Origin of the sequence: Streptomyces zingiberis (genome assembly GCF_012034935.1) — a bacterium.
Classification (GTDB): Bacteria; Actinomycetota; Actinomycetes; order Streptomycetales; family Streptomycetaceae; genus Streptomyces; species Streptomyces zingiberis.
The window spans coordinates 229204-286874 of record NZ_JAATEN010000003.1 but is presented as its reverse complement, the minus strand read 5'-3'; the positions used below and the strand labels follow the sequence as shown (position 1 = coordinate 286874).

At 75.1% G+C, this 57671-nt stretch carries 37 protein-coding genes and 3 pseudogenes (2 of these 40 only partly in view); 24 read left to right on the top strand and 16 right to left on the bottom strand.

Translation table 11 applies throughout. From position 1 onward, the window contains the following. Positions 1 to 1017 carry the 3' portion of a chaperonin GroEL gene (groL, locus tag HCK00_RS05415; protein WP_168100578.1) on the top strand. The gene continues 606 nt to the left of window position 1, outside the view, so the window shows 1017 of its 1623 coding nt (coding positions 607–1623); the start codon falls outside the window, past its left edge; the stop codon is at positions 1015 to 1017. 430 nt (positions 1018 to 1447) lie between these two features. Here the strand turns inward: groL and murQ are convergent, their stop codons facing one another. Together murQ and HCK00_RS05405 are read right to left on the bottom strand one after the other, a co-directional pair. After that, a complete protein-coding gene (murQ, locus tag HCK00_RS05410; RefSeq protein ID WP_168100716.1) occupies positions 1448 to 2341 on the bottom strand; it encodes an N-acetylmuramic acid 6-phosphate etherase in 894 nt (297 codons plus the stop codon). A gap of 430 nt (positions 2342 to 2771) precedes the next feature. Then, positions 2772 to 3677, bottom strand: coding sequence for a MurR/RpiR family transcriptional regulator (locus HCK00_RS05405; RefSeq protein ID WP_168100577.1), 906 nt, complete (start codon positions 3675 to 3677; stop codon positions 2772 to 2774). 1194 nt (positions 3678 to 4871) lie between these two features. Between HCK00_RS05405 and HCK00_RS05400 the strand changes: the two genes are divergently transcribed. The 7 genes from HCK00_RS05400 to HCK00_RS05370 all read left to right on the top strand — a co-directional run bounded on the left by HCK00_RS05400 (position 4872) and on the right by HCK00_RS05370 (position 15854). After that, entirely contained in the window at positions 4872 to 7328 is a 2457-nt protein-coding gene (locus tag HCK00_RS05400; RefSeq protein ID WP_168100576.1) for a LamG-like jellyroll fold domain-containing protein, read from the top strand. A 126-nt stretch (positions 7329 to 7454) separates the two neighbouring features. Then, positions 7455 to 9584, top strand: a complete 2130-nt coding sequence (locus tag HCK00_RS05395) for a glycerophosphodiester phosphodiesterase family protein (protein WP_168100575.1) — start codon at positions 7455 to 7457, stop codon at positions 9582 to 9584. 66 nt (positions 9585 to 9650) lie between these two features. Then, complete coding sequence (locus HCK00_RS05390; protein ID WP_240965271.1) at positions 9651 to 13283, top strand: ALF repeat-containing protein; 3633 nt, start codon at positions 9651 to 9653, stop codon at positions 13281 to 13283. Positions 13284 to 13388: 105 nt separating this feature from the next. After that, positions 13389 to 13691 carry a barstar family protein gene (locus HCK00_RS05385; RefSeq protein ID WP_168100574.1) on the top strand — a complete coding sequence of 101 codons (303 nt, stop codon included), beginning with the start codon at positions 13389 to 13391 and terminating at the stop codon, positions 13689 to 13691. A gap of 314 nt (positions 13692 to 14005) precedes the next feature. Continuing rightward, on the top strand, positions 14006 to 14758 hold the full coding sequence (locus HCK00_RS05380; protein ID WP_168100715.1) for a barstar family protein: 753 nt from the start codon (positions 14006 to 14008) through the stop codon (positions 14756 to 14758). A 171-nt stretch (positions 14759 to 14929) separates the two neighbouring features. Then, positions 14930 to 15301 carry a DUF8819 family protein gene (locus HCK00_RS05375; RefSeq protein WP_168100573.1) on the top strand — a complete coding sequence of 124 codons (372 nt, stop codon included), beginning with the start codon at positions 14930 to 14932 and terminating at the stop codon, positions 15299 to 15301. Positions 15302 to 15578: 277 nt separating this feature from the next. Continuing rightward, a complete protein-coding gene (locus HCK00_RS05370; protein WP_168100572.1) occupies positions 15579 to 15854 on the top strand; it encodes a DUF4031 domain-containing protein in 276 nt (91 codons plus the stop codon). A 290-nt stretch (positions 15855 to 16144) separates the two neighbouring features. On the opposite strand, the gene HCK00_RS05365 is transcribed toward HCK00_RS05370, so the two are convergent. After that, on the bottom strand, positions 16145 to 17392 hold the full coding sequence (locus tag HCK00_RS05365) for a Cmx/CmrA family chloramphenicol efflux MFS transporter (protein WP_168100571.1): 1248 nt from the start codon (positions 17390 to 17392) through the stop codon (positions 16145 to 16147). 174 nt (positions 17393 to 17566) lie between these two features. Between HCK00_RS05365 and HCK00_RS05360 the strand changes: the two genes are divergently transcribed. After that, the gene (locus HCK00_RS05360) at positions 17567 to 18034 is read left to right on the top strand and encodes an SRPBCC family protein (protein ID WP_168100570.1); all 468 of its coding nucleotides are present in this window, start codon (positions 17567 to 17569) and stop codon (positions 18032 to 18034) included. 200 nt (positions 18035 to 18234) lie between these two features. On the opposite strand, the gene HCK00_RS05355 is transcribed toward HCK00_RS05360, so the two are convergent. Both HCK00_RS05355 and HCK00_RS05350 read right to left on the bottom strand, forming a co-directional pair. Further along, the gene (locus HCK00_RS05355; RefSeq protein WP_168100569.1) at positions 18235 to 18867 is read right to left on the bottom strand and encodes an HD domain-containing protein; all 633 of its coding nucleotides are present in this window, start codon (positions 18865 to 18867) and stop codon (positions 18235 to 18237) included. A gap of 164 nt (positions 18868 to 19031) precedes the next feature. Further along, a complete protein-coding gene (locus tag HCK00_RS05350; RefSeq protein ID WP_168100568.1) occupies positions 19032 to 21425 on the bottom strand; it encodes a HelD family protein in 2394 nt (797 codons plus the stop codon). Positions 21426 to 21804: 379 nt separating this feature from the next. Between HCK00_RS05350 and HCK00_RS05345 the strand changes: the two genes are divergently transcribed. From HCK00_RS05345 to HCK00_RS28650, 3 genes and pseudogenes are all read left to right on the top strand, one after another. Beyond that, positions 21805 to 22170, top strand: coding sequence for a hypothetical protein (locus HCK00_RS05345; protein WP_168100567.1), 366 nt, complete (start codon positions 21805 to 21807; stop codon positions 22168 to 22170). Between the two features lie 514 nt (positions 22171 to 22684). Continuing rightward, positions 22685 to 22882, top strand: a pseudogene (locus tag HCK00_RS28655) (glycosyltransferase 87 family protein); the annotation flags it as partial. A gap of 243 nt (positions 22883 to 23125) precedes the next feature. Next, a pseudogene (locus HCK00_RS28650) lies at positions 23126 to 23992 on the top strand (glycosyltransferase 87 family protein); the annotation flags it as partial. Positions 23993 to 24297: 305 nt separating this feature from the next. Here HCK00_RS28650 and HCK00_RS05335 read toward each other — a convergent pair. Together HCK00_RS05335 and HCK00_RS27350 are read right to left on the bottom strand one after the other, a co-directional pair. Then, positions 24298 to 25947 (bottom strand): DNA repair helicase XPB, encoded by a 1650-nt coding sequence (locus HCK00_RS05335; RefSeq protein WP_168100713.1) that lies wholly within the window; start codon positions 25945 to 25947, stop codon positions 24298 to 24300. Positions 25948 to 26302: 355 nt separating this feature from the next. Then, positions 26303 to 29686, bottom strand: a complete 3384-nt coding sequence (locus HCK00_RS27350; protein ID WP_240965269.1) for a helicase-associated domain-containing protein — start codon at positions 29684 to 29686, stop codon at positions 26303 to 26305. A gap of 131 nt (positions 29687 to 29817) precedes the next feature. On the opposite strand from HCK00_RS27350, the gene HCK00_RS05315 reads away from it, so the two are divergent. Both HCK00_RS05315 and HCK00_RS05310 read left to right on the top strand, forming a co-directional pair. After that, the gene (locus tag HCK00_RS05315; protein ID WP_168100566.1) at positions 29818 to 31089 is read left to right on the top strand and encodes a hypothetical protein; all 1272 of its coding nucleotides are present in this window, start codon (positions 29818 to 29820) and stop codon (positions 31087 to 31089) included. Positions 31090 to 31599: 510 nt separating this feature from the next. Next, on the top strand, positions 31600 to 32331 hold the full coding sequence (locus HCK00_RS05310) for an HAD family hydrolase (protein ID WP_168100565.1): 732 nt from the start codon (positions 31600 to 31602) through the stop codon (positions 32329 to 32331). Here HCK00_RS05310 and HCK00_RS05305 read toward each other — a convergent pair. After that, a pseudogene (locus tag HCK00_RS05305) lies at positions 32307 to 32558 on the bottom strand (hypothetical protein); the annotation flags it as partial. The gene HCK00_RS05310 and the pseudogene HCK00_RS05305 sit on opposite strands and share 25 nt — an antisense overlap. Positions 32559 to 32770: 212 nt before the next feature. Here HCK00_RS05305 and HCK00_RS28125 point away from each other — a divergent pair. Continuing rightward, the gene (locus HCK00_RS28125; RefSeq protein ID WP_168100564.1) at positions 32771 to 33154 is read left to right on the top strand and encodes a cold-shock protein; all 384 of its coding nucleotides are present in this window, start codon (positions 32771 to 32773) and stop codon (positions 33152 to 33154) included. Positions 33155 to 33343: 189 nt separating this feature from the next. On the opposite strand, the gene HCK00_RS05295 is transcribed toward HCK00_RS28125, so the two are convergent. From HCK00_RS05295 to HCK00_RS05280, 4 genes are all read right to left on the bottom strand, one after another. Further along, positions 33344 to 34276 (bottom strand): 1,4-dihydroxy-6-naphtoate synthase, encoded by a 933-nt coding sequence (locus HCK00_RS05295; protein ID WP_168100712.1) that lies wholly within the window; start codon positions 34274 to 34276, stop codon positions 33344 to 33346. 170 nt (positions 34277 to 34446) lie between these two features. Next, positions 34447 to 35454 carry a futalosine hydrolase gene (locus HCK00_RS05290; protein ID WP_375781922.1) on the bottom strand — a complete coding sequence of 336 codons (1008 nt, stop codon included), beginning with the start codon at positions 35452 to 35454 and terminating at the stop codon, positions 34447 to 34449. 73 nt (positions 35455 to 35527) lie between these two features. Further along, complete coding sequence (locus HCK00_RS05285) at positions 35528 to 36055, bottom strand: hypothetical protein (RefSeq protein ID WP_240965268.1); 528 nt, start codon at positions 36053 to 36055, stop codon at positions 35528 to 35530. Between the two features lie 26 nt (positions 36056 to 36081). Next, positions 36082 to 37704, bottom strand: coding sequence for an MFS transporter (locus HCK00_RS05280; protein ID WP_311765157.1), 1623 nt, complete (start codon positions 37702 to 37704; stop codon positions 36082 to 36084). Positions 37705 to 38232: 528 nt separating this feature from the next. Between HCK00_RS05280 and HCK00_RS05275 the strand changes: the two genes are divergently transcribed. Then, the gene (locus HCK00_RS05275; protein WP_168100562.1) at positions 38233 to 39162 is read left to right on the top strand and encodes a DUF3027 domain-containing protein; all 930 of its coding nucleotides are present in this window, start codon (positions 38233 to 38235) and stop codon (positions 39160 to 39162) included. Between the two features lie 948 nt (positions 39163 to 40110). Beyond that, positions 40111 to 43578 (top strand): molecular chaperone Hsp90, encoded by a 3468-nt coding sequence (locus tag HCK00_RS05270; protein WP_168100709.1) that lies wholly within the window; start codon positions 40111 to 40113, stop codon positions 43576 to 43578. A gap of 127 nt (positions 43579 to 43705) precedes the next feature. Here the strand turns inward: HCK00_RS05270 and HCK00_RS05265 are convergent, their stop codons facing one another. Beyond that, the gene (locus tag HCK00_RS05265) at positions 43706 to 46240 is read right to left on the bottom strand and encodes a cation-translocating P-type ATPase (protein ID WP_168100561.1); all 2535 of its coding nucleotides are present in this window, start codon (positions 46238 to 46240) and stop codon (positions 43706 to 43708) included. 95 nt (positions 46241 to 46335) lie between these two features. Then, positions 46336 to 46686 (bottom strand): DUF2530 domain-containing protein, encoded by a 351-nt coding sequence (locus HCK00_RS05260; protein ID WP_168100560.1) that lies wholly within the window; start codon positions 46684 to 46686, stop codon positions 46336 to 46338. Positions 46687 to 47154: 468 nt separating this feature from the next. Between HCK00_RS05260 and HCK00_RS05255 the strand changes: the two genes are divergently transcribed. The 4 genes from HCK00_RS05255 to thpR all read left to right on the top strand — a co-directional run bounded on the left by HCK00_RS05255 (position 47155) and on the right by thpR (position 52223). Next, complete coding sequence (locus HCK00_RS05255; protein ID WP_168100559.1) at positions 47155 to 48615, top strand: NCS2 family permease; 1461 nt, start codon at positions 47155 to 47157, stop codon at positions 48613 to 48615. 291 nt (positions 48616 to 48906) lie between these two features. Further along, on the top strand, positions 48907 to 49344 hold the full coding sequence (locus HCK00_RS05250) for a MarR family winged helix-turn-helix transcriptional regulator (protein ID WP_168100558.1): 438 nt from the start codon (positions 48907 to 48909) through the stop codon (positions 49342 to 49344). Between the two features lie 571 nt (positions 49345 to 49915). After that, positions 49916 to 51343, top strand: coding sequence for an MFS transporter (locus tag HCK00_RS05245; RefSeq protein ID WP_311765173.1), 1428 nt, complete (start codon positions 49916 to 49918; stop codon positions 51341 to 51343). A 187-nt stretch (positions 51344 to 51530) separates the two neighbouring features. After that, complete coding sequence (gene thpR, locus HCK00_RS05240) at positions 51531 to 52223, top strand: RNA 2',3'-cyclic phosphodiesterase (protein ID WP_168100557.1); 693 nt, start codon at positions 51531 to 51533, stop codon at positions 52221 to 52223. 528 nt (positions 52224 to 52751) lie between these two features. Here thpR and HCK00_RS05235 read toward each other — a convergent pair. Beyond that, the gene (locus HCK00_RS05235) at positions 52752 to 53747 is read right to left on the bottom strand and encodes an aldo/keto reductase (protein ID WP_168100556.1); all 996 of its coding nucleotides are present in this window, start codon (positions 53745 to 53747) and stop codon (positions 52752 to 52754) included. Between the two features lie 157 nt (positions 53748 to 53904). Further along, on the bottom strand, positions 53905 to 54801 hold the full coding sequence (locus HCK00_RS05230) for a GDSL-type esterase/lipase family protein (RefSeq protein WP_168100555.1): 897 nt from the start codon (positions 54799 to 54801) through the stop codon (positions 53905 to 53907). 76 nt (positions 54802 to 54877) lie between these two features. Here HCK00_RS05230 and HCK00_RS05225 point away from each other — a divergent pair, with 76 nt between their 5' ends. The 3 genes from HCK00_RS05225 to HCK00_RS05215 form a co-directional block, all read left to right on the top strand. Then, on the top strand, positions 54878 to 56017 hold the full coding sequence (locus HCK00_RS05225) for a YjiK family protein (RefSeq protein ID WP_240965267.1): 1140 nt from the start codon (positions 54878 to 54880) through the stop codon (positions 56015 to 56017). A gap of 379 nt (positions 56018 to 56396) precedes the next feature. Next, positions 56397 to 57140 carry an ATP-binding cassette domain-containing protein gene (locus tag HCK00_RS05220; RefSeq protein WP_168100554.1) on the top strand — a complete coding sequence of 248 codons (744 nt, stop codon included), beginning with the start codon at positions 56397 to 56399 and terminating at the stop codon, positions 57138 to 57140. Positions 57141 to 57142: 2 nt separating this feature from the next. Further along, positions 57143 to 57671, top strand: partial view of a DUF7224 domain-containing protein gene (locus tag HCK00_RS05215; protein WP_168100553.1) — the 5' end (the start) only. The gene runs 689 nt beyond the window's last position; only the first 529 of its 1218 coding nucleotides appear in the window; it begins with the start codon at positions 57143 to 57145; its stop codon lies beyond the right edge, outside the window.

Below are 57671 nucleotides of genomic sequence, written 5' to 3'. Positions count from 1 at the left end.
GCCACCGACATGGAGCGGATGGAGGCGTCGCTCGACGACCCCTACATCCTGATCGTCAACTCCAAGATCAGCGCGGTCAAGGACCTCCTCCCGGTGCTGGAGAAGGTCATGCAGTCCGGCAAGCCGCTGCTGATCATCGCCGAGGACGTCGAGGGCGAGGCGCTCTCCACGCTCGTCGTCAACAAGATCCGCGGCACCTTCAAGTCCGTCGCGGTCAAGGCGCCCGGCTTCGGTGACCGCCGCAAGGCCATGCTCGGCGACATCGCCATCCTCACCGGTGGCACCGTCATCTCCGAGGAGGTCGGCCTCAAGCTGGAGAACGCCGGTCTGGACCTCCTGGGCCGCGCCCGCAAGGTCGTCATCACCAAGGACGAGACCACCATCGTCGACGGTGCCGGTGACAGCGAGCAGGTCCAGGGCCGCGTCAACCAGATCCGCGCCGAGATCGAGAACTCGGACTCGGACTACGACCGCGAGAAGCTCCAGGAGCGCCTCGCGAAGCTGGCCGGCGGCGTGGCCGTCATCAAGGCCGGTGCCGCCACCGAGGTGGAGCTGAAGGAGCGCAAGCACCGCATCGAGGACGCGGTGCGCAACGCCAAGGCCGCCGTGGAGGAGGGCATCGTCGCCGGTGGTGGCGTGGCCCTGCTCCAGACCGTCTCCGTCTTCGAGAAGCTCGACCTGGACGGCGACGAGGCCACCGGTGCGCAGGCCGTCAAGCTGGCGCTGGAGGCCCCGCTCAAGCAGATCGCGGTCAACGCCGGCCTGGAGGGTGGCGTCGTGGTCGAGAAGGTGCGGAACCTCACCCCGGGTCACGGCCTCAACGCCGCGACCGGTGAGTACACCGACCTGATGGCCGAGGGCGTCATCGACCCGGCGAAGGTCACGCGCTCCGCGCTGCAGAACGCCGCGTCGATCGCCGCGCTGTTCCTCACCACCGAGGCCGTCATCGCCGACAAGCCGGAGAAGGCCGCCGCGGCCGCTCCGGGCGGTATGCCCGGCGGTGACATGGACTTCTGATCGGCCCTGCCGATCGGCGTCCCGAACCGTCCCGGACGGTCCGGAGGGCGGCACCCCAGCTGGGGTGCCGCCCTCCGGCGTTTCCGGGGCCCTGCCGCCCGGTGGCTCCGCCCTGCCCCGGGGTGGCCCGCGGCCGCGCCGCCTGGTGATCCTGCCTTGCCGCGGGCCGCCCCCGGCCTCGTCACCCGATGCCTCCGCTCTGCCGCAGCCTGCCACCCGGTGGCTTTGCTTTTCCGCAGGTGGCCCGCGTCCTTGCCGCCCGGCGGTCCCGCGTCTCCCTGCTCGGTCCCACGGCCGGGATGGCGGCGCCGTGACCGCCCCCTTGGACTCGCCCGGCGAAGGGAGGACGAGCCTGGGTGGCTCCAACCCGTGCGCCCGGGGCGGGCGGGTGTCCGCACGCCGGGGCGGGCGGGCGTCCGTGTGGCGCCGGTCAGCGTCCGCCGGCCGCCTCCTCCAGCGCCTCCCGGAGCCTGCCGTCGGCGCGCTGCAGCAGACCGGCGGCGGTGGCCGCGTCCACGCCCGCGAGCAGGCTCAGGATCGCGGGCTTCACCTCGCCGCCGGTGGCCGCCAGCGCGGTCTCGATCTCCTCGTCCCCGGCGCCGGTGGCCAGCGCGACGATCCGCCGCGACCGGGCGCGCAGCTTCTCGTTGGAGGCCCGGAGGTCGACCATCAGATTCCCGTAGGTCTTGCCCAGCCGGATCATGGTGATGGTGGAGACCATGTTGAGCACCAGCTTCTGCGCGGTGCCGGCCTTGAGCCGGGTCGAACCGGTCAGCAGCTCCGGGCCGGTGACCACCTCGATGCCGTGCTCGGCCGCCGCCGCCAGCGGGGAGCCCGCGTTGCAGGAGAGGCCGACGGTCAGCGCGCCCAGCCCCCGTGCGTACGCGACGGCGCCGACGGCGTAGGGCGTCCGGCCGGAGGCCGAGACGCCGACCACCGTGTCCTCCGGGCCGATCCGCAGCGCCGCCAGGTCCGCGGCGGCCTGCTCCGCGTCGTCCTCCGCGCCCTCGACGGAGCTGACGACGGCGGACGGGCCGCCCGCGATCACCCCGACGACCTGCCCCGGCGCGGTGCTGAAGGTGGGCGGGCACTCACTGGCGTCCAGCACGCCGAGGCGCCCGGCGGTGCCCGCGCCCGCGTAGACCAGCCGGCCGCCGCGGGCCATCCGCCCGGCGACCGCGTCCACGGCCGCCGCGATCCGCGGCAGCTCCCGGGCCACGGCGGCGGGCACGCCCGCGTCCTCCCGGTTCATGAGTTCGGCGATCTCCAGCGTGGACAGCCGGTCGATCCCGGCGAGTTCACCGCGGAACGCCTCGGTGGTCAGGGTGCCGAGCTGGGCACGGAGCCCGCCGCCGCCCGGGACGCCGCCCGGGGGGCCGGAGGGGTGGGGCGCCGGCGGGGAGGAAGGGGGCGGGGGAGCCGCACCGGCGGGCCCGTCGGCCTCGGCCCCGCGGGGTGGCTCGCCGAGGGTGGGGGACCGGTGGTCGGTATGGCCCGCGTCGCCGGAACCGGAAGGGTCACCGGAGCGGGAGGACCCGGAGGGGCCGGGAGGTCCGGAAGGGCCGCCAGAGCCGGGAGGTCCGGAAGGGCCGCCAGAGCCGGAAGAGCCGGAAGAGCCGGAAGAGCCGGAAGAGCCGGAAGAGCCGGAACGGCCGAAAGGACCAGGGGGACGGGGAGATGGGGACGAGGAACACATGACTGCCGCACTCCGGGGGTTGGGAGGGACGGAACGCCGCCAGCGGTCCCCGTCCGGGTCAGGGGCGGGGGGTGTGGCGGTGGGCCAGGGCCTCGTAGGAGGCGGAGAGCGCGGGCGCCGCCGTGTCGTAGGTCCGCTGGGCCACCCCTATGAACAGACAGTCCACGACGAGGAGTTGGCTGGTGCGGCTGGACATGGCGGCCGGGCGCAGCTCACTCTCCCGGGCGGGGGAGGTGGTGAGCACGTGGTCGGCGTACTGGGCGATCTCACCGTCCGGGCGCCCGGTGATCGCCACCGTCGTGGCGCCCCGGTCGAAGGCGGTGCGCAGCGGCTCGATCACGTCCAGGGTGCGGCCGGAGTGGGTGACGGCCACGGCCGCGTCCCCGGCGCGGAGCTGGACGGCACCGGTCATGGCGAGGTGAGGATCGGCGTGCGCGTGCGCGGACAGCCCGATGCGGAGCAGCTTCTGCGCGAGGTCCTGCGCGACGAGGTTGGAGGCGCCGACGCCGTAGACGTCGACCCGGCGGGCGGAGGCCAGCGCCGAGACGGCCGCGTCGAGCTGGGCGGCGTCCAGGGCGGCGGCGGTGTCGGCGAGGCACTGCTGCTCCTCGCGCGCGAGTTTGACGATCACCTCGGGCAGCGGGTCGTCCACCGCGATGTCGGCGGTGACGGCGGGGGCGGCGCCGGACTCCTGCTGCGCGGCGAGGCCCGCGAGCGCCAGCCGCAGATCCCGGTAGCCGGGGTAGCCGAGGGTGCGGGCGGTGCGGACGACGGTGGCCTCGCTGGTCCCGGTGCGCTCGGCCAGGCCCGTGACCGTGAGCACGGCGCAGCCGGCCGGGTCACCGGCGACGGTCTCGGCCACCCGCTGCATGGAGCGGGTCATCGTCGGGCCGAGCATCCTGACCTTGGCGGCGAGGGCGGCCGGAGGGGTACCGGTGAAAGTTTTCTTCACGCTGCTGCTCACTCCTGAAAGGTATTTTCAGCTTCGCCGGGGCGTCAAGAGGAGGGCCTGCCCGGCCTGGGGTGCCCTGCTGGTCGCCGCCGCGTCCCGCCGTGCCCCGGGCGGTTTCGCCGTCGCGGTCAGCGCCGGGAGGGGGCCTGGGTGCCGGCGGCCACCGGCTGCATGAGAGTGCCGGCCGAGTCGGTAACGGCGGCCGGGGCCCGCGCGGCCGGGTACACGCTGCCGACGGTGCTGTTCCAACTCGCTCCGGAGGAAGGGGAGGCTGCCGATGTCCCGTAGACGTGGTGGGATTGCCGAGCCGTCGCGGGGCGGTCGCGGGCCCGGCGCCGGGTTCCGGGGACCGGGCGAGGCATCGAGTTGAGCCGCCCGACCGGCGTCCTGCAGCCGCACCCGTCCCGGCAGGGCGGTCCCGCCGACGCCGCCCGGCACGGGAGTGAGACAGCAATGAAGCTGGCAGTCGGGTGACGGCCATACGGCCGGAAGAGGCCCACGAGGCCGTGCGGGCCGCCGCGGCCCAAGAGTGCCTCCTTTTCCGGCTGTCCACGGAAGGGCGAGCGGGACGAGGGGCTCTTCGGCGCCGTCAGGTGGACGCTTTCACTCGACCCGCCCGTCGTGGTGGGTCCTGCGGTTGCGATGCCTTCGCCGATTCGCTGTGGGAGAGCATCCATGCGCTGGAGCGCTGCCGGGTTCCTCATCCTCCGGCCGGGCGCGGCCTCGTTCGCCGAGGTGAGTCCCGAGGACTTCCGGGCAGCCGTGGGCGTGCTGGGGGGACGTGGCGGAGCCCCTCGCAGACGGGCACGCGACCGTGGGCCGACCCACGAGACTCCGCGTGTTCATCGACAGCTGACCGCCGCGCCTTGAGCAGGCGGCTGAAGACCCCGTGGCGCGCGGGCCGGAACCGGGGCCCCGGGGCAAGTGTTGCCGTGCCGCCGCGTGCGTGACCATGCGGCACAACTCAACCTGTAGATAAGCGTTTTGGTCAATGAGACGTCAGATTGGCTGTGATGTGCCTGTGAAAAATGCGTATGCAGCGTGAAGATGAATCGGCTGCGCAGAGATCATCCCGAGAGGGTGCGCGGCCCTGGGGTCGTTCGGTCTGACTCGCCGCGACGCACGCTTGGATGAGGGATGCCGGAACGTTTCGGCACGTGGCATGCCTGATTGATAAATGTTCATGTGTGGGGGGGAATTCTTCTAATGGGACTGCGTGGCACGCTCGGACGGTCGACGTCCGCGGTGCTGGCGACGATCACCGCGATGACCGCGGTGACAGCCTGGGGCGTTGGGCCGATGGCCCAGGTCTCGTGGGCGGAGCCGGGTGACGGACTGGACACCTTGGTGGAGGACTTCGCCTATCCCGACAGGGACGAACTTGTGGATGAGAAGGGGCTGAAGCTCATCTCGGGCGACGGGAACATCCAGGTGGCCGACTGTACGTCAGGCGGCGATGACCTGGTGCGGATCAACAGCCGGGCGAGCGGCAACGTCTGCTTCGCGGTCTCCGGCCCGGTGGGCTATCTGACCATGGAGATCGAGCGGACCTATCTGGCGAAGTCCGACGCTCGCGACGACGTCATGGCGACGGTGCGCACGGAGGACCCCAGGACCAACGAGTCCGAGGTGGAGGAGGTCGACCTCGAACCGGGGAGCTGGAAGGCACTGGGCGAAGGGCTCGACCCGGAGCTCCAGTCGACCCTTCTGGAACTCAGCGTGGGCAAGGACAAGCCCGGGGCGGTCCTGAGCGGTGATGCCGCACGCCCGTGGCTGGCGCGGGTCACCATTGGCAAGCCGGGTTACGCGGGCGGCCGGAACTGCAGCGGCGCGCTCGTCGACAGGACCTGGGTGCTGACGGCGGCGAGCTGCTTCACCGAGGATCCGACCAAGCCGGTAGCGGTGGGTGCGCCAGCGCGGGGCACCACGGTCTCCTTCGCCGGGAAGGCCCCGATACGGGTCAACCATCTCGTCCCGCGCGACGACCGGGACCTAGTGCTGGCACGGCTGTCCGCCCCGGTCGCCGGCATCGAGCCCGCTGCCGTGGTGGCGACCGCGCCTGCCGACGGTGCCGAGCTCGTCGCCGCCGGGTACGGCCGGACCGGCAGCGCCTGGGTGCCGGGCACCCCGCACAGCAGTGACGTGACGCAGGCTGCGAGCACGGCCACGGCCGTGAAGCTGGCAGGGGGCCGGATCTGCAAGGGCGACGCCGGCGGCCCGGTACTCGACGTCAACGGACTGATCAGCGGAGTGCAGAGCCGGGCCGACCACGCCGGCTGCCTGGGGCAGTCGGGCCAGGGCGCCGACGCCACCGCAGCGCGCGTCGACAACATCGCCTCCTGGCTGAGCGGCAGTACCTTCACGGGCAAGGCCCGTTTCACTCTCGACGAGGGTGCCGGTTCGCGTCGTGTGCTGGGCGGTGAGGCGGAGGAGTTCGCCGCCGCGGTGGCCGGTGGGGCACAGTTCGGGGCGGGCGGCAGGAAGGGTTCCGCGCTGAGGCTGGACGGTTCGTCGGGGTATGCGGCGACGGCGGGTCCGGTGGTGGACACGACGAAGTCGTTCTCCGTGTCGGCGTGGGTGAAGCTGGAGAACAAGGACGGGAACTACACCCTCCTGTCCCAGGCCGGCTCGCGCGCCAGCGGTTTCCAGCTCTACTACTCGAAGTCTTTCGACAAGTGGGTGTTCAACCGCCATGTGAAGGACACCGACGACACGGCGATCGTGCGTTCGCTGAGTTCGGCCGCCGTGGAGACCGGCGTGTGGACGCATCTGGCCGGGGTGTACGACGCCTCGGCGAAGACGGTGCAGTTGTTCGTGAACGGCAAAGCGCAGCCTGCCGCCGAGTTCACCACCCCGTGGCGGGCTTCCGGCGCTCTGCAGTTGGGGCGGTTGCGGTGGCGCGGTGTCTGGCAGGAGCATGCGGCCGCGAGCCTCGACGAGGTGCGGGTAGTGCAGTCGGCGATGACGCAGGCCGACGCCGCGGCCGGGGAGAGCGCTCAGCTTCCCGCGCACTTGCAGGAGTTGGCGTCGTTCCCTCTGGACGAGAGCGCGGGGGAGACCCACGCCCGAGGCGGGCTGGGCGCCGGGATGGTCGCGTCGGTGACTGGAAGCGGCGCACGGCTCGGCGTGGCGGGCAGGGTCGGCACGGCCCTGAAGCTGGACGGGGCGGGGTATGCGGCGACGGCGGGTCCGGTGGTGGACACGACGAAGTCGTTCTCGGTGTCGGCGTGGGTGAAGCTGGACGACAAGGACGGCAATTACACGTTCGTGTCGCAGGCCGGCGATCGGGCCAGCGGTTTCCAGTTGTACTACTCGAAGTCCTTCGACAAGTGGGTGTTCAACCGCCATGTGAAGGACACCGACGACACGGCGATCGCGCGTTCGTTGAGTTCGGGTGCGGCGGAGGCCGGGGTGTGGACGCATTTGGCCGGGGTGTACGACGCGTCGGCGAAGACGGTGCAGTTGTTCGTGAACGGCAACTCGCAGACGGCCGCCGAGTTCACGACCCCGTGGCGGGCCAACAGCGCACTTCAGATCGGCCGGCTCTTCTACAAGGGCTCCTTCCAGGAGAACGTCCCCGGAACCATCGACAACGTCCAGGTCTGGGACAGCGCCGTGGGCACCGACCAGATCTTCAACGGCGGGATCGCCTTCGGGAAGTAGCCGTCCCGGGATCACTTCTCTTTCGGCGGCCCGGCCTGGCAGGTCCTGCTGGGACCGGGCCGCTGTTCTCGCGCGCACCGGAGCTCTGCCTCCTGCGTGCTCACGCTCATGACGAGGATGCGGAAAATGAAACATCGGGGCGTATTAGCGCTGCCGTTAACGGTGCTGACAGCGTTGTTAGTAGCCACGGGGGCAGCCGCAACGAGCCGCGCGGTCGAGGCGGCACCTGATCCGCGGGCAGACGCGGTCGAGAGAACATCCCTCACCGAGAAGGCCGCCTTCACCCTCGACGAGGGTGCCGGTTCGCGTCGTGTGCTGGGCGGTGAGGCGGAGGAGTTCGCCGCCGCGGTGGCCGGTGGGGCACAGTTCGGGGCGGTCGGCAGGAAGGGTTCCGCGCTGAGGCTGGAGGGTTCGTCGGGGTATGCGGCGACGGCGGGTCCGGTGGTGGACACGACGAAGTCGTTCTCGGTGTCGGCGTGGGTGAAGCTGGACGACAAGGACGGCAATTACACGTTCGTGTCGCAGGCCGGCGATCGGGCCAGCGGTTTCCAGCTCTACTACTCGAAGCACTACGACAAGTGGGTGTTCAACCGGCACGCTGCGGACAGCGACAGCCCGGTGATCGTCCGCGCGAAGAGTAACGCCACCGCGCAGCCGGGCGTGTGGACGCATCTGACCGGCTCCTACGATGCCGACAAGAAGTCGGTGTCGCTGAACGTGAACGGTCGGCTCCAGGAGTCGGCGGAGTTCACGACTCCGTGGCGGGCTTCCGGCGCTCTGCAGTTGGGGAGACTGCGCTGGCACGGCGCCTGGCAGGAGTACGCGGCCGGGGGTCTCGACGAGGTGCGGGTCGTGCAGTCTGCGGTGACGGACGCCGACGCCGCCTCGATGGCCGATGGTGACCTTCCGTCGCACTTGCAGGAGTTGGCGTCGTTCCCGCTGGACGAGAGCGCGGGGGAGACGCATGCCCGCGGGGGCCCGGGCGCCGGGATGGCCGCGTCGGTGGCCGGGCGCGGTGCGCGGCTCGGTGTGGCGGGCAAGACGGGTACGGCGCTGAGGCTGGAGGGTTCGTCGGGGTACGCGGCGACGGCGGGTGCGGTGGTGGATACGACGAAGTCGTTCTCGGTGTCGGCGTGGGTGAAGCTGGACGACAAGGACGGGAACTACACGTTCGTGTCGCAGGCCGGCGATCGGGCCAGCGGTTTCCAGCTGTACTACTCGAAGTCTTTCGACAAGTGGGTGTTCAACCGCCATGTGAAGGACACCGACGACACGGCGATCGTGCGTTCGCTGAGTTCGGCCGCCGCGGAGACCGGCGTGTGGACGCATCTGGCAGGGGAGTACGACGCCTCGGCGAAGACGGTGCAGCTGTTCGTGAACGGCGAGGCGCAGCCTGCCGTCGAGTTCACGACCCCGTGGCGGGCCAACAGCGCACTTCAGATCGGCCGGCTCTTCTACAAGGGCTCCTTTCGGGAAAACGCCACCGGCGACGTCGACGACCTCCGCATCTCGGAGCAGACCTCTGCGGTGTACTGCGCCGACACCTATGCCATCGGGCACCGCGGCGCACCGGAAATCGCTCCGGAGAACACCATCGCCTCGCTGGAAGCTGCAGCCGACGGCGGCGCGGACTGGGTCGAGACCGATGTGCGGTTCTCCAAGGACGGCCAGGCGGTCGTCCTACACGACGCGACTGTCGACAGGACTACCAATGGCACGGGCCGCGTCGACGAACTGACCGCCGAGGAGATATCCCGGCTGACCGTGGACGGCGGCGGCCGGGTCCCCACCCTGGAACAGGCGCTGACCGCGCTCAAGGACAGGCCTGCCCGGCTCCTCCTCGAGATCAAAGGCCCACAGCCGACCGAGGCCGTCGACCGCGCACTGGAGCACGTCGCCGAGGCCGGAATGACCGAGCGCACCCTGCTCCAGTCCTTCGACGAGAACATCGTCCGAGACGCGGCAGCGTCACCGCACAGGACCGAGGTCGCGCTGCTGAGGTCGCAACTCGATGCGAACCCCGTCGCGACGGCCCGCGCGTTCTCGCTCAGCGGATACGCCGTGAAATCCAGCGGCCTCGCGGCACGGAGCGCCGCAGTGAAGCAACTCAAGTCGGCCGGAGTCCAGGTCTTCGTCTGGACCATCGACAGCGAAAGCGAATGGAAGGACGCGACGGCCTGGGACGTCGACGGCGTCATCACCAACCGTCCGGACGCGTTTCTCCGCTGGAGGGAAGCCAACTGTGCTGAGAAGTAGTCGGAACCGCACCGCGATGGTGGCAGCGGTACGCGCGTCCGCGCGTGGCGGTAAGGAGGCCGGGCGTTGCTGAGGAGATCCCGACTGCCGGGCCTGCGCGGTGTCGTGGCGACGCTGCTGGCCTTGGTGATGGTGGTGGGCCTGGACTTACGGCCCGCCGCGGCGGAGGAGCCACCGGAGTACGACCGGTCGGACCTCGTCGAGGTGTGGAAGTACGGTGGCCCGGGCGTACGGAGGGCGGCCGAGGCCGCCCTGATGGGGTCGGACGAGAACGTCCAGACCTTCATGACCGAGGATCTGCCGGTCATCTGGGAACACGATCTCCGCGTCCAGGTGGCCCAGATCATGGCGATGGGTGGGCCGGGCGTCCGTGAGGCGGCCGACACCGCGCTGGATGGCGGTGTCGAGGAGCTGAAGGCGTTCCTCGACGGAGGGCTCGTCGGCCCGTACGACGACGATCTGCGCGTCGAGGTGACGCAGATCATGGCCGCCGGCGGACCGGGCGTGCAGGAGGCCGCGAACGAGGCGCTGGACGGCTCGTCCGACGACTGGCGCCGGTTCATCACCGAGGGCCAGTTCGAGGCGCGCGAAGTCGACAACCGGGTGCAGGTCGCCCAGTTGATGACGGCGGGCGGGCCGAACGTCAAGAAGCTCGCCCAGCAGGCGCTGGACGGGACCCCGGAGGACGTCCAGGAGTTCTTGGACCACGGGTGGCAGGTCGCGTCCGCACGGGACCAGGAGACCCTCACCGTCTCGCAGCTGGCCAAGCTCGCCGACCGCGCCCAAAAGCAGGCCACGGAGTTGACCGAGAAGGCCAAGGAGGAGGCGGCCAAGGCACAGCGGGCCACGCAGCGGGCGAAGGAGGCGGCACAGGTCGCGGCCCGAGAGGCGGAGGCGGCCAAGTCCTCGGCCGGGAAGGCCGCGGCGGCCGCGTCGCGGGCCGCGGCCGCGGCCGACCGGGCGGCGCAGTCGGCCCGTACGGCGGTGTCCGCCGCCGCGGGGGCGAACCGGGCGGCGCGGGTGGCCGCCACGGCCGCAGCGCAGGCGGCCTTCGCGGCCAGCCGGGCCGGGAGCGCGGCTTCCTCGGCACGGTCCGCGGCCGCCGCGGCGGCCGGTGACGCCACCCGGGCGAAGCAGGCCCGGGAAGCAGCCGAGAACGCGAGGAATGCCGCAAAGGGGGCGCGGAAGGCGGCGGACGCCGCCGACAAGGCCGGTCTGGCGGCCGAGAACGCGGCAAAGGCAGCCGGTGCGGCCGCCAGCGCGGGTGCCAACGCCGCGGCCGCCGCCGCAGCGGCGGCCGAGGCCGGCCGCTGGGCGGGTCAAGCCGGAGCCAGGGTGGAGGAGGCCGAAGCGGCGGCGGCCCGGGCCAGGCGCCTGGCCGGTCAGGCCACGCGCGCAGCAAACGCGGCGCAGTCCAACGCCAACCAGGCTGCCACGGCCGCACGGCAGTCGCGCACGGCCGCCAACAATGCCGCGGATCATGCCGAGGCCGCGGCCGAGGCCGCGGACAAGGCCGCCGACGAGGCCGGCAAGGCCGTGGACGCCGCCAAGAAATCCACCGCGGCGGCCAACGCCGCCACCGAGGTCGCCAACAGCGCGCAAGCAGCGTCCACCCAGGCCAAGACCGTGGCCCGGCTGGCCCGCGACGCCGACGCCGAACGCCTGGCCGAGCAGGAGGAAGAGAACGTCCTGGCGGCCGAGGAGGCCAAGAGGGCATACGACGAGCGCGTCGCCGCCGCGCGGTGGGAGGCGGGGCGGATCCAGCAGCTCGACACCGAGACTCGGAAACTCTGGGAGGAAGCCGCCGCGGCGACGGATCCCGAGGTCACGGTCACCAAGGGCAGGCAGGCTGCAGTCAACCTGATGACGAGCGGTGGAACCTGGGTCCGCGAAGCCGCCGAAACGGCTCTCGTGGGCACCGGGGCGGACGTTACCGCGTTCGTGCGCGGCGGGGGGCTGGAGCTGGCCCTGGCGCAGGACGACCGCGCCAGCGTCGCGCACATCGCCGCCACCACCGACAAGCCCGCCCAGCAGGAGGCTGCCCTGGCCGTGCTGGACAAGCCGGTCGACGAGGTCCGGGAATTCCTGCGCACCCGCGCCTACCCGGGCAAGGAACACGACGACCGCGTGGCCGTCGCGCAGATCATGGACAAGGGCGGGCCGGGGGTGAAGGCCGCGGCTTCCCAGGCACTGGACGGCACCGCGGAGGACCTGCACCGGTTCCTGGCCACCGGGCAGCACAAGGCCCGGGAGGAAGACGACCGCGTGGCCGTCGCCCAGGATCTGGCCAACGGCGGTCCCGAGGTCAAGGCGGCGGCGCAGGCGGCTCTGTCGGGACCACCGTCGTATCTTCGGGCCTTCCTGGAGATCGGTCGGTACAAGGCGCAGCAGCGGGACGCCAACGCGGCCGCGCACATCGCCGAGATCGACATCCTCCTGGCCGCTGCCGACCGGTCGGCAGCGCTCGCCCACAAGGACGCCGCCGAGGCACAGGTCGTCGCGGCGGAAGCGCGCAAGGACGCCGCCGAAGCGGTCAGCTGGGCGAACGCGGCGCAGGAGTCCGCGAAGAATGCGTCCAAGCATGCCCAGCAGGCGGACAAGTCCGCCGACCAGGCGGCCGAGTCGGCCAACCGTGCCGCCGAGTCCGCCAAGAAGGCCCGCGACGCCGCCGCGGCCGCGCGCAACGACGCACAGGCGGCGACGCGCTCCGCGGAACGGGCGCAGAGGTCCGCGACGATCGCGTCCGGCTATGCCCGCCAGGCCAGCATCGCCGCGTATCAGGCGGGAGTCTCCGCCGCTTCCGCCGGCAAGGACGCCGAAGCGGCCGCGAAGGCCTCGTTCGAGGCCCGGAAGATCGCGGCTGAGAAGCTGATCGAGGAATTCAAGGAGCAGGTGAGGAAGGAAGCGAAGGCCGATGGCCTTAGCAAGCCGCTTTCCGACGACGAACTCCGTGACCTCATCCACAAGCGTTTCATCGAATACCGCGACAAGTACATGGAGCACGGCGATCTGACGCCGGGGACAGTGCTGATCTGTGCGGGCGACGGGGCCGGAGGAATGAGCTGCACGGAAAGCACCTACATGGAACGCCTGATTTCCTGGTACGTCGGTGCGGAGGAGATCGACCGGTGCCTCAGGGATTTCAAGGCGTCCTGCCTCTCCGGCCTCGCGCTGAATGCCCTCAAGATCAAGGCGTTCAAGAGGATGAACGGCTCGTGCCCGAGGAAGAACGCCGCGCAGAGCAGCCGCGCTTTGAAGGCGGGAGACTGGGAGAACCCGGGCGCGACGAGGCCCGTCGCCCACCGGACGGCTTCGGCCGATCTGCGGTCGGGTAGCGCGGAGGCAGCGTTCCTGTTGAGCCAGGGCTCCGGTCCCTGTGTTCCGTGGATCAGTCCCGGTTCGCTTCCGCCGGCTGAGGAGCGGGCTCTCAACGACGCCCTGGGGCATATCGACGCGGGCACCGTGCCCACCGGCCCCACCGCGACGAAGTGGGGGACCAAGTTCAAGAACTGGGCCGGTGATCTGCCCGGAGCGTCCGGTCCGACCTCGCCCTACCGCGAGTACAGGGTCGCGCCTCCACCGGGGACCGGCGGTGCCGGTCCGCTGCGGGTGGTCAAGAACATCAACACTGGTGAGGTCTACTACACTTGGACCCATTACGGGGACAGCGGTCCGCCGGCCTTCGTGAGAATTCGGTGAGGGGAAATGGATCTGACTTGGGGTCTGACGGTTGTGCGGCCGGAGGAAGCCCATGAGGCCGCACGGGCCGCCGTAGCCGAGGGTTGCCCTCTGTACCGGCTCTCCGTGGAAGGAGATCCGGGACGGGCGGCATTCTTCGACGCCGTCCGCAGAACACTGCCTCTTGATCCGCCGCTGGTCGGGTCCGGAAGCTGGGATGCCCTCTCCGATTCGCTGTGGGAGGGAATCCACGGGCAGCGGTGCGAACGGGTGGTCATTGTCTGGCCGGACGCGGCATCCTTCGCCGAGGCGAGCCCGGAGGAGTTCCGCACGGCCCTGGACGTGCTGGCGGATGTGGCGGAAACCCTCTCGGACGAGAGGGCCACGGTGGGACGGCCCACGGAACTCTGCGTGTACATCGGCAGATAGGCGCGGAGGTGCAGTGAGATCAGCGGTGGGGACGCGGCCTCGGGCGTCCCCACCGCCAACTCGGTTCGCAGAGCACCGGCCGTGCACCGCCGTTCTCGTCCGCCTCCGGTCTGCTTCCCTCCGCCCTTCGTTCCCGTGGCCGGTCCGGAGGGCTGCCGCGTCAGCGTCTGACGGCCGTACCGCGCAGAGCGGGCGAAGTGAGTGAAGCGCATGGGCGCGCCGTGGTGTCAGGGAACCGGAGACCGGCCCCGGAGACCGGGGGACTGACGTGCTGAACGTGCTGAAAGTGTCGGCAGGAAGTTTGGGTGTTTTCTATGGTGTCCGCAGTTGTGCCGTACCGGCTGGTTGACATGGATTCTCAGGAGATCCTCCTGCTGGCCGAGGACGTGCGAGGCTTCTTCATCGGCGCAGACGAAGAGCCGCCGAGGACAGTCGTCTTCGTCGGGGCCCGTCATATCCGGCAGGGCAAGAAGAAAACCGAGTCGACGCAACTCGAGATCGTCGATCGAGGGATGGGTAAAATCGGCGCCTATTACATTGGGAAAGTCGCTCGTGGCGCACAAGGGCTTCGCGGGGGCGGTGGGGGATATTCGGATGTGGAGTACTCGTTCCATGGAAATGCTTGCGAATATCCCAAAGCTGGAGAGATCTGGAGGAAGTGGTCGGACAGTAAGCAGGTTTCGCTTGGCGGGTGGGCTGAGTATCCTTCCGAATATCACGCCAGTTGGCTGCATGTGGTCCAGACGGCGTGGTTCTCCTGCGGGCTGAGAGCAACTCGGTACCAGACTGCCGAAACGGCAGGTATCGAAGGTCGCGAGTTGGCGACCGAGGACGCTTTCTACTGTGCTGTGGGGGAAGCGGTCAACGGGCCGGGAGGGTACTTCGGGTCGAACCTCGACGCTCTTTACGACTGCTTGAGGACGATGAAGCGGGAGGAGGCTCATCCGTTCTGCCTCGAGTGGGGCGACTTCTCGTTCTCCCGCGAGGTGCTGGGGGGTGAGTTCACGAGTTCAGCGTTGTCTATATTCCAAGAATTCGGTGTTCAGGTGAACCTCGCCGGCGATTGACGGATGTGGGCGGTCGAGTGGCAAGGGCGATCCGGGTGGCGGTCGCAAGGCGTACGGGGGCGAGGGCAGGTCGAAAATTCTCACCGAAAGGTGCCGGCACGGAGCGGGGAGCGGCCGGGCCGGCGCCGGCCGGCGGGAGCGGGCGGGCGGGCGGTCCTGGGAGGCGGGAGAATGGACGCCATGGAGCTGGAGAACGCACTGCACGCCGCACGGGCTCTGGTGCTCGCCGACCTGGCGGCCGGGAACGTCGCCGACGCGGACATCGTCTCCCTCGTGGAGGAGTCGGTGGCACACCGCCGCTGGTGGGTCGGGCAGTGGCCGGAGGGCGCGGTGTTCGTCACCGGACTGGTCGCCCAGGACGTCCAGGACGCGCTGCTGGAACGGTACGGCCGCTGGCCCCTCTGCCCGGTCTGCACGGACGCGGGCGATCCCCACGCGCTCGACGTCGACCCCGAACTCGGCACCGATCCGCACTGGGTGTGCCCGGCCACGGCCACTTCGGTGGCGGCGGTGGGCCGCCTCGGCTCGGTGCTGGGACGGTGACGGCGGTGCCGAAGGTGCGGGCGGCCGGGGCGGTGACGGTGGCAGGAACGTCGGTGGCAGGGACGCCGGCGGCAGGGACGCTGACGGGGGAGCGGACAGCGGTGCGGGTGACGGGGCAAGTGGCGGGGGCGCGGGCGGCGGTGTGGGCGCCGGGGACGGTGACGGCGGTGTGGGCGGCTGTGCGGGGGCCAGGGGCAGTGAAGGCGGTGCGGGCGGCACGGCCGGCCGGGGCGGCCGGTTCGGTACCGGTGGCGGCGCGGGCCGGGTGGTCCGCCGCATGACCGTCTACATCGACCCGCCGATATGGCCCGGGCACGGCCGGATGTGGTCGCACCTGGTCAGCGACGAGTCCTACGAGGAGCTGCACGCCTTCGCGGAGCGGCTGGGCTCGCCGCGCCGCGCCTTCGACCGGGACCACTACGACGTGCCGTCCGAGCGCTACCGCGCGGCCGTGGCACTCGGCGCGGTGGAGGTCGGCTCCAAGGAACTGCTCCGGCGGCTGACGGGGGCCGGCCTGCGCCGCCCCAAGGGGCGGGCCGCCACCGGCGGCTGACGTCCGGGCCCGCTCCGGCGGGCCGGTGGCGCCGCTGCCGCCCGCCACGATCGCGTGGAGACCAGCCGGGCCGACCGGGCCGGCCCGGCCGGAGCGTGTCCACCCGGCAGCCGCCGCCCGTGTCCCGGGCCGGGGCGGGCCCCCACCTTGTCGTCCGCCACGAGCGCGCCGGGTCCGTGACGGTGGGCGGGTGGGGAGGGGGCATCGGCCGGTCGTGATTGCCGGGGGCGGTGTGGTGGGGCGGCGGGCCGCGTGGGTTCCCCAGGCGCCGATGTCCGCCCGGGCCGGGGTCAGCCGGCGGTGCCCAGGGGGCGTGGGGCGGCCGGTCCGGGTGCGGTGGCTTCGAGCGGCCGGCCGGGGGCTCCGCCGTCGCCCGCGACGACCGCGCTCGGCCTGGGCCGGTGCGTCCGGATGGCGAGGAGCACCCCGGCGACCGCCAGCGCGGTGATCGCCGCCCCGGCCCACGCCGTCGCCGCGAAGCCGAAGCCGGCGTCGATGACCAGGCCGCCCACCCACGGGCCGCCCGCGTTGCCGAGGTTGAAGGAGGCGGTGACGGTGGCGGCGGCCAGCGTCGGCGCGGCCCCCGCCACGTCGAACATCCGGGCGTTGAGCGCGGGCGCCGTGTAGAACGCGGAGACGCCCAGCAGCACCGCGAGCGTGACCACGGCGGCCGGCGCGCTCGCCGTCAGCGCCGCCGCGACCAGCAGCACTGTCGAGGCGACCGTCCCGCTGAGCAGCACCCCGAAGAGACGGCCGTCGGCGATCCGGCCGCCGATCGCGGTGCCGATGAGCGCGCCGGTCCCGAAGAGCGCCAGCACGGTGGGCACCCAGCCACTGCTCAGCCCCGCGACCTCCGTCAGCAACGGCGCGAGGTAGCTGAAGAAGCAGAAGACGCCGCCGCCCGCCAGCGCGGTGGTGACCACGGCCAGCCACACCTGCCGGTCGGCGTAGATGCGCAGCTCGCGGCGGAGCACGGGCAGTTCGGCGGGGCGGGGGATGCGCGGGATCAGCGCGAGAATGCCGGCGAGTGCCACCGCCGAGGCGGCGCCGACCGTCCAGAACGCCGACCGCCAGCCGAAGTGCTCCCCGAGGAACGCGCCCGCCGGGACGCCCAGCACGTTGGCGATGCTCAGCCCGCCGATCATCACCGCCATGGCGCGCGCCCGCTGCGTCACCGGGACCATCGCGACGGCCACCGCCGCCCCCAGCGCCCAGAACCCGGCGCAGGCCAGGGCGGAGACCACGCGTGACGTGAACAGCCAGCCGTAGGAGGGCGCCACCGCCCCCGCGACCTGGCCCAGTCCGAAGACGGAGATCAGCGCGATGAGCGTGGCGCGGCGGGGCAGCCGGAGCGTCGCCATGGCGAGCACGGGCGCGCCCACCACCATGCCCACGGCGAAGGCGGAGATCAGCAGTCCGGCGCGCGGAATGGAGACGTCCATGTCGGCGGCGATCGGCGGCAGCAGCCCCGAGAGCATGAACTCCGAGGTGCCCAGGGCGAAGACCGCCAGACCGAGCGTGTACACGGAAAGGGGCATGCGTGAGCGCTCGGAGGACATGCCTGGCACCAACACCGCCACGGCCCGCGCCATTCCCGGAACGGGACGTTCCGGGCTGTGGCGTGCCCGACACGGCCGGCGCCGCCCCCGCAGGGCCGTGCCGGACACCCGCTCCCGGCCGGCGAACGCGCCTGCCGGCGGTACCATCCCGCCATGGGAAGGACCGACAGCGGCGAGCGGCTGATCGCGGCGCCACCGGCGGCCGTCTACGGCGCCCTCCTCGACCCGGCGGCCCTGGAGGTCTGGCTGCCGCCGGACGGCATGCGCGGACGGATCGAGCGGTGGGACCCCCGGCCCGGTGGCGGGTTCCGGATGGTCCTCACCTACCTCGACCCCACCGGCGGCCCCGGCAAGACGTCGGACGCGACCGATGCCGTCGAGGTCGGCTTCGCCGACCTGGTGCCACCGGAGCGCGTGGTGCAGCGGGCCGTGTTCGAGGCCGGCGACCCCGCGTACGCGGGCACCATGACGATGACCTGGCACCTGGCCGCCACCGGAGGCGGGACCGAGGTGACCGTCACGGCCACGGATGTGCCGCCCGGCATCGACCGGGCGGACCACGAGGCCGGAATCGCCTCGTCCCTGGCCAACTTGGCGTCCTACGTCGAGACCGCGGGCTGACCGGCCCGGCGCCGCACCGGAGCCCGTCGCGTCCGGCGGCCGGGGCCTCCCCGCCCGGCGACTCCTGAACGGCGGCCGGCCCCGCCGCACCCGCCAGGCATCGCGCGGCCTCGTCCGAGGTCCCGCTCCGGCCACCGCTGTCCCGTCCCGCCCGCCGCTGTCCCGTCCCGCCCACCGCGCCCGCTCACCGGCGGTGGCCGTCACCCCTCCAGCAGCGCCAGCTCCGTGGCGAGGTTCTGCCGGGCGACCGGCTCCCACTTCTCGCCCGCCGGGGTGCGGAACAGCGGCACCGTGCCGAGCAGCGCGCGGAGCACCGCGGCGCGGCCCTCCCGGAACTCCTCGTCCGGCACGAACCCGTACTCCTCGCGGACGGCCGCCGCGTAGGACGCGTACTCCTCCGGGGCGCCGGCGAGGACCGCCAGGTCGGCGTCGCACAGCACCTCGCCGCACCGGTCACCGGGCGCCGGGTCGTGGGTCACGGTGAGCCGGACCAGCCGGGCCGTCTCGGCCGTGCGGGCCGGGGAGACCCCCGCCTCGGGCAGGGCGCGTTCGGCGAGACGCGCGCTGCGCTCCTCGTTCTCCGAGCGGTCCGGGCGGTAGACGGCGTCGTGGAACCAGGCCGCGAGCCGCACCGTGTCCGGGTCGGCGCAGTGGGCGGCCAGCTCGTCGATCCGGTCGAGAACGGCGGCCAGATGCGCGGTGGTGTGGTAGCGCCGCTGCGGCTCGGCCCACCGCGCGAGCAGGTTCTCGCCGTACGGGCGCGGGTCCGGCCCCGGGCCCTCCTGGCAGCGGCGCAGCAGGTCCGTCCAGCGGTCGAGAAGGGGGGTGGGCATGGGCCCATTGTGGTGCACGGTCCCGGCCGCCGCCGAGGGTACGGAAGGGTTGCCTCCGTGATGTCAGGGCCGGAACCGGAAGAGGCCCCGGCGGCGGAGGGTGCGCCAGGCGCGCCAGGCGCGGGTGGGGTGCTGGGGGTGGACGGGGCGCGGCGCCCGGCCGTTCACCCGTGGCCGGCCGGGGCCCGGCGGAGTTCCGGCGGGAGGTCCCGGGTGTGGACCACCGTCAGGCCGGAGACCGCCCGGGTCAGCGCCACGTACAGGCGGCGCAGCCCCGTCCGGGTGCCGGGCTCGGCGGCGATCACCGCGGCGGGCTCGTCCAGCACGACGTGGTCGTACTCCAGGCCCTTGACCAGCGTGGCGGGGACGAGCGTCAGCCGGGCCTCCGGGCCGGTCTCCTCGCCCGGGGCCAGATACGGCAGGTCCGCCGCCGTCAGCGCCGCGGCCAGCGCGGGGACCCGCGGATCGGCCACGATCAGGCCGACGGACCCCTCCCGCCGCAGCGCGTCGCGGCACGCCTCGACCACGGCCCGGGCCTGCTCCGCGGTCACCCCGCCGTCCTCGGGTCCCGTGCCGTCCGTGGGCGCGCCGTCCTCGCCGTCGCCCGCTCCGTCCGACGGCACCCGGCGGATCTCCAGGGAGCCCGCCGCCTCCCGGACGGAGGTCGCCGGGGTGAGCCCGGGTGCGATGACCGGCAGCAGCCGGGAGGCGTAGGCGATGACGTCCCGCGGCACCCGGAAGCCTTCCGTCAGTTCCTCGACCCGCCCGTCCGGCTTGCCGAGATGAGTCAGGGCCTCCGCCCAGCCGGGGGTGGACCAGGGGGTGGTGCCCTGGGCGAGGTCGCCGAGGACGGTGGCCGAGCCGGTGGAACAGCGCCGGCCCACGGCCCGGTACTGCATGGGGGAGAGGTCCTGCGCCTCGTCCAGCACGACGTGGCCCAGCGACGGGGTGCGGTCCAGGAGGTCCCGCGCCTCGTCGATCAGCACCGCGTCGGCCGCCGACCAGCGCGCCGAGCGGACGCTCCGCGGCGGCTTGGTCCACACCAGCTCCGCCTGCTCGGCCGGGGTCAGCACGCCTTCCGCGTGCTCGGCGAGGAAGGCCGCGTCGGAGAGGAGCCGCAGGACCAGCTTCGCCGGATCGACCGGTGGCCACACCTCCTTCACCAGCGCCTTCACCGCGCGGTCGCGGGCCACCGCGTTCTGCGTCCGGTCGTCCGGCGCCTCCCCGGCCGCCTCCATCCGCACCAGCACGGCGTGCGCGATCCGCTGCGGCAGCGCCTCGCGCGCGGCGTTGTAGCGGATGCCCCGCTCCAGCAGCTCCCCCACGATCTCCTGGAGTTCGTGCGCCGGGATCCGCCAGCGCCGCGAGCCGCGGACGACCACCAGCGGCTCCGTGGGTGGCGTCACCCCCGAGCGCACGGCCCGCCGCAGCACCTCGGCCATCCGCGCGTCCCCCTTCACCAGCGCCGCCGCCGGGGAGTCCGCCCCGCGCGCGCCCCCGCCCGGCTCCCCGGGCGCCACCAGCTCCTCGACCGTCGCCTGCGCCACCTCCAGCTCACCGAGGGCGGGCAGCACCTGCTGGATGTAGCGGAGGAAGGACCGGTTGGGGCCCACGACGAGCGTCCCGGAGCGGGCCAGCCGCTCCCGGTGGGTGTAGAGCAGATACGCCACCCGGTGCAGGCCCACGGCCGTCTTGCCGGTGCCCGGCGCGCCCTGGACGCAGAGGGTGCCGTCCAGCCCGGAGCGGACGAGCTCGTCCTGCTCGGGCTGGATGGTGGCGACGATGTCCCGCATCGGGCCGACGCGTGGACGTTCGATCTCCCGCTGGAGCAGACGCCCGGCGCCGTCGGCGGCCGAGGGGTCGGTGAGGTCCTCGTCCTCGTAGGCGGTGAGCTCGCCCCCGGTCCAGCCGAAGCGGCGGCGGAGCAGCACCCCCAGCGGCTGCTTCCGGGAGGCGCGGTAGAACGGCTGCGAGACGGGCGCCCGCCAGTCGATCACCATCGGGTCGCCCTCGGCGTCGTGGACGTGACGGCGGCCGATGTAGTAGCGGGCGGTGGCGGCCTCCGGCGCGTCCGGCCGGTCCCGGCAGTCCAGCCGGCCGAAGAACAGCGGGGTGCCGGCGTGGTCCGCGAGGGCCTTCACGCGGTTGTCGATCTGCGCCTGGAGGACGGCGGCGTTCACCCAGTTCGCCGTGACGTCGCTGATGTCCAGCCCTTCCACCTCCGCGCGCATGGCGCGCAGCGCCGCCCGGGAGGCGTCGAGATGGGCCCGCTCCCGGGCGAGGGGACCGGCGGGGTCCGGCTCCCCGCCGGGGGGCTCGCCGGGGCCGGCCCCGTGCCCGGGGGGCCCGGGAGGCGCCGAGGCCGGCCCGGTCCCGTGGGCGGGCGCCGTGGAGAGGACGGCGGCCTCGTCCCCCGGAGCGGTGACGGGGGTGACGGTCCCGCCGACCGGGGGCGCCGGCCGGCGGGGTGGCCCGGGAGGGCTCCCGCCGTCCGGGGGCGCGGTCGCGGAATCGGCCGATGACGGGTGCGCGGGCACGGCGGAGCCTCCGGGGTCCATGACGGCAGCGGTGACCGCTGCGGCTGCGTGAGCTGGGTGGACCGGCCGGTTTCCGTCCGGGCGGCGGCTCTCCCGGGGCGGCGGAAAGGCGGCGCGGGAGGCGGGGAAGCGGCGATTGTAACCACCGGGGGAGAGACCGGGCGAACCCTTTTGTACGCGGGGCCCAGGTGGCACGCCGGGTGACGCCCCGGGAACTCGCGGTGGCGCGGTGGCCCGTGGCGGCCGAGGGCCGGCGGGGCGGCCCGGATCCCTAGGGGACGGCGCCGTGCCGGATCCTCCTCCGGCAGGGCCGGGGCGCCCCCCGGGCGTACACCGCGACCTGCGCGGTTACATCTCTGGACCGATGCGCGGAAGGGGGACGAACCGCACGATGGGCACCATGAACACCACACCCGCACCCGCCACCCCGCCGGTACCGCCGCCCCGCAGGGCTCCGCACGGCGCCGCCCCGTCCGGCGCGCACCCGAACCACCGCCGCCATGTCCTCGGTGACGTCCTGCACGCCGTGCGGGTCTTCGCCGGTGCCGCGCTCAGCGTCGCCGTCCTCGGTGACACCGGGGAGCGCGACGACCGTGAGCGCCCCGGGAACGGAACCCCCGCGGGCTCCCGGACCGCCGGTACCGGCTCCGGCCCCGGGACTGCCGGCGCCACGGCCGTCCCCGGGACTGCCGGCGCCACGGCCCTCCCCGGAAGTGCCGCCTCCGGCGCCGTCGTCTCCGGGGATGCCGGCACCGGCGCCGCCTGAACCGGCCGCGCTCGCCGGCGCCCGGCGCGGCCGGGGCGGACCACGCCCCCGGGAGGTCCCTTCACGCTCTCCCCGCCGCCGCGCGCCGAAGCGCCCGCACCCGGGAACCGGGCGAACCGGGCCCACCGGAGAACCCGAGGGCCGGTTGAGGACACCGGGCCCCCGACCCCGGCCCTCGCCCCGACCCTCCCCGTAGCGCCGCCCGGCCGCTCCAGTACCGTTATCCGTTCGAGACCGAGCGGTGACGACGGCGGACCGGAGGGACGGACGGGTGACGGCTGCGACCGGACGGGGCGGGCGGCGGCTCACCCGGCTCACCCCACGGCTTCTCCACCGCCCGCACCGGCCCCTGCCTCCGCGCCCCCCGTCGGGGCGTCCGCGGCTCCGGCGGCCCACCCGGCGGACGGCCGCCGCGCTCGCGCTGCTGCTGCTCTCCGTCGCCGCGCTCGCCGCGCTCTTCCTGCTGCGCCCGACGCCCATGGCCGACCTGCTCGTCTACCGGGCCGAGGGCCGCGCCGTGCTGGACGGGACGGACCTCTACGGCTTCCGGGTCACCGAGTGGAACCTGCCCGCCACCTATCCGCCGTTCGCCGCGCTGCTCTTCGTGCCCGCCGCCGTGCTGCCGCTGGCCCCGCTGAAGGCCGCCTTCGCGGCGGGCAGCGTCCCGCTGCTCGCCCTGCTCGTCCATCTCTCGCTCCGGCTGACGGGCGTGCGGCCCGCGCCCCGCGACGTGTCCCACGCGGCCGGTCAGGGGGCCGACGGCCGGGAAGCCCCGCGCGGCGCGGGCCACGAGACGCCCGCCGCCGCGGGCCGGGACGGCCTCGCCGGTGGCGAAGTCCCCCGCGCCGGTCACCGTGGAGCGGCACCCGGGGACGCCGGGGGCCTCCCGGCGGAGGCCGCCACCGGGGACGCCACGGCCGCGGACGGGCCCGCGGCGCACGCCGCCCGGGGCACCCGGCGGCTTCCCCGGCCCGCCTACGCGGCTCTCGTCCTGGCCGCGACGGCGCTCGCCCTGTGGCTGGAGCCCGTCTTCCAGACGGTTCTCTTCGGGCAGATCAACCTCGTCCTCGCCGGTCTGGTGCTGTGGGACCTGACCCGGCCCGACGGCGCCCGGGGCAAGGGGCTCGCCCTCGGCATCGCGGCCGGGATCAAGCTCACCCCCGCCATCTTCGCCGTGTATCTGCTGCTCACCGGCCGGGTCCGGGCCGCGTTCACGGCTCTGGCGGGCTTCGCCGGCTCGGTGCTCCTCGGGGCGGCCGTCCTGCCGGGGGCGAGTGTGGAGTTCTGGACCCGCCGGGTCTTCGAGACCGGCCGGGTCGGCAAGGCGTGGATCGTGGACAACCAGTCCCTCCAGGGGCTGTCCGCCCGGCTCCTGCACACCGAGGAGCCCGGCCTCCTGTGGCAGGCGGCGGCGCTGGTGACCGCCGTGGCCGGGCTGCTGCTCGCCCGGCACGCCTGGCGCGCCCGGCGCGACGAGGCGTGGGGCGTCGTCCTCACCGCGCTCACGGCGTTGCTCATCTCCCCGATCAGCTGGTCGCACCACTGGGTGTGGTGCGTGGCGCTGATCGCGCTGCTCGCCCGGGAGGCGGGCCCGCGTACGGCGGTCTGCGTGGCCGTGCTGTTCACCGCGCGCAGCCTGTGGCTGGTGCCGAGCGAGGGCGATCTCGATCTGCGGCTCACCTGGTGGCAGCAGGTGCCGGCCTCCCCGTACCCGGTGCTCGCCCTGGGGGTGCTGGGCTTCGCGGCCTGGCGGCTGCGGCCCGCCCGCGGGACGGCGCCGGCCGGTCCGGGAGGGACCGCTGCGCCCGCCGGGGAGCCCGTGCGCGCCGTGGGCCCCGGGCGGCCCGTGGACCCCGTGGGCTGCGGGGCCCCCGGGGAAGGACCCCCGGAACCGGCGGTACGGCCCGGCGCCCGGGCCTTCCTGCCGGGCCAGTCCGCGCGGCGCGGCCCGATGGCCGCACCGGCCCCGCACGACCCGGCGGCCCCGCATGACCCACAGGCCCCGCACGGCCCTCCGGCCGGCGACGAGTCCCGGGCGGCCGGGGGGCCGGACGGAGGACGGGCCGGGGAGCCGGCCGGTGGGGCCGCCCGGGGCCCGGCGGCCGGGGCCCCGCCCGCCGCGCCGTCTCAGACCTCGTCGCCCGCCGGCAGCTCCGACGCGTCGACGATGCGGTAGGCGTAGCCCTGCTCGGCCAGGAACCGCTGGCGGTGCGCCGCGAAGTCCTGGTCGACGGTGTCCCGGGCGACGACGGAGTAGAACCGCGCCTCGTGCCCGTCGGCTTTGGGGCGCAGGACCCGGCCGAGCCGCTGGGCCTCTTCCTGCCGGGAGCCGAAGGTGCCGGAGACCTGGATGGCGACCGTCGCCTCCGGCAGGTCCACGGAGAAGTTCGCCACCTTGGAGACCACCAGGACGGGGACCTCGCCCCGGCGGAAGGCCTCGAAGAGCTTCTCCCGCCGCGCGTTGCCCGTCTCGCCCTTGATCACCGGCGCGTCCAGGTGCTCGCCCAGCTCGTCGAGCTGGTCGATGTACTGGCCGATGACGAGCGTCTGCTGTCCCGCGTGCCGGCGGACCAGCGCCTCGATGACCCGCCGCTTGCTGACCGTCGTGGCGCAGTGACGGTACTTCTCCTCCGGCTCCGCCGTGGCGTACGCGAGCCGCTCCGCGTCCGTCAGGTCGACGCGGACCTCCACGCAGTCCGCGGGCGCGATGTAACCCTGCGCCTCGATCTCCTTCCACGGCGCGTCGAACCGCTTGGGGCCGATCAGGGAGAAGACGTCGGACTCGCGGCCGTCCTCACGGACGAGCGTCGCCGTCAGCCCGAGCCGGCGGCGGGCCTGGAGATCGGCGGTGAACTTGAAGACGGGCGCGGGCAGCAGGTGCACCTCGTCGTAGACGATCAGGCCCCAATCGCGGGAGTCGAACAGCTCCAGGTGCGGATAGACGCCCTTCCGCCGCGTGGTCAGCACCTGGTACGTGGCGATGGTGACCGGGCGGATCTCCTTGCGGGCGCCGCTGTACTCACCGATCTCGTCCTCCGTGAGCGAGGTGCGCCGCACCAGTTCGTGCTTCCACTGCCGGGCGGAGACCGTGTTGGTGACGAGGATCAGCGTGGTCGCCCGCGCCGTGGCCATGGCGCCCGCGCCGACGAGCGTCTTGCCCGCGCCGCAGGGCAGCACGACGACGCCCGAGCCGCCGTGCCAGAAGTTCTCCACGGCCTGCCGCTGGTAGGGGCGGAGGCTCCAGTCCGACTCGTCGAGGTCGATCGGGTGCGCCTCGCCGTCCACGTAGCCCGCGAGGTCCTCGGCCGGCCAGCCCAGCTTCAGCAGCGTCTGCTTGACCTGCCCTCGCTCGGAGGGGTGCACGGCGACGGAGTCCGCGTCGATCCGCGCCCCGACCAGCGGTTTGATCCGCTTGGAGCGCAGGATCTCCTCCAGCACGGGGCGGTCGGTGGTCTCCAGCACCAGCCCGTGCACCGGGTGCTTCAGCAGCCGCAGCCGCCCGTAGCGGGCCATCGTCTCGGCGACGTCCACCAGCAGGGCGTGCGGCACCGGGTAGCGGGAGTGCTCGACGAGGGCGTCGACGACCTGCTCGGCGTCGTGCCCTGCGGCGCGCGCGTTCCACAGGCCGAGCGGGGTCAGCCGGTAGGTGTGGATGTGCTCGGGCGCCCGCTCCAGTTCGGCGAAGGGCGCGATGGCGCGGCGGCAGGCGTCCGCCTGCTCGTGGTCGACCTCCAGCAGGAGGGTTTTGTCGCTCTGGACGATCAGAGGTCCGGTCAACGCCTGGTCCCGCCCTTCGGTCTGCGGCGATGGGGCAAGCATCCAGTGTCCCTCACCGCGGCGGACGGGCGCCGGGGCCGGGGACGGGCCGCCCGGGAACGGGGGCGCGGCTTCCCGGACGGGACGGCTTTCACCGGGCTCCACCCGGGCTCGACCCGGGCGGAGGTAGGCGGCGGTGGGCGGCGACGGGCGGCGGTGACCTGTGCGGCGCGCCCCGGCCCCGGTCGGCCTGGGCCCGGTCCGCCCGGACCCGGTCGGCCTGGGCCCGGTCCGCCTGGGCCCCGCTCCTCGCCGGGCCCCGTTCCTCGTTCGCCCGGCCTCTCGCCCGGCCCCGCCTCTCGCCCGGCCCTCGCCCTCACCCGGTCGCGTCGGCGACGCCCGTGATGCGGTGCAGGGGGTAGACGCGGACCTCCTCGGCGGTGTGGTCGTACGCGGTGACCTGGCCGCCGGCCACCCGCACCGGGGCGATCAGCCGCCGGTCCGCCGCCCCCTCCGCGCCGACGCAGCCGATCCACACGGGGTCGCCGGTGAGCGCGGCGGCCTGGAGGGCGGCGAGGGTGTCGCCGACGGAGCCCCGGGGCACCCCGCCCGGCTCCGGCGGGTGGTCACCGGCGCCGGGCGGGGCCGGCTCGCCGGAGGCGGCCCGGTCCCCGGCCCGCACCGCCCGTACGGCCGCGTCGACCAGCGCGGGTTCGGGCTCCGGCGGGCCCTCCCGCACCGGCGCGGGAGGGGTGCGCGGCGGGGTGCGGCGCGGCTCCGGCCGGGCCAGGACGACATCCCCCTCGGCGGACTCCGCGGCCGGCGCGTACCCCAGCTCCCGCAACTTCGCCAGCAGCAGGGCCGGCTCCAGCGACGAGGCCAGCACCGCCGGCGCAAGCCGGCGCAGCCGCAGCGGCTCGGCGCGCCGGTCGGCGAGGATCTCGGCCAGGGTGGCCTCGTCCTCGCAGCGGACGTAGGCGGACGCCGCGCCGACGCGCAGCCGGCCGTGGCGGCGGGCCATGTCGTCGATGAGGTAGGTGAGCGGCTGCGGCACGGGCGTGCGGGAGTGTTCCGCGAGGAAGGCGTGGAGCCCGGCGGGGGTACGGCCGGAGTCCAGCGCGCGCCGCACCGACTCGGGGGTGAAGCGGTAGACCGTGGCGCCGCCCTTGGACTCCACCTCGGCGAGGACGTCCAGCGTCTCCGCCAGCGGGCGGCGCAGCGGTCCGGGGGCGACGGCGGTCAGGTCGGCCTGGAGGAGGACGTGGTCCAGCGGCTCCGGGAGCAGCGGCGCCAGCAGCGCGGCGGCCGCCGCGGCCCGCCCGGCCGGGGTGGCCGGGACGGCGCCGCCGGTCGCCCCGGCACCGGTGGCGTCACCGGTGCCGGTCCCGGCCGGGGCCCCCGCGCCCGGGTCGGCGCCGGTGGCCGCCGGGGCGCCCGTGTCCGGGCCGGTGCCGGTGGCCGCCGGGGTGCCCGTATCCGCGGCGGGGGCCGGACCGGTGTCCGTGGCCGTGGTGGTGCCGGCGTCGCCCGGCGCGGCCGGATCGGTGGTCGTGCCCGCCGGGGCGCCGGTACCCGCCGGGCGGCCGGTGTCCGGGCCGGTTCCTGCCGGAGCACCGGTACTCGTCGATGTGCCCGTGCCCGTGCTCGCGCCGAGGTCCGCCGTGGTGCCCGGGCCCCAGGTGCTGCCCGGGTCCGGGTCGGCGCCGGCGCCGGCCGGGGTGGCCGGGCGGGGGCCGGTGTCCGCCGTGGTGCCCGGGTCCGGGGCGGGGCGGCCGTCCGCCGGGGGGCCGCCGGGTACCGCCGGGCCGGGGGCCGCCCCCAGCAGCGCGCGGCCGTGACCGGTGAGGGCGCCGCGGCCGGTGACGCCGAGGAGTTCGGCCTCCCGCAGCGTCCACTCGGTGAGCCGGGTCCGCAGCACCTCCGCGGCGGACAGCCCGCGCGCCCGCCGCTGCCGCGCCCCGGCGCCTGGCGGGTAGCCCGCCCCGGCGCCCGCCGCGTGGCGCTCCGGGGCGTCCGCGCCGGCCGGCACGCCGCGTTCCCAGCGGAGCCGGGCCAGCAGCGTCTCCGGGCGTGGCGCGGCACCGGGGGGCAGCGTGGCGAGCAGGGCGAGCGTGGCGTGCCGTACCTCCGGCGCCTGGGCGCGGTCCAGGCCCGGGCCGAGCACCGTCAGGGCGCGGCCCCGGGCGTCCGTGCCGCCGGCGACCCCCGGGGTCCGGGTCGCCGCCAGCCAGGCCGCCGCCAGGACCGACCAGCGTTCCTGCGGGGGCTGCTCCCGCCACACGTCGTACTCCGGGGTCGGCGCGAACCGCTCGTCGGCGGCGCCGTCGGAGGCCAGCAGCCCGGCCGCGTGGGCCAGTTCGATCCAGAAGGCGGCCGTCGCCTCGTCGGTGTCGAGCGCGGCGGCCGTCCGCTTGAGGTCCCGTACGCCGAGACCGCCGGCGCGCAGTACGGACGGGGCGGCCGTCTCCCACTCCCGCAGCAGGTCCTCGACGACGCCCAGGGCGGTGTACGCCTGGCCGGCGGCCGTCGCGTCCACCGTGCGCGGGCTGTGCCGGCCGGCTGTCTCCACCGGCGGCGGCAGCGGCTCCACCACCCGGTGCGCCCGTCCGCCGCGCAGATGCAGCGCCACCTCGCGGGGGAGGACGACGGCGCCGGGCGCGGCCGGCAGCAGCAGTCCCCGGTCGGTGAGCCAGCGCACGGCCCGCCCCGGATCGGCCGGCACCGTGCCGTAGGGCGGGCCCCACACCAGCCGGTCCAGCACCCGCAGCGACTCCTGCGGCGCCCCGGCGAGCAGGGCGGCCATCCGCGCGCGGTCATTGAACAGGCCGGTCAGCGATTCGACGGCGGTCACCGGGTCGGGGGTGGACGGCAGTCCGGCGGTGGCGACGATCCGCTGGAGCCGGCCGGGGGACATCCCCGCCGTGGCGTCCGCCACCCCGGGGCCCAGCCCGGTGGACGGGGCGACGGGCCCCGGCGCGGCGGGCGCGGCCGTCGCCGGGGCGAGCAGTTCCCGCACCGTGCGGACCAGGTGGAGCCGGTCGTCCCCGCCCCACAGCAGTGCCCGGGTGCGCAAGGTGGCCACGGCGCGCGGCAGTTCGGCGGCCACCGCCTCGGCGGTCTTCCGGGCCGCGCCGGCGTCGGCCGCGTGCTCCTCCGGAGCCGGAGCCGGGGACACGGCATCACCGGCGTGCCCGGCGTGCCCGGTGTGCCCGGTGTGCCCGGTGTGCCCGCCGGGTCCGCCGTGGCCGGGGGCGCCCGCATCGGACGCGTCCGACGGGGCCGGAACAGCCGCGTCCGGAATACCCGGGACGGCCCGCTCCTCCGGCTCGCCGTCCCCGGTCATCAGGGACAGCAGCGTGCCGTACGGGCACGGGTCGGGCGCCACCGCCAGCGCCTCGGCGGTCTGTAGCGCGAACCGGTCCAGTCGCTCCAGGGCGCGGATGACGGACGGGCGCGCGACGGCGCGGGTCGCGAGCTGGGTGAGGTCACCGGGGACGGGGGAGAGGAGGTCCGGGCGGGCGCGGAGCAGCGCGGCCAGCCCGTCGCCGCCCGTGCCGTGGTCTCCGTGCCCCGCGGGGGACCCCGGCCCGCCGGGCCCGCCGCCGCGGGCGCGCAGCTCCTCGGCGAGGGTGCGGGGCGCCGTACCGGTCCGCGCGCCCGGACCGTGGCCGCCCGGACCGGGGCCGTCGGGTCCGTCGGGCGCGGCGGACGGGCGGCTTCTTCCGGACACCTCTGCCTCCCCGTTCCGCTCGGTGGTCATCCGCCTCACACTAGCGCCCGGGCCGGTCCGGACGGGGCCGTCCGCCCCGGCGCGGGACGGCTTCCGGCGGCGGCCGAGCGGGTAACGTCGGGTGAGGCGGTCACCAACAGCGCACACCCGCAGGGGATTTCGTGGGGATCAGAAGCGATCAGCTCGTGCTGGACTATCTGAGCCGGGTCGGGGACCTGGCCCAGCAGAGCCGGCTGCCCTCCGGGGACCGGATGAAGCTCGTCTCGGAGCTGCGCCGCCAGATCGACCAGGAACGCACGGTGACGGCCGACAACCCCGGCGCCGTAAAGCGGATCCTGGGCCGCCTCGGCACCCCGGAGGACGTGGTCCGCGAGGCGGGCGGACGGCTGCCCGGCGGAACGGGCCCGGACGGCGGGGACGGCGCGCACCACTCCGCCTCACCGCGCGTGGCGCACGGCCCGGCGGCCGGGGGCGGCCGGAAACCGCGCCGGGGCGCCGCCGCGGCCGGCCCGGGCGGGAACGGTTCGGCGTCCGGCCCCGGCGGCAGCGGGGACGGCTCCGGCCCAGGCGGCCACGGGGCCGGGGCCCTCGGCGCCCTGCGCCGCCTCGGCGGCCTGGGCCGGCGCCCGGAGCGTCCCGCCGCGCCGGAGGTGCCCGGCCCCCGCGAGAGCGGCGGGGGTGAGCCCGCCGCCCCGTCCGCTCCGGAGCCGCCCGTCGTCCCGCTCGTCCCGCTCGACGGACCCGCGCCCCCGCACCTCGCCGGGGAGGACGAACTCCGCGGGGCCGACGGCACCGAGTGGTGGCGGGTGGAGCCGGGCCCCTTCGGCGCCTCCGGGCCCGCCGCCCCGGGCGGTTTCGCCGCCGGGCACTTCGGCCCCGGGGACTCCGTGCCCGGCTTCGTCGGCGGTATCGAGATCCCCGAGATACTGAAGCCGCCCCCGCAGCGGCCGTTCGAGCAGGCCGCGGGGGCGGGGAAGGCCGGGGCGCCCGGAGCCACCGCACCGCCCGGCCCGGCCGGGGCGGCGGCAGCCGGGGGAGGCGCGCCGGAACCGGTGGCCGTCCGCGGACCGTTCCGCCGGGGCCCGGCCCGCGTCGGGACGCCCAGCCCTCTGCTGCTGCTCGCCGCCGCGCTGCTGATCGGTGGCGCCCTGCTCGGTTCCCTGCTCGCGCTGGCCGCGGGGTGGCTGATCGCCTACGCCGGCCCGCGGCTCAGCCGCGCCGAGGCGAAATGGGCGGCGCTCGCGCTGCCCGGCCTGGTCGCCGGGGGAGCGCTGGTGTGGCTCTGGGGCCGGCTGGACGGACGGTGGGGCGAGCAGATCCGCGACGGCGCGATGAGCGACGCGATCAGCGAGACCTGGCCGATCGCGCTCCGGGCCGCGGCCGTCGCCTCGGCGGTGTTCCTGCTGTGGCGGGCCCGCCGCGTCCGCGGCTGAACCGGCTCGCCCGGCTGCCCGCCGGGCCACCGGGGGCCCGTCGCGCCGGGACCTCCCGCGCGGTGACCTCCCGCCCGGCTGCCCGGCGCGGGTCCCCGGGCCGTGCGCGGTCGCGACCTTGCGCCCGACCGGGCGGTACCGAGGACGGCCGGTACCGACGAAGGCCGGGGCGGCGGTGTGACAGGCGGCCAGCTCCGTCGTGGTGGGACCGGGCCCCGGCCGGCGCGGATGCCGGGCGAGGAAGAGGAATCGGGACACGGCCCGGGATGGTGTTTCCACGCCCGCCCCGCGCGGGTGCCCCCGGGTGCCCGCCGTCCGGCGCGCCTTGTCCAGGTGTACCGCCGGCTCCGGGTGTTCCGGCGGTGGGGCCACACGCCTTGCCGATGACCACCCCGCCCCGGTGCACCGCCGGCTCCGGGCATGTCGGGTATCCGGGTGCGTCGGGTGCGTCGGGTGCGTCGGGCGGCCCGGCCGTACGCCGTGCCGGTGGCCACCCGCACACTGTCCGGTATGGCACCCCATCCCCCGACGGTCGGTTTCGACCTCGACATGACGCTGATCGACTCCCGCCCCGGCATCAAGGCCGCCTACGAGGAACTCACGGCCCGCACCGGGACACCGATCGACACCGATCTCGTCGTCAGCCGGCTCGGCCCGCCACTCGAACAGGAACTGGCCCACTGGTTCCCGGCGGCCGAGGTGGACGCCGTCGCCGACCTCTACCGGGAGCTCTACCCGCGCCACGCGATCGGGCACACCCTGGCGCTGCCCGGTGCCCGTGAGGCGGTGCGGGCCGTGCGGGAGGCCGGTGGCCGCGCCGTCGTCGTCACCGCCAAGTACGGGCCGAACGCCGAACTCAACCTCGCGCACCTGGGGATCGAGCCCGACGCCGTGGTCGGTTCCCTCTGGGCGGAGGAGAAGGCCCAAGCGCTGCGCGCGCACGGCGCCACCGTGTACGTCGGCGACCACACCGGCGACATCCGCGGGGCGCGCGCGGCCGGCGCGCTCTCCGTGGCGGTGGCGACGGGCCCGTTCGGCGCGGAGGAGCTGCGGGCTGCGGGCGCGGACGTCGTCCTGCCCGACCTGACGGAGTTCCCCGCCTGGCTGGCCGGCCGGGAGGCCCAGGGCTACCGGGTCCCCGGCTCCCGCGCCTCGTCCGGCGCGGGGCTGCCGGACCCGGGGCCGGGCGCCCCGGAGGCGCGGGACGCGGAGCCCTCCGGCCCCAGGGAGTTCCGCGCCTGACGCCGCTGCGCCGCGACCGACCGCAGCACCCCGGCGCCCGCCAGCGCGAAGCCGGCGCCCATCAGCATGGACAGCAGATAGGCGGCGGTCGGGAAGGGCTCGGCCCCGAGGAACAACGGGGCCACGGTCACGACGGTGGCCACGGCGCCGACGAGGAAGACGACGCCGCCGGCCCGGACGAGCCGGTCGCCCGGGCCGCCGCGCTCTGCTGGGGTTTCACTGCTCACCCCTCCAGGGTAGATCCGGGGCGGTGGCCCATGTCCGCGGGTCGCCGTCCCCGGACACCGTGAACGCTGAGGAGCCACCCGGCGACTTCTTGTCACCGGGCGCCGGACCATTAGCCTGGGGGCAGGCGGGCCGCGGCGTCCGCCGCACCGCCCCCGAACCGCAGTTGTTCGTGTGTGTGCCATCCCCGACGAGTACGAGGACGAGGACAGACGTGCCTACCGGCAAGGTCAAGTGGTTCAACAGCGAGAAGGGCTTCGGCTTTCTCTCCCGCGACGACGGCGGCGACGTGTTCGTGCACTCCTCGGTGCTCCCGGCCGGGGTCGACGGCCTCAAACCGGGCCAGCGGGTGGAGTTCGGTGTCGTCGCGGGAAACCGGGGCGACCAGGCCCTGTCGGTGACGGTGCTCGACCCCACGCCCTCCGTCGCCGCGGCCCAGCGCCGCAAGCCGGACGAACTCGCCTCCATCGTCCAGGATCTGACGACCTTGCTGGAGACGGTCGGCGCCCAGCTCGAACGGGGGCGGTACCCGGACCGGGCCCACGGCCAGAAGATCGCCGGCATGCTGCGGGCCGTCGCCGACCAACTGGACGTCTGAGCCCGCCGGGGCGCCCGGACGCCTGAGACACCCGGCCCGCCCGCCTCACCGGCCCGCCCGGCGAGGCGGGCGGGCCGCTGTCCGGGGCCCGTGCCCGCACCGGCTTCCCGGGGTGACCGTCCGAGCCTGCGGGCTCGCGCCGTTCGCAGCGCTCACGCCGTTCACAGCGCTCGCGGCGTCAGCGTTCCTTCACGGCCGAGGAGGCGACGGGAAGTCCAGGGCGTGCGGGCCGAGGGGCGGCACCAGTCCTTCCGCCGCCGCGCGGTCGAGCAGCCCGCGCACCGCCGCGTACCCCTCGGCGCCCAGATCCGCGGTGAACTCGTTGACGTAGAGGCCGATGTGCTGGTCGGCGACGGCCGGGTCCATCTCCTGGGCGTGCTCCAGGACGTACGGCCGTGACGCCTCCGGGTCCTCCCACGCCCGCCGCACCGAGGCGCGGACGGCGGACGCCAGCTCCCGCAGCCGGGCCTCGCCGAGGGAACGCCGGGCCACGATCGCGCCCAGCGGGATGGGCAGTCCGGTGGTGTTCTCCCAGTGCTCGCCCATGTCGGCCACGCGGTGCAGCCCGTAGTCGCGGTAGGTGAAGCGGGCTTCGTGGATCACGAGCCCCGCGTCCACCACCCCGTCCCGCACGGCGGGCATGATCTCGTGGAACGGCAGCACGGTGATCTCGCCGACGCCGCCCGCCACTTCGGCCGCCGCCCAGAGCCGGAAGAGCAGATACGCCGTCGAACGCTCGCTCGGCACGGCGATCCGCTTCCCACGCAGGTCGCCCGCCGAGGCGGGCCGCGCGGTGAGGACGAGCGGGCCGCAGCCGCGCCCCAGGGCGCCGCCGCAGGGCAGCAGGGCGAACTCGTCGAGGATCCACGGCAGGACGGCGTAGGAGACCTTCAGCAGGTCGAGGGCCGGGTCGCCGCCGGTCCCGGGCCCGGCGCCGGGGCCGCCCGCGGAGGCGGGGGAGGCCGCGCGTTCCGCGACGCCGTTGGTGACGTCGATGTCCGCGAACACCACCTCCACCGGAGGGGCGTCCGCCACCAGCCCGTGCGACCAGGCGTGGAAGACGAAGGTGTCGTTGGGGCACGGCGAGTGGGCGAACCGCAGGGGCGGCGTGGCGCCGGGCACGGACCGCGCGCCGGGCGCGGGGAGGGGCGTCTCCGTCCCGGTCCGCTCCGGCCGGGTGCGCTCCGGCGCGGGCCGGTCCGTCCCGGGCGGATCCGTCCGGACGGACGGGTCCACCGCTCGTCCCACCGTCCCGTCCGTGGTCCGGTCCTCGGTCTTCTGGTCCGCGTCGTTCACGGGGTCCTCCTCACCTGCCGCACGTCGTCGCCGTCACTGCCCGCTCCGGCCGTCCCGGCCGCCCTGGTCACGGCGTCCGCCCCGGCCGTCCCTGTCACGCCGTCCGTCCCGGCCACTTCGGCCGCCCCGCCGAGGATGTCACCGGCCGAGCCGGCCAGCGTCCGGAAGGCGCCGGTGAGCGCGGTCAGCGCGGTGGGGATGCGCCAGGCGGCGCGGTCGCGCGGACCGACGGTGTTGGACACGGCGCGGATCTCCAGCACCGGCACCCCGTGCGCCGCCGCCGCCTCCGCCACGCCGAACCCCTCCATCGCCTCGGCCCCGGCGCCGGGGTGGCGTCCGGCCAGCTCGGTGGCGCGGGCGGCGTCCCCGGTGACCGTGGAGACGGTGAGGACGGGGGCGAGCACCGCGCCGAGGGCTTCGGCGGCCCGGCGGGCCGCGCCGGGCGGCGGGGCGTGGACGGTCCGCCCGAACCCCAGTCGTTCCAGGGGCAGATAGCCCTCCGGGGTCCGCACGCCCAGATCGGCCGCGATGATCGCGTCCGCGACGACGACGGAGCCGAGGGGGGCCACGCCCGGGAAACCACCGCCGATCCCGGCCGAGACGACCAGGTCGTAGGGGGTGCCGCGGAGCGCGGCGGCGGTCAGCGCCGACGCGGTGCCGGCCGCGGCGGCCGCCGGCCCGACCCCGGCGGCGAGCACGTCCACGCAGCCCGGCCGGGAGGCGGTGCCCCCTGGCCGTCCGGCACGCCGGACCGGGCCGCCCGCGGCGCCCGGGCCCGCCGGCCCAAGGCCCGGCGCGGCCGATGCGCCCGGCTCCGATGCGCCCGGCTCCGGCTCACCCGGCGCGCCCGCGCCCGTCCCGGCAGCAGCCGTGCCGGGCCCGCTCGGCCCGTCCGTCCTGCTCGTTGCGCCCGTTCCGGCAGCCGGGCCCGGCGCGTTCGGCTCTGCCGGCCCGCCGAGTCCCTTCCGTACCGCGTCGGCCTCCGCCGGCACGGCCGTCACCACGAGTACCCGGGCCATCAGCGGCCACCTCCCCGGCGGGGCACCCGCCGGGCCCGGCCGGCCGCGCGGCGCTCCGTCAGGACTCCCGCTTCAGCGTGAAGGACCAGGTGCCCCGCGCCTCGCCCTTCTTGTCGACCTCGACGATCGTGAGCTGCACGGTCCTGGGGACCTCGGTGCCGCCCTGCGCGCCCTGGCGCGGGGCGAAGATCTCGTCGTGGGCGAAGGAGCGGTAGGTGCTCGTGGACGCCTCGGGCATGACGCCCTGGCCGCCCGCGACCAGCGCCCAGCCGGACTCCGCGATCTCCGGGTCCACGCCGATGCGGACGCGGTCGCCGTCGCCGACGGTGAGCTGCTCGCCCTTCCGGTCCAGGCAGCCGCTGAGCTGCTTCTGGGGGATGTTCTTGCCACTCTCGTAGCAGGAGGCCTCGCCGGAGACGCTGTCGGACCCGGCGGTCACGGTCGCCATCGGCGTCGGCTTGTCACAGGCCACCAGGGCGGCGAGCCCGAGGGACACGGCTGCGAGGACGCCGGCGGCGCGCCGCTTGTCTCCCCGGCGCTCTCGTGACTGCATCGGATGGCGGCTCGGCCGCGTGGCAACGGTCATGCCGGAAGGCTATCGTTCCGCCCCGCTCAGGCCGCGCGGGGGTGCGGCGCGCCCCGGCGGGCCGTGGCCAGCAGTCCCCGCACGGTCGTCGCGGCGCCCACGGCCACCAGCGCCGCCGCCACCGACATCCCCAGCGCCCCGTGGAGCGGCAGCGCGATCCCGATGGCGCCGCCGACCACCCAGGCCATCTGCAGCAGTGTCTCCGACCGGGCGAAGGCGGAGGACCGCCCGCGCTCCGGCACGTCCCGCTGGATGAGCGCGTCCAGCGACAGCTTGGCCAGCGCCTGCGCCAGCCCGGCGACGGCCGCCACCAGGGCGAGCGCGGGGGTGGAGAAGAGCACGGCCGTCATCACCGTCATGACCAGGGCGATCGCCAGCACCGTGGCGATGATCGCCTCCGGGGCGCGCGCTTTGAGCCAGGCGCCGATGACCGTACCGAGGGCGTTGCCCGTGCCGGCCGCCACGGCGACGACGCCCAGCGACACGGCGGCGCTCCGCCCGTCCAGGGGCTCCTCGCGGAGCAGGAAGGCGAGGAAGAAGATCAGGAAGCCGGAGAGGGCGCGCAGCGAGGTGTTCGCCTGGAGCCCGTACCGGACGGACGGCCCGACGGAGCGGAGCCCGGGCCGCTTCCGGGGCGTGCCGGGAGCGGCGGGCGCGCCGGGAGCGGGGACGCCACCGTCGCCGGTGGTGGCGCCGCTCCCGGGAGCCGGGCCGGGTACGGGGTCCGCCGGGGGGCGGGCGGCGTCCTGCCGGTCAGGGGGGCCCAGGGGGACGCCGGACGGGGTGTCCGGTCCGGTCCCCGGGCGGGTCTCGTCGGCCCCGGCCCGGACGCCCGGCGGGGCGGTGTCCGCCGGCCAGGTGGAGGAGGGGGTGGTCCCGGCCGCCGGCGGGGCGTTCCCGGCGTCGGTCGCCCAGCCGTGCGGGCGGCCGTGGTCGAAGAACTCCGCCGCCGTCTCCCCCTTGGCGGAGTCCACCTTGGGCGGCAGCGAGAAGGAGAGGAAGGTGCCGACGACGAAGATGACGAACGCCCCGTACAGCGGCCATTCCAGCCCGAACCACTGGAGCCCGGCGCCGATCGGGGCGGCGGCCCCGGTGGCGAGCAGGCCCGCCAGCGTCACCCGGGAGTTCGCCTTGACCAGGGAGATCTGCGCGGGCAGCAGCCTGGGCACCACCGCCGACCGCACCACCCCGTACGCCTTGGAGGCCACCAGTACCCCGAGCGCCGCCGGATACAGCTCCAGCCCGCCGGTGGCCACCGCCCCCGACAGGGCGAGCGCGAGCAGCGCCCGGAACAGCATGGCCCCGGCCATCGCGGCCCGCCGCCCGTGCGGCAGCCGGTCCAGGATCGGCCCGATGACCGGGGCGAGCAGCGCGAACGGCGCCATCGTGATCGCCAGGTAGAGCGCCACCCGGCCCCGGGCCTGGTCCGTGGGGACGGAGAAGAAGACGGTGGAGGCCAGGGCGATGGTGATCAGCATGTCGCCCGCGGAGTTCACCGCGTGCAGCTCGATCAGCTTGCCGAGGCCCGACTCGCCCGCTCCCTGCGCGTGCGTGGCCCGGCGGATGCGGCGGCCGCCCGCGGCGAAGGGGAACCGCAGGACACGCCCGAACCGGCCGAGCACGGTGCGCAGCACGTTCAGCCGGGACACGGCGGCCTCCGCTCCGCTCCCGGGCGTCCCGCGCGGAGCCGACGCGTGGTGTCGCGCGGCCGGTCACTTGCCATTCCGCCATCCTGCCCCAACTCCGCCCCGCCATGGTGTTTTCGCCGGTCGCGTACGCCCGCGCAGGCGCACCGGGGCACCGGACGGGGGAGGGACGGGGCGGGAACGGGCCGGGGACGGACCGGTGCCGGGCGCGGTGGACAGGGGGCCGGGACGGCGTCCGCGTGGCCCTTCCGGCTCCGCGCGGGAGGTCCACCACGAGGGCAGGGTGGGCCGCGCACCGCCGGTGGGGGTAGCGTGCAACCGTGCGCCACCGGCTGCCTTCCCGGCCGCGTGCCCGCCCCGGTCCCGCAGAAGGGGCTGGGGAGGTCCGCCCTGGGCAGGTCGGGTGCGGACGTCGACGCGGTCCCCCGGTCCGCTCCGTCCGCCCTCCCCAGCCCGTCCGTTCGGTACGGCCGGCCGGCGCACCTGTGAGACGGCGTAGGAGAGAATCGATTCATTGTGAGTGCTGCGACGATGCGAAGCCGTACCCCGGACCGCCTGTGCGCCGAGGCGGTCGACATGGCCCGTGGCGAGGCCGTGGCGGCGGCGGGGGAGGTGGCCGTCGGTGAGCACCTCGGCGTGGTCGCCGACGCCGACCGGGTCGTCACCCACTACTTCGCCTGCCGGGAGCCGGCGTACCGCGGCTGGCGCTGGTCCGTCACCGTCGCCCGGGCCTCCCGCGCCCGGAACGTCACGCTCGACGAGACGGTGCTCGTCCCCGGCGACGACGCGATCCTGGCCCCCGAGTGGGTGCCGTGGAGCGAGCGCCTCCGCCCCGGTGACCTGGGCCCCGGCGACCTCCTGCCCACCGAGGACGACGACCCGCGCCTGGAGCCCGGCTGGACCGGCGCCGACGGGCCGCCGCCCGACTCCCCCTTCTCCGAGGAGGCCGAGGAGCGCGCCGCCGCCGAGCGGGAGGCCGCCGCCTCCGCGGGCCCGCCGCTCTTCCCCGCCCCGGAACGCGCCGCCGGATCCCTCGCGGCCGTCGGACACGAGCTGGGCCTCATGGGCCGCGCCCGCGTCCTCTCCCGCTACGGCCTGAGCATCGCCGCCGACCGCTGGGAGGAGGCGCACGGAGCCCGGACCGCGATGGCGCAGGCGGCCCCCGCGGACTGCGGGAGCTGCGGCTTCCTCATGCCGCTCACCGGCTCGCTGCGGCAGGCGTTCGGGGTGTGCGCCAACGAGTTCAGCCCGGCGGACGGCCGGATGGTCTCCCTCGCCTACGGCTGCGGCGGCCACTCCGAGGCGGCCGTGGTGCCGAAGGCGCCGCCCGCGCCGCAGCCGGTCATCGACGAGACCCGGGTGGACCACCTGTCGCTGCGGCCCGCCCGCGACGAGACGGCGGAGCCGGGCGCGGACGGGCCTGACGGGGAGCCTGACGGGGACTCCGCCGGGGAGCGGTAGCACCCGCCGCCGGCCGGGGAGCGGTAGCACCCGCCGCCCCGGCCGTGGAGCCGCCCTTCCGGCCGCCCTTCCACCCTTCCGCCCTTCCGCCCGGCCTCCCGACGGCCGGGGTCACCGGCCGGTGCCGGAGACGGCCGGCCCTCCGTCGCACGGCACGGTGGGTCCGGCGCCGCCGGGCACCGAACGGCGATCCCGTACGACGGCACGGTGCGGCAGAGGGCGGAGCGCGGCGCGGCAGAGGGCGGTGCGGCGGAGCGCGGTACGGCGTGAACGCCGCCGGCGGGACGCCGCAAGAGGGCGTCACGGGGCGGGAACAGACGCCGGTGGGTGCGGTGAGAGCGGCCCCGGCCGCCGTGCGCCCCGGGGGCGTCGAGCCCCAGCGGCACCACGTGCACCATGGACGCTGAGCAAGGCCAGGGTGGGCACTCCCACCACCGTGGTGGGCGGGCTCCCACGGCCATAGCGGCCCGCCCCGGCCGGCATGGCGACACGACGGCCACGACGGCCACGACGGCTACGACAGTCAAGGCGGTCAAGGCGGTCAGGGCGGTCAGGGCGAGACGACGGTCACGGCAAGCAGGCACCGCGAGCGGCGCGGCGGGCGCGCACCGCGAGCGCGGCGGGCGAACTCCGGTCCGCGGCCGGGACCGAGACCAGGACCAGGACCGGGACCGAAACCGGGACCGAAACCGGGACCAAGGCCGCGACCGGGACCGCACCCGCCCCCACGAGGCCGGTCCGGCCGCCTTTCCCGCCCCCGGCCCTCGTCCCGCCCGGCGGACACGGCACCCTGGCACCTGCGGCACGGCACGATGGGCTCACGGCACCCCGCCGGATCCGGCAACGGGACCGGCAGGACGGTACCGGGAGCACAGATCAGAACATCCGGCACAGCACGGCAGGCCCCCCGGGGCCCCGGCGAAGGAGCGACACGTGAGCGGCACGGCGATGGTGCGGGCGACGACCGGCGGGCAGGACCCGTTCGGGACGGCGCGGCTGCGGCGCGGGGTGCTGGACGCGTGGGCCGCGTCGCCCGCGCGGTTCCGCGAGGACGCCAACGCCGAGGAGGATCTGGCACTCGGCGGCTACCGCGACCGGCTCGTGGTCGAGCTGGCGCAGAACGCGGCGGACGCGGCGTCCCGCGCGGGCGTCCCCGGGCGGCTCCGGCTCACCCTGCACGCCGGTGAGGGCGACGTCCCGGCGGTCCTCGCGGCGGCCAACACCGGCGCGCCGCTGGACGCGCCCGGCGCCGAGTCGCTGGCCACGCTGCGGGCCTCCGCCAAGCGCGACGAGTGGACCGGGGCTCCCGGGGGCCCCGGGGAGGCCGCCGGCGCCGCGGCGGCCGGGGGCGCCCCGGGCGCGGTCACGCCGTCCGTGGGCCGCTTCGGGGTCGGCTTCGCCGCCGTGCTGGCGGTGAGCGACGAGCCCGCGGTGATCAGCCGGGCCGGGGGCGTCCGCTGGTCCCTCGCCGAGGCGCGCGACCTGGCGGCCGGGGCGGCGGCCGGCTCCCCGGGGCTCGCGGACGAGCTGCGCCGCCGCGACGGCCATGTCCCCCTGCTGCGGCTGCCGTTGCCCGCCGAGGGCTCGGCCCCGGCCGGTTACGACACGGCCGTGGTGCTGCCGCTGCGCGACGGCGCCGCCGAGGCCCTGGCGGAACGCCTGCTCGCGGGGATCGACGACGCCCTGCTGCTGACCCTGCCGGGGCTGTCCGAGATCGTCGTGGAGATCCCCGGCGAGGAGCCGCGGACGCTGACGCGCCGCCAGGAGGGCCCGTACACGGTCGTCGAGGACAGCGCCCGGTCCACCACCCGCTGGCGGACGGCCGGCGCGGGCGGGTGGCTGGAGCCCGCGCTGCTCGCCGACCGCCCCGTGGAGGAGCGGCTCCGCCCGCTGTGGTCGGTGACCTGGGCCGTCCCGGTGGACGGCGAGGGGGCGCCGGTCCGCCCCGGCACGGCTCCGGTGGTCCACTCGCCGACCCCCACCGAGGAACCGCTGGGGCTGCCCGCGCTGCTCATCGCGTCCTTCCCGCTGGAGCCGACCCGCCGGCACACCGCGGTGGGCCCGCTCACCGACTTCCTCGTGGCCCGCGCCGCCGAGACCTACGCGGCGCTGCTGCGCGACTGGCAGCCGCTGTCCACCGGCACGCTCGCCCTGGTGCCCGGCCCGCTCGGCAAGGGCGGGCTGGACGGGCGGCTCCGCGCCGAGGTGCTTCAGCTGCTGCCCCGGGTGCCCTTCCTCGCGGGAGCGGCCCGGACCACCGAGGACCTCCGGGAAGGCCCGGAGCCGGCGGACGGGACGGGGGAGGCGGGCGGTGACCTCACCGGCGCCACCGCCCCCTGGCACAGCACTGATGACTCGGCCGCCCCGGCCTGTCCCGTCCGGCTCCGTCCCGTGGACGCCGAGGTCGTCGAGGGCGCCGGCGCCGACACCGTGGCGGTGCTCGCCGAACTCTTCTCCGGGCTGCTCCCCGCGGGCCTGGAGCGCCGCCCCGAGCTGCGCGCCCTGGGCGTCGCCCGGGTGCCGCTGGGCGAGGCCGTGGACCGGCTGGCCGGGGTGGAGCGCCCGCCGTCCTGGTGGCGGCGGCTCTACGACAGCCTGGCCGGCACCGACCCGGAGCGGCTCAGCGGCCTTCCCGTACCGCTCGCCGACGGCCGCACCACGATCGGCCCCCGCCAGGTGCTGCTGCCGCTGCCGGGTACGGAGGACCGCCCGGCGGCCTCCCCGGGGACCGGCGGGCCCACTCCGGCGGACGGGAACGCGCCCGACGCGTCCGGTGCCCGCACCGCCGCTCCGGGCCCCGCCACCCTGGCCCGCCTCGGCCTGAAGGTCACGCACCCGGACGCCGCCCACCCGCTGCTGGAGAAGCTGGGCGCGCTGCCCGCCTCCCCGCGCGCCGTGCTGACCACCCCCCAGGTGCGGGCCGCCGTCGCCGCCTCCCTCGACAGCGAGGGCGGGGACCTCTGGGACGAGGACGCCCTCGACGCCGAGGAGCTGGCCGAGGCCGTCCTCGGCCTGGTCCGCGAGGCGGGCCTGGCCCCCGACGACGAGCCCTGGCTGGGCGCGCTCGCCCTCCCCGACGACGAGGGCGAACTCGCCCCGGCCGGCGAGCTGGTCTTCCCCGGCAGCGAGTTCGAGCAGATCATCCGGGAGGGGGAGCTCGCCGTCTGCGACGCCGCCCTCGCCGGCCGCTGGGGGCCCCAGGTGCTGGCCGCCGTCGGGGTGCAGTCCACGTTCGCCCTGGTCCGCGCCACCGACGTGGTCCTCGACCCGGACGAGCTGGAGCCCCGTGAGGGGGACTACGCCGAGCCGGACGACGCCGGGCTGCTGGACTCCGTGGACGTCTGGTGCGAGGACGTCCTCGACCGGCTCCCCGACGGCCCCGTCCCGCCCGTCGCCACGGAGATCACCGCCGTCCGCGACCTGGACCTCGTGGACGACGACGCCTGGCCGCGGGCGCTGGCCCTGCTCGCCCGGCCGCCGCTGCGCGACGCCCTCACCACCCCGGTCCGGATCCTCCTCCCCGACGGCACCACGGAGACCGTCCGCCCGTACACCGCCTGGTGGCTGCGCGGCCACCCTGTGCTCGACGGCCGCCGCCCCGCCGGGCTGCGCGCCGCGGGCGGCGACCCGCTGCTCGCCGGGCTCTACGACCCCGCCGACGCGGCCGGGTTCGAGGACGAGCAGGTGCTGCGCGCCCTCGGCGTCCGCACCACCGTCGCCGCCCTGCTGGACGAGCCCGGCGGCGCCGCCGAACTGCTGACCCGGCTCGCCGACCCCGGCCGCTCCGTCACCCCGCGCCGGCTGCACGGCCTCTACACCGCCCTGGCCGCGCTCGACCCGGACGAGGTGACCCTCCCGGACGAGCTGCGCGCCGTCCTCGGCTCCGGCGGCGAGGTGCGGGTCGTGGACGCCGGGGAGGCCCTGATCGCCGACGCCCCCGACCTGCTGGCCCCGGCCGGCCACCGCCCCCTCCTGCCCGTCGCCCCGGCCCGCGCCGCGGACCTGGCGGAACTGCTCCAGGTGCGCCGGCTGAGCGAGGCGTTCCCCGCACCCGTCGCCGACCCGGACGCGGGCGAGCTCCGCGCCGTCCCCGATCCGGTCCGTGTCCTGCTGGGCCCGGCCACCCCGGAGTCCTACGTCGAGTACGAGGAGCTGCGCGTCATCGGCGGCGGGACCGGAGGAGGCGCGTCCGGCGGCGGGGACGGAGCTGAGGGGGACGCCGGTCCGGTGGGCGCGACGGTCGAGGTGGACTGGCGCCGCACCCCCGACGGCGTGGTCCACGCGGCCACCCTGGAGGGCGTGGCCGCCGGCCTGGCCTGGGCGGCCGGCCAGTGGCCCCGCCGCTTCGAGGTCGCGGCCCTCCTCGAAGACCTCTCCCGCACCGAGGAACTGGCCCGCGACCGCTGGTTCGACTGACCCCCCCCGCTCCCGCACGCGCCGCCACCCGGCCCTCACCGGGGGCGGCACGTGCGGGGGCGAACGGCCCCACAGGCCGGAGCCGTCTCCGGCCCAGGCCGCGAACCGACTCGGGCCGCGAACGGCCTCAGGCCGCGAACCGCCTTCCCACCCAGCGCCAGCTCAGCTCCATCAGCACGGCGGCCGCCGCGGCGATGCCCACCGCCGTCCACGGCATCACCACGCCCACCAGCCGCAGCGCGAAGAAGTGCTGGAGGAACGGCGTGACGATCACGACCAGGAAGCCCAGCGCCATCGTGGCGACCAGCCCGATCCGCCACCAGGTGTAGGGCCGGGCCACGATCGCCAGCAGGGACATCGCGATCAGGAAGAGCGTCAGCGTCGCCGCGCTGGTCTCGGCGGCGAGCGCGTCGGGCCCGGTGTAGTGGTGGCGCGCCAGCAGATACGTGGTGAAGGTGGCCGCGCCCGCGATGATCCCGGCCGGTACGGCGTAGCGCATCACGCGCCGGACGAAGTGCGGCCTCGCCCGCTCCTTGTTGGGCGCCAGCGCCAGGAAGAAGGCGGGGATGCCGATGGTGAGCGCCGAGATCAGCGTCAGGTGGCGGGGCAGGAACGGGTACGGCACCTGCGAGCAGACCACCAGCACCGCCAGCAGCACCGAGTACACCGTCTTCGTCAGGAAGAGGGTGGCGACCCGGGTGATGTTGCCGATGACCCGGCGGCCCTCGGCCACCACGGACGGCAGCGTGGCGAAGCTGTTGTTGAGCAGCACGATCTGCGCGACGGCCCGGGTGGCCTCGGAGCCGGAGCCCATGGAGACGCCGATGTCGGCGTCCTTCAGCGCCAGCACGTCGTTGACCCCGTCGCCGGTCATCGCGACGGTGTGGCCGCGGGACTGCAACGCGCCGACCATGTCCCGCTTCTGCTGCGGCGTGACGCGCCCGAAGACGGCGCCCTTCTCCAGCGCCTCCGCCATCTCCCCGTGGTCCTCGGGGAGCTTGCGGGCGTCCACCGGGGCGCCGGCGCCCGGCAGCCCGAGCTTCCCGGCCACGGCGCCCACGGAGACCGCGTTGTCCCCGGAGATGACCTTGGCCTCGACGTTCTGCTCGGCGAAGTACCGCAGCGTGTCCCCCGCGTCGGCGCGGAGCCGCTGCTCCAGGACGACCAGTGCGACGGGGCCGGCGTCCCGGCCGGCGGCCGGGTCCCGCGGCGCGTGGCCCGTGCGGGCCAGCAGCAGCACCCGCAGGCCCTGCGCGCCCAGTTCGTCCACCTCGGCGAGGGCGGGGTCGCCCGCGGGCAGCAGCACGTCCGGCGCGCCGAGCAGCCACGTTCCGGTGGTGCCGTCCCCGTCGGTGAGGCGCGCGCCGCAGTACTTGCGGGCGGAGGAGAACGGCAGCGTCTCGGTGTGCTCCCAGCCCTCCGGCGCGGGGGAGTGGCGGACGACCGCCTGGAGGCTGGCGTTGGGCCGCGGGTCGCAGGCCGCGAGGGCGCCGAGGACGTCCCGGACGCGGGACTCGCCGGAGCCGTCGAGGACCTTCACCGCGGTGACGTCCATGCCGCCCTCGGTGAGGGTGCCCGTCTTGTCCAGGCAGACGACGTCCACCCGGGCCAGCCCCTCGATGGCCGGCAGCTCCTGCACCAGGCACTGCTTGCGGCCGAGCCGGATGACGCCGATGGCGAAGGCCACCGAGGTCAGCAGCACCAGCCCCTCGGGCACCATCGGCACGATGCCGCCGACCATGCGCCGCACGGCCTCCCGCCAGTCGTGGCCCTGCACCACGAGCTGGCTGACGATGAGGCCGATCGCGGCCGGTATCAGCATGTAGGTGATGTACTTCAGGATCTGGCTGATGCCGCTGCGCAGCTCGGAGTGGACCAGCGTGAACCGGGACGCCTCCTCCGCCAGTTGCGCCGCGTACGCCTCCCGGCCCACGCGCGTCGCGGTGAAGGCGCCGGTGCCCGCGACGACGAAGCTGCCGGACATCACGCGGTCACCGGGCCGCTTCAGCACCGGGTCGGCCTCGCCGGTGAGCAGCGACTCGTCCATCTCCAGGCCCTCGGCCTCGGCGACCTCGCCGTCCACCGGGCACTTGTCGCCCGGGCCCAGCTCCACCAGGTCCCCGAGGACGATCTCGCCCGTCCGTACCTGGGCGGAGACGCCGTCACGCCGGACGGCCGGCCTGGCCTCGCTGATCACCGCGAGGTTGTCCAGCGTCTTCTTGGCGCGCAGCTCCTGGATGATGCCGATGGCCGTGTTGGCCAGGATCACGAAGCCGAACAGGCCGTCCTGGATCGGTCCGACGACCAGGATGATCAGGAAGAGCACCCCGATGATCGCGTTGAACCGGGTGAAGACGTTGGCCCGGACGATCTCGCCCGTCGAGCGGGACGAGCGGACCGGGACGTCGTTGACCTCTCCCGCCGCGACGCGCGCCGCGACCTCGTCCGCCGTGAGCCCGGGGAGCCGGTCGGCGGTGGCGGCGCGGCTCGCGGCCGGTCCGGTCTCCGGTTCCCCGGCCGGCCCCGCTCCGGCGGGGCGGGGGTCTCCTCCGGTGGCGCCGGGGTCCCCGGCGGGGCGCGGACCGGCGGCGGAGGCCGGGGCCGTCCCCGGGACGGGCCCGGGCTCCGGCTCTCCGATGTCGGTGGGCGAGCGATGCGTCATGGGTCAGACGGTACGGGGACGTCCGGCGGTCGCGCCGCCGGGTCGGGGGGAACCAGGGCGGCGTCCGGGGCGGGAGGGACCGGCCCCGTAGGGGATCACGGGGCGTCCCCGCGCGGTCCGGGCCCGCCGTCCCCGGGGGCCGGGGTGTCTCCGGGGGCCGCTCCGGGGGCCGGGGCGCTCTCGCCGCCCGGCGTCTCCCGCTCCCCGGCCGCGCGCTTGATCGCCGCGTCCCGGCGGCGGACGTACCAGACGCCGTAGCAGCCCAGGAGCCCTCCGGCGAGGCAGGTCCACAGCCACCACAGCAGCCCGTGGTCGCGCAGCACACCGTAGAAGGGGAGCTGGACGAGGAAGAGCGCGAACCACAGGAGGGTGCCGCCCGTGACGACGGCGACGACGTTCCCCTCCAGCGGCTCCGGCGCCTCGTGGGTGGGGGTCCATCTGCCCATCGCTGCTCCCCGTTCCTTCCGTTCCGCCGGCCGTTCCGGTTCCGTCCGCCTGTGCCGTCCGCCTGTGCTGTCCGTGCGGTTCATCCCGTTCCGCGCGGGCCGCACGCCGCGCGGAGGTCCTCGCCGGCCGGGAGCCGGCCGGCAGCCGGCGGGCCGGGGGCTCCCGGTGGATCCGGTGCGCGGCTTCGCGAGGTGTACCGGCCCGCCGCGGGGTGTCCGGCCCGGCCAGTCTATGGGGCCCGCCGTCGCGGCTCCGCCGAGCGGGTCGGAGGGGCCCTGCGGGGGCCGTGGAGAGCCTGGGAGCGGGGGGCCCGCCGGGGTCTACGCGCGGAGACTGGCGCTCCCGGGCTCGGGTATTCATACTGAATCGGTCCCGGGTCGGCGCGAATGTTTCGTAGAAACCTCCAGCTCGGGACCGCTCGGCCGCCACCCCCGGCCTCTGTCCCCGTCACCGCCGAGGTTTCCCACATGCCGTCCTCGACCACCACCCCGGTCGAACCCCAGCCCCCCGCGCACCCCAGGAACGGGCTCGACCGCTTCTTCAAGCTGACCGAGCGCGGTACCGGTGTCTCCCGGGAGGTGCGGGGCGGTCTGGCGACCTTCTTCGCCATGGCCTACATCGTCGTACTGAACCCGATCATCCTCGGGTCCGGCACGGACAAGTTCGGGCATCAGCTGGACACGGGCCAGCTCGTCACGGCCACCGCGCTGATCGCCGGGCTCTCCACGATCCTGATGGGCCTCATCGGCAACGTCCCGATCGCGCTCGCCGCCGGCCTCGGCATCAACGCCGTCGTCTCGCTCCAGCTCGCCCCCAAGATGAGCTGGCCGGACGCGATGGGCATGGTCGTCCTCGCGGGCCTCGTGCTGATGATCCTCGTCGCCTCCGGCCTGCGGCAGCGCGTCCTGGACGCCATCCCCGCCGGGCTGCGCCGGTCCATCGCCATCGGCATCGGCCTCTTCATCACCCTCATCGGCCTGGTCGACGCGGGCTTCGTCACCCGCAACCCCGACAACGCCCACACCACCGTCCCGCTGGGCCTCGGCGTCGGGGGCCGGCTGGAGGGCTGGCCGGTGCTGGTCTTCGTGGTCGGCCTGGCGCTGACCTTCGTGCTGGTGGTCCGCAAGGTGAAGGGCGCGATCCTGCTGAGCATCGTGGCGACGACGGTCCTCGCCCTCGTCATCCACGCGATCGCCCGGATACCCGACGGCGCCTGGGGTCTCACCACCCCGGAGTTGCCGGACTCGGTGGTGAGCACCCCGGACTTCGGGCTGATCGGCGAGGTGAGCCTCTTCGGCGGCTTCTCCGAGGTGGGCGTGCTCACCGGCGCGCTCTTCGTCTTCACCGTCCTGCTGTCCGGCTTCTTCGACGCGATGGGCACCATCATCGGCGTCTCCGAGGAGGCCGGGCTGACCGGCAAGGACGGCAAGGTCCCGGGCATGGGGCGGATCCTGATGGTGGACGGCGTGGCGGTCGCCGGCGGCGGCTTCGGCTCCGCCTCGGCCAACACCTGTTACGTCGAGTCCACGGCGGGCGTCGGCGAGGGTGCCCGGACGGGCCTGGCGAACCTCGTGACCGGTGGTCTCTTCCTGCTGGCGCTGGTCTTCACGCCCCTGGCCCTCGTGGTGCCCTCGCAGGCGGCGACCCCGGCGCTGGTGGTGGTCGGGTTCCTGATCATGGCGGCCAACATCCGGGCGGTCGAGTGGGACGACCCGACCGTCGCGATCCCCGCCTTCCTGACGATGATCTCGATGCCGTTCACGTACTCCATCACCAACGGCATCGGCCTCGGCGTGCTCTCCTTCATCCTGCTGCGCGCCGCCACCGGCAAGATCCGCACGGTGCCGTGGCTGCTCCACGTCGTCGGCCTGTGCTTCCTGGTGTACTTCCTGCTCGGCCCGATCGAGCAACTGCTCGGCGTCAGCTGAGCCGCCGTCGCGCGTCACCCGCGAGCGCCCGGAACCTCGTGTTCCGGGCGCTTCGCCGTAGGCGCGACGGGCGCGGGCGGCCCCACCGCGCGGGCCGGGGGTGCGGGCCGGGCCGGGAGCGGCGCGGAGCCGCCGGACGGGAGCGGGGGCGGAGGTGTCCCAGGCCGGGGTGGGTGCAGGGGGCCCGGGCCGGTCCCCCGGACGGGCGGCGCGCTCACCCGTTCGGCGGGGCACTGGTGGCCGAGCCCCCCGGGCTGTATTTAGCTAGAGTAATGAGTTACGCTAATAACCATGCCCGACCTATCCGCCGGCGACGACGCTGTCGCCGTGAGCGCCCTGCGCTCCGCAGTCATGCGCCTGTCCCGTCGGCTCCGGCACCAGCGGGTCGACGAATCGCTGACCCCCACCGAGATGTCCGTCCTCGGCACGCTGGCCCGCTGCGGCAGCGCCACCCCCGGGGAACTGGCTCGCAAGGAGCATGTGCAGCCGCCGTCGATGACGCGCATCGTCGCCCTGCTGGAGACCAAAGGGCTGGTCCGGATGGAGCCCCACCCGGAGGACCGCCGCCAGAAGGTGGTCACCCGGACCGAACGGGCCGAGTCGATGCTGGAGGAGAGCCGCCGCAGGCGCAACGCCTGGCTCGCCGAGCTGGCCGAGGGGCTCACCGAGGAGGAGTGGGCGACCGTCCGCGCGGCCGCGCCCATCCTCGACAAGCTGGCCCAGATGTAGCGCCGGGCGCCGGTGTGGAAGGTGCCCGAAGCCGGTACCCGAAGCCCCGGCGCCCGACCGCGATGCCCGGACCGTGCGTCCGGACGCAGAGCGTGAACACCGAGCCGAACACCGAGCTGGACACAGTCCCCGAACACCGAGCTTGAACGCAGTGCCCTGTCCGGTGACACCCTCGCTGAGGAGGCGACGCACTTTGAGTACGGGACCCGGAACACCCTCCGCACCCGTTCCCCTGCCCGACCACTCCCCTTCTCGTCCCACCCCCGATTCCCCCTCCGGGCCCCGCCCCCGTTCCACGGACCGGCCCGCCCCGCACCCCGGCCCGCCCGCGGCGGCCACCGGACCGGGAACGGAATCCGCCCGCCACGACGGCGCGCCCGGGCCCACCGGACCCGCCGGATCCATCGAGCCCGCCGCCGCGGCGGCCGGCCCCGGGCCCACGCCCCCTGAACCCGCCGCCCCCGAGCCTCCGGCCCCCGAGCTCCCCGTCCCCGATCCCGCCGTCACGGCGACGGCCACCGCCGCCGAGGCAGCCGAGGCCGCCGCGACCGACGCGACGACCGGGGCCGGCATCGCCGCCACCACCCCCGCCCCCGGCGGTACGGCGGCCACCGGAGCCAGGGGCGGTGACACCGGGGGAAGTGACGCCAGGGGAGGTGACGCCGGGGAAAGTGGCACCGGGGAGGGAACGGGGCGCGGCGGCACCGGTCCCCGCAAGTCCATGTTCAGCTCGCTGCGCAACCGCAACTACCGGCTCTTCGCCTCCGGCCAGCTCGTGTCCAACACGGGTACCTGGATGCAGCGCATCGCCCAGGACTGGCTGGTCCTCAGCCTCACCGGGTCCTCCACGGCCGTGGGCATCACCACCGCGCTCCAGTTCCTCCCCATGCTGGTGCTCGGCCTCTACGGCGGCGTGATCGCCGACCGCTTCTCCCGGCGGCGGCTGCTGCTGGTGACCCAGTCGGCCATGGGCCTCACCGGCCTCGCCCTCGCCGTCCTCACCCTCAGCGGGCACGTCCAGGTCTGGCACGTCTACCTCATGGCGCTGCTGCTCGGCCTGGCGACCGTCGTCGACAACCCCGCCCGCCAGGCGTTCGCCGCCGAGATGGTGGGCCCGGAGGACCTGCGCAACGCCGTCAGCCTCAACTCGGCCAACTTCCAGTCCGCGCGGATCATCGGCCCCGCCGTCGCCGGTGTGACGATCAGCGCCGTGGGCAGCGGCTGGGCCTTCATGGCCAACGGCCTGTCCTTCCTCGCGCCGATCACCGCCCTGCTGCTGATGCGCCGCGAGGAACTCCAGGAGGTCACCCGCGCACCACGCGGCAAGGGGCAGCTCCGGGACGGGCTGCGCTACGTCGCGAGGCGGCCGGAGTTGCTGTGGCCGATCGTCCTCGTCGGCTTCATCGGCACCTTCGGCTTCAACTTCGCGATCTGGCTGACGGCCTTCGTGGACACCGTGTTCCACGGCGACGCGGGCACCTACGGCCTGCTCAACACCCTGATGGCGGTGGGGTCGCTGGCCGGTGCCCTGCTCGCCGCCCGGCGCGGCACCTCCCGGCTCCGGCTGCTGGTCGGCGCGGCGCTGCTCTTCGGCCTGCTGGAGATCACGGCGGCGGCGGCCCCGGGCTTCTGGATCTTCGCGGTACTGCTGGTGGCCATCGGCATGCTCGGCATGACGATCAACGTCACCGCCAACTCCAGCGTGCAGCTCGCCACCGACCCGGCCATGCGGGGCCGGGTGATGGCCCTCTACATGATGGTCTTCATGGGTGGCACCCCGCTGGGCGCCCCGCTCCTCGGCTGGGTCACCGACACCTACGGCGCCCGGATCGGCTTCCTCGCCGGTGGCCTGATCTCGGCCGGTGCCGCGCTCGGCGTCGGCCTGATCCTGGCCCGCATCGGCGGCCTCCGCCTGAAGGTGGTGCTGCGCCGGGGACGGCCTCGGGTGGCCTTCGTCGAGCGCCCGCCGCGGAAGAAGGAACTGGCGGCGACGGGGTGAGAACCGCGTGGGCGGCCGGACGGCCACCGGGCGGCGAGGGGGCGCCGGCCGGGGCCGGGGGCGTACGGGCCTGCCGGGCGGGGCGAGGGCGTACGGGTACGCCGGGCGCCGCCGGGGAGACGCCGGTGCGTCCGCCGGGGGACGGCCCCTCCGGGGACTCCGGAGGGCTCCGGGGGACACTGCCCGTATGAGACTCTTCGCCGCCGTGGTGCCCCCGGACCCGGTGGCCGGGGAACTCGCCGCCGCCGTCGCCGCGCTGCGGGAGATCCCGGGCGCCGACCGGCTGCGCTGGACCCACCGCCACGGCTGGCACCTCACCCTCGCCTTCTTCGGCGAGGTGGCCGCGGAACCGCTGCCCGGCCTGCACCGGCGGCTCGCGCGCGCCGCACACCGGCACCCCCCGTTCGAGCTGGGCCTGTCCGGCGCGGGCCGCTTCGGGCAGCGGGCGCTGTGGGCCGGGGTCCGCGGGGACACCGCCGGGATCTCCCGGCTCGCGGCCACGGCCGTCGCCGCCGGCCGGCGTGCGGGCCTCGTCCTGCCGGACGAGCCGCCCCGCTTCACCCCTCACCTGACCCTGGCCCGCACCCGGAACAGCGCACCCGTGGACCTCCGCCCCTTCGCCGGGGCACTGGCCGGCTTCACGGGGAGCGCCTGGACCGTCCCCGCACTGGAGCTGATCCGCAGCCATCCGCCCGCCCCCGGGGTGCCCGGCGCCCAGCCGCACTACGAGACGGTCGCCCTCTGGCCGCTCGGCGGGCCGGCCCCTCCGGCGGAGGGGTCTCAGACACCGGGACCCCCTGCGCCGGGATCACCGTCCCCGGGGCCCCCTGCGCCGGGAACACCTTCTCCGGCACCCTCTTCTCCGGTGTCCCCGCCCTGATCACGGTCCCCGCCCGCTTCTCGGCCGGCGCCCCCGCCGTCCCGCGCGACTCACCGGCCGCTGTGGGAAGGGCCGCTGCGGGAAGCCGGGTACCGCTCCCGCCCCCGCCCCGCCCGTGCCCCGCTCCGAGCCCGGGACGGCGCCGGGGCTAACCTTCAGGGCGTGGATCCCAAGACCAGAACGCTGATCGTCAGCGGCGCGCTCCTCCTGATGCTGGCCGTCGTCGTGGTGGCGTCCGTGCTGCGCTGACGGCGCCCCGGGGACCGGCCCCAGGGCCGGTCCCCGGGGCGCGAGGCCAGGGCCCTGCGCCCGGCCGGGACGCCGAGGGCCCGGGCGCCGGGGCCGGAGCACCGGCCGAGCACGAGGGCGGGAGCACCAGGCCGAGGACCAGGGCGGGAGAACCGGCCCCAGGGGCCAAGGCCGGAGAACCGGCCCCAGGGCCAAAGCCGGAGAACCGGGGCCGGGATCAGCCCCGGCCCCGGCTCCCCGGCCCCAGTTCGGGGGCGGCCCCGGCCCCCGATCCGCCTCCTACCAGGCGAACGCCTCCGGTGACGGGCCCGGCCCGGGGAAGATCTCGTCCAGGGAGGCCAGCACCTCCTCGGAAAGGTCCAGCTCCACCGCGCGCACCGCCGAGGCCAGCTGCTCCGTCGTGCGCGGTCCGACGATCGGTCCCGTCACGCCGGGGCGGGTCAGCAGCCAGGCCAGTGCCACCTCGCCCGGCTCCAGGCCGTGCTGGTCGAGCAGGTCCTCGTAAGCCTGGATCTGCTCACGCTGCGCGGTGTTCTTGAGCGCGTCGGCCGCCCGGCCGGAGGCGGTCCGGCCCGCGCCGCCCTCCCGCTCCTTGCGGATGGCGCCGCCGAGCAGTCCGCCGTGGAGCGGCGACCAGGGGATGACCCCCAGCCCGTAGTTCTCCGCGGCCGGCACCACCTCCATCTCGGCGCGGCGCTCGCAGAGGTTGTAGAGGCACTGCTCACTGACCAGCCCGAGCCGGCCGCGCCGCCGCGCGGCCTCGTTGGCCTGCGCGATGTTCCAGCCGGCGAAGTTGGACGACCCGACGTAGAGGACCTTGCCCTGCTGCACGAGGACGTCCATCGCCTGCCAGATCTCGTCCCACGGGGCGGACCGGTCGACGTGGTGGAACTGGTAGAGGTCGATGTGGTCCGTGCCGAGGCGCCGGAGGCTTCCCTCCACGGCACGGCGGATGTTGAGGGCGGAGAGCTTGTCGTGGTTGGGCCAGACCGGGCCGTCGGGGCCCATGTGCCCGTAGACCTTGGTGGCGAGGACGACCTTGTCCCGGCGGTCGCCGCCCTTGGCGAGCCAGCTGCCGACGATCTCCTCGGTGCGGCCCTTGTTCTCGGCCCAGCCGTAGACATTGGCGGTGTCGAAGAAGTTGACGCCCGCGTCGAGCGCGGCATCCATGATCGAGTGACTTCCGGCCTCGTCGGTGACCGGCCCGAAGTTCATCGTGCCGAGCACGAGTCGGCTGACCTTGAGCCCGGTGCGTCCCAGGTGCGTGTACTCCATGGCCACAGCCAACGCCCTGGAGCGCACTCGAAGCAAGGGCCACCCGCCGGAGCCGTCGGCCACGGCGCCGCCGCGGACCGCACCCGGGGCCACACGGGGCCCACCGGACGACGGCGCTCGCCGGATTCCGCCCCGGGACCGCCGCCACCCGCCGTTCTCACCCGGCCGTGGGCAGCGCCGCCTCCCGCCGGACCGGCCGCTCTCCCGGATCCGACGGCTCCCGTGGGGCCGGAAGCGCCGGCGCGGTTCCGTCCGGCGGTTCCGTGCCACGGGATTCCTCCGGGCGCTCCCACCGGTCCGCCCCGTACGGCCCGCCGATCCCCCAGGTCCGGTGGAGTGCGTCGGCGAAGGCCGCCGCCAGGCGGTGCTCACCGCGGACGCCGGGGTGTGTCCCGTCGTAGGTGTCCCGGAGCAGATCCCATCCGGGGGGCGGCGCGGCCAGTACGAGGCGCGGCCCCTCCAGGCCCGCCCGGACCGCGCTTCCGCCGGCGTCCCCGCCCCCGCTGCCGTCCCCGTCCCCGTCCCCGTCCCCGTCCCCGTCCCCGTCCCCGCTCACCATCTCCTCCAGCAGCCGGTTGAACCTCCCGACCTGTGCGGCGAAGGCCGGGTCGTCCACGGCCCGGGAGTTGGGGAGCACGGGCAGCAGCACCATCCGCACGCCCGGGTCCGCGGCCCGTGCCTCCGTCAGGAACCGGCGGACGTTCACCGCCGTCTGGCCGGCGTCCGTGTAGAAGCCGAGGTCGATCAGGCCCAGGGAGACCAGCAGCAGGTCGGGACGGTGCGCGGTCACCGTCTCGCGGATCAGCGGCGCCATGTGCAGCCAGCCCTCGCCCCAGCCGGCGAGGTGGTGGCGGTCGGGCGCCGGGAAGGACGGGTCGGCGTACCCGTGGGAGACGGCCGCGCCGGCCCGCGGGTCCCACAGCGCGCTGCGGGGGCCGACGAACCGGAACGGGCCCCCGGGCCGCCCCCGCAGGTGCCGCCACAGGCGGTGGCGCCAGGTGTGCTCCCCGGCGCTTCCGATGGTCATGGAGTCGCCCACGGGAAGGATGCGCATCCGGACATCGTCCAGGAACCGGCCAACAGCCCGCGACCGGGCGCTGCCCGCCTGCCGGGGGTGGCAGGCTTGTCCCATGCCTCGTCTGTCCCCGTCGTCCGGGCGGGCCGTCCGCCGGTACCCGCCGAGCCTGTTCGCGGGCGCTCTCGCCGCGCTGCTCCTGATCGCGGGCCCGTCCGCGGGCGTCTCCGCCGCGGCCCCCGGGGCGGACCCGGGCGAGCCCGGGACGTTCCGGATCGAGGACGAGCGCATCACGGAGTCCAGCGGTCTCGCGGCCAGCCGCATCCACCCGGGGGTGTTCTGGACGCACAACGACAGCGAGGACGGCCCGTACGTCTACGCCGTCGACAGCTCCACGGGCCGTACGGTCGCCACCGTCACCCTCGCCGGGGTCGACCCCCGTGACGTGGAGGCCATCTCCACCGGCCCGGACGGCACCCTGTACCTCGGCGACATCGGGGACAACTTCGGCGGCAGGTGGCCCGAGGTGTGGGTGTACCGCTTCAAGGAGCCGGAGAAGCTGCGGGACACCACGGTCACCCCCACCCGCTACACCGTCCGCTACGAGGACGGCCCGCGGGACGCCGAGTCGCTGATGGTGCATCCGGAGACCGGCCGCATGTACATCGTCAGCAAGAAGCAGGAGGGCGGCGCGCTCTACGAGGGCCCGGCCGAGCCCTCCACCTCCGGGATCAACACCTTCCGGCGGATCGCGGACCTCTCCGACTGGGCCACCGACGCCGCCTTCTCCCCGGACGGCAGCCGGCTGGTGGTGCGCGGCTACTTCGGCGGCAGCGCCTACCGCTGGCGGGACGGCAGGCCCGAGAAGCTCGGCACCCGCCCCGGTGTGCCCGTGCAACGGCAGGGCGAGTCCGTGACGTTCACGGCCGACGGCCGCGCGCTGATGTTCGGCTCGGAGGGGCTGCGCTCGACGGTGACGCGGGTCGAACTGCGGGGCGAGCTCCTCCCGGACTCGGTGGCGGACGAGGAGAAGTCCGGGAACGGTGACGGTGACGGCGGTGGCGGCGGCGGGCCGTCGAGCGGGGCGGACGGACGGAACGGCGCCGGCGGCTCCGGTGACGCCGGTGGTGCGTCGGACATGGTGCGGGACGGCGGCCTGCTCCTCGGCGGCTTCGCGGTGGCCGCTCTCGCCGCGGTGTGGCTGGGCGCGCGCCGGGCGTTCCGGCGCGACCGGGGCGGCGCCCAGGGCGGGTAGTGCCGCTCCAGCCGGCCGGGCCCCGGCGCGCCCCGCCTGACCGGGCCGCCCACGAGCCGGCCCGGGGTGTGCCGCGTCGGGACAGCCCCGCGCCCCGACGCGCCTTCCACCGCCCCCCGCCCGACAGGTCCGCATCGTGGCCACGGCCCCCGGCCGGCGGCACGGCGTGCTCCTCACCAACCCCGGCGGCCCCGGCGAGTCGGGCCTGCATGGGCCGGAGATGACGTAGCTACTCGTCAATAAGGCCCGGTGGCAACCCTGCAAGCTCGACAATGAGTAAGGCGCCAGGCAGAAGGATCGACCGCCCGATCAGACCGACCGCAGTGGCCCCTCGGTTCTTCTGAGGGGCCACTCTCACGGAAGTCGATAGAAGGACTGAATGCCCATCCACGTCTCGCACTGTTGCTTCGGCTACCGACGCCGAGCTCTTGTTCTGGCTGATCTGACACTTGCCTTGCCGTCAGGGTGTGTGGTGCTCCTCGGCCCGAACGGCGCCGGAAAGTCGACGTTGCTGGGTCTCCTTGCCTCCGCCCTGAAACCCAGCGCGGGCCGTGTGACGCTTGGTGGCCTTGACACGAGCAAACGGCGGGACCTGAAGCGGTACCGGCAGCAGGTTGGCTGGCTGCCGCAGCAGGTGACTCCGGTTCCGGGGCTGAGGGTCAGGGAGCAGGCGGCGTACGCCGGATGGCTGAAGGGCTTGTCCAGACGGGAGGCGTGGGACAGGTCGCTGGGGGCGATCAAGCAGGTAGGGCTGGACGAGCTGGCCGAACGCTCCGCTGAGCAGTTGTCGGGGGGCCAGTTACGTCGCCTCGGCATCGCCCAGACACTGGTGCACTCGGCACGAGTGGTACTGATGGATGAACCGACCGCCGGCCTTGATCCGACACAGCGCAAGGTATTTCGCGGCCTTCTGGAGGACCTCAAGGACCAGGCGAGTTTTGTGGTCTCCACCCACCAGACGGAAGATCTGGAGGACAGCTACGACTCGGTCGTGCTCCTCGATCGCGGGGAAATCCTCTTTGAGGGGTCGACCATCTCCTTCCTCGGCCTCGCTCCCCAGCAGGTGGCGTCGGGACGCCGTGCCGAGGCCGCTTATACCGGTCTGGTCAAGGGGGAGGCGTAACCATGCCATGGAGTACCGTCCTGCGGGTATCGATCGCCCCTCGTATCGGGCTCTTGCTGGTCCTCTGGCTGTTTGCCTATCGCGACAGTGTCACCGAGCTGGTGACCCGTGGGTACTGGGATTCGGTCGCTGGGCAGAGCTCGACCCTCCTGGTGTGGACCGCACCGGCCGTGGCTGCCTGCGCTGCCTGGGAAGGAGTGCGGATCCGGCAGTCACGGGCTCTGCAAGGGGCACCCGCACGGACCTTCACCAGCGTCTCCCTCGTCACGCTGGCCCCCACTCTTGCCCTGGGAGTCCTTGCGGTCGTGCTCTCCCTCGGACTTCTCCTGCCGCAGGCCGCAGGCAGCCCCGATGGGACCACAGCGGCGATCGTCGCCCTCCAACTGGCGGTCGTGACCGCGCACACCGCCGTCGGATACGTCCTCGGTCTCCATCTTCCCCGGCTGCCGGCCGTGCCTGTGGCCCTGGTGGGGAGCTTCGTGTGGATGGCGTATCCAGCGGCGATGAACGTTTTCTGGGTCCGGCAACTGA

Bases quoted from the DNA above. Each gene is read 5' to 3' on its own strand.
- HCK00_RS05400 (WP_168100576.1), top strand. From the start codon at position 4,872: ATGGGACTGCGTGGCACGCTCGGACGGTCGACGTCCGCGGTGCTGGCG.
- HCK00_RS05395 (WP_168100575.1), top strand. From the start codon at position 7,455: ATGAAACATCGGGGCGTATTAGCGCTGCCGTTAACGGTGCTGACAGCG.
- HCK00_RS05380 (WP_168100715.1), top strand. From the start codon at position 14,006: ATGGTGTCCGCAGTTGTGCCGTACCGGCTGGTTGACATGGATTCTCAG.
- HCK00_RS05375 (WP_168100573.1), top strand. From the start codon at position 14,930: ATGGACGCCATGGAGCTGGAGAACGCACTGCACGCCGCACGGGCTCTG.
- HCK00_RS05370 (WP_168100572.1), top strand. From the start codon at position 15,579: ATGACCGTCTACATCGACCCGCCGATATGGCCCGGGCACGGCCGGATG.
- HCK00_RS05365 (WP_168100571.1), bottom strand. From the start codon at position 17,392: ATGCCCCTTTCCGTGTACACGCTCGGTCTGGCGGTCTTCGCCCTGGGC.
- HCK00_RS05360 (WP_168100570.1), top strand. From the start codon at position 17,567: ATGGGAAGGACCGACAGCGGCGAGCGGCTGATCGCGGCGCCACCGGCG.
- HCK00_RS05355 (WP_168100569.1), bottom strand. From the start codon at position 18,867: ATGCCCACCCCCCTTCTCGACCGCTGGACGGACCTGCTGCGCCGCTGC.
- HCK00_RS05350 (WP_168100568.1), bottom strand. From the start codon at position 21,425: ATGGACCCCGGAGGCTCCGCCGTGCCCGCGCACCCGTCATCGGCCGAT.
- HCK00_RS05345 (WP_168100567.1), top strand. From the start codon at position 21,805: ATGAACACCACACCCGCACCCGCCACCCCGCCGGTACCGCCGCCCCGC.
- HCK00_RS27350 (WP_240965269.1), bottom strand. From the start codon at position 29,686: ATGACCACCGAGCGGAACGGGGAGGCAGAGGTGTCCGGAAGAAGCCGC.
- HCK00_RS05310 (WP_168100565.1), top strand. From the start codon at position 31,600: ATGGCACCCCATCCCCCGACGGTCGGTTTCGACCTCGACATGACGCTG.
- HCK00_RS05285 (WP_240965268.1), bottom strand. From the start codon at position 36,055: ATGACCGTTGCCACGCGGCCGAGCCGCCATCCGATGCAGTCACGAGAG.
- HCK00_RS05275 (WP_168100562.1), top strand. From the start codon at position 38,233: ATGCGAAGCCGTACCCCGGACCGCCTGTGCGCCGAGGCGGTCGACATG.
- HCK00_RS05270 (WP_168100709.1), top strand. From the start codon at position 40,111: ATGGTGCGGGCGACGACCGGCGGGCAGGACCCGTTCGGGACGGCGCGG.
- HCK00_RS05265 (WP_168100561.1), bottom strand. From the start codon at position 46,240: ATGACGCATCGCTCGCCCACCGACATCGGAGAGCCGGAGCCCGGGCCC.
- HCK00_RS05260 (WP_168100560.1), bottom strand. From the start codon at position 46,686: ATGGGCAGATGGACCCCCACCCACGAGGCGCCGGAGCCGCTGGAGGGG.
- HCK00_RS05255 (WP_168100559.1), top strand. From the start codon at position 47,155: ATGCCGTCCTCGACCACCACCCCGGTCGAACCCCAGCCCCCCGCGCAC.
- HCK00_RS05250 (WP_168100558.1), top strand. From the start codon at position 48,907: ATGCCCGACCTATCCGCCGGCGACGACGCTGTCGCCGTGAGCGCCCTG.
- thpR (WP_168100557.1), top strand. From the start codon at position 51,531: ATGAGACTCTTCGCCGCCGTGGTGCCCCCGGACCCGGTGGCCGGGGAA.
- HCK00_RS05235 (WP_168100556.1), bottom strand. From the start codon at position 53,747: ATGGAGTACACGCACCTGGGACGCACCGGGCTCAAGGTCAGCCGACTC.
- HCK00_RS05230 (WP_168100555.1), bottom strand. From the start codon at position 54,801: ATGCGCATCCTTCCCGTGGGCGACTCCATGACCATCGGAAGCGCCGGG.
- HCK00_RS05225 (WP_240965267.1), top strand. From the start codon at position 54,878: ATGCCTCGTCTGTCCCCGTCGTCCGGGCGGGCCGTCCGCCGGTACCCG.
- HCK00_RS05220 (WP_168100554.1), top strand. From the start codon at position 56,397: ATGCCCATCCACGTCTCGCACTGTTGCTTCGGCTACCGACGCCGAGCT.